We start from the raw sequence: 57671 nt of genomic DNA on the forward strand, positions 1-57671 counted from the left end.
ATGTAGCGATTGCCAGCGCTGTCGCAACTGATGCCTTCGAAATCCAGTTCGCCCCCGCGAATGAACGACGCCGCCCAAGTGCGCGAGCTCAAGCCCCACGGCAAGCCGCTCTCCGGCACAGGCGGCACGTCGATGTGCACGGTTTGCGCCTGCCAGACCGGATCGCGGGTATCGAGCCGATAGATCTGCTCGTCATCGCGATCGGAAACGGTCCACAGCTCGTTGCCGCACATGGCCAGACCTGACAGGTTACCGCCGCGCATGCCTTCGACCGGGTGTTCGGAAAGCAGCCGCAATTGTTGCAGCGGCTCGGCCGACACGCTCAGCGCACTCAGCAGCAACGCACCCGCCAAGGCCCAGCCAAACTGCATCAGGCCAGCACCTCGGCGAGGTTGCCTTTGGATTCGAGCCAGGTCTTGCGGTCACCGGCGCGTTTCTTCGCCAGCAGCATATCCATCATTTCCGAGGTTTCGGCGAAGTCTTCGCCCAGCGTCAACTGCACCAGACGCCGGGTGTTCGGGTCCATGGTGGTTTCACGCAGTTGCGGCGGGTTCATTTCGCCCAGGCCTTTGAATCGGGTGACCTGCGGCTTGCCGCGTTTCTTCTCGGCCACCAGGCGATCGAGAATGCCGTCGCGCTCGGCTTCGTCGAGGGCGTAGTAGATCTCTTTGCCGAGGTCGATACGGTACAGCGGCGGCATCGCCACGTAGACGTGACCGGCATCCACCAACGGGCGGAAATGCTGGACGAACAGCGCGCACAGCAAGGTCGCAATGTGCAGACCGTCGGAGTCGGCGTCGGCGAGGATGCAGATCTTGCCGTAGCGCAGCTGGCTCATGTCCGCGGCGCCCGGATCGACGCCGATGGCCACGGCGATGTTATGCACTTCCTGGCTGGCGAGCACTTCGCTGCCGTCGACTTCCCAAGTGTTGAGGATCTTGCCGCGCAACGGCAGGATCGCCTGGAACTCCTTGTCCCGCGCCTGTTTGGCCGAACCGCCGGCGGAGTCACCCTCGACCAGGAACAGCTCGGAACGCATCGGGTCCTGCCCGGCGCAGTCAGCCAGTTTGCCCGGCAGCGCCGGACCTTGGGTGACGCGTTTGCGCTCGACTTTCTTGCTCGCCTTGAGACGGCGGCCGGCGTTGTTGATCGCCAATTCGGCCAGGGCCAGACCGGTTTCCGGATTGGCGTTGAGCCACAGGCTGAACGCATCCTTGACCACACCGGAAACGAACGCCGCCGCTTCTCGGGAAGACAGACGCTCTTTGGTCTGGCCAGAGAATTGCGGTTCCTGCATCTTCATCGACAAGACAAAAGCGATGCGCTCCCAGACGTCTTCCGGCGCGAGTTTCACGCCGCGTGGCAGCAGGCTGCGGAACTCGCAGAACTCGCGCATCGCGTCGAGCAGACCCTGACGCAGGCCGTTGACGTGCGTACCGCCTTGGGCGGTCGGGATCAGGTTGACGTAGCTTTCCTGCACCGCGTCGCCACCTTCCGGCAGCCACAACAGTGCCCAGTCGACCGCTTCCTTATTACCGGCGAAAGCGCCGCAGAACGGCTCGTTCGGCAGACGTTCGAATTCGCTGACCGCATCGACCAGGTAGGAGCGCAGGCCATCTTCGTAATGCCACTCGACTTTCTCGCCGGTGCCTTTGTCTTCGAAGCTGACCAGCAAGCCCGGGCACAACACAGCCTTGGCCTTGAGCACATGCTTGAGGCGGCTGATGGAGAATTTCGGTGAGTCGAAGTATTTCGGGTCCGGCGCGAAGTACACGCTGGTGCCGGTGTTGCGCTTGCCGACGGTGCCGACGATTTCCAGCTCGGAGGCCTTGAAGCCGTCCTTGAAGGTCATCTGGTATTCGTTGCCGTCACGTTTGACCCGTACGCGCACTTCGGTCGACAGCGCGTTGACCACGGAAATACCCACACCGTGCAAGCCGCCGGAGAACTGGTAGTTCTTGTTGGAGAACTTGCCGCCCGCATGCAGCTTGGTGAGGATCAGCTCGACGCCGGACACACCCTCTTCCGGGTGAATGTCGACCGGCATGCCACGGCCGTCGTCGCTGACTTCCAGCGAATGGTCGGCGTGCAGGATGACCTGCACCGATTTGGCGTGACCGGCCAGGGCTTCGTCGACGCTGTTGTCGATGACTTCCTGGGCGAGGTGGTTCGGCCGACTGGTGTCGGTGTACATGCCGGGGCGTTTGCGCACCGGGTCGAGGCCCGAGAGGACTTCGATGGCGTCGGCGTTATAAGAACTAGCGCTGGGAGTGGCCATAAGGTCTCGTCGTCAGTCATTCATGAAAGAGGGGCAAGACTTCACAGCGTGGTGAAATCGATTGCCTGATACATATCGGCAGCCATGCCGGCAAAACTCAGCAACGCCGGCAATTGCCCGGCAAAGCCCTGGAAACTGTGGTCGCCGCCGGCCTGGATGCGCAAGGCACAGGCGCGGTAATACTGTTGGGCGAGGCGATAATCCAGCGTTTCGTCGCCGGTTTGCAACCAGACCTGATAACGCTGCGGATCCTGCGGTGGTGGCACTTCCAGTTCGGCCAGCGCCGTGACGTGGTCGTGGGTCAGTTCCCAGGTTTCATCGGTGTAGAGGTTCTGCTGCGTGCCCAGATAACCATCGAACATCCGGTGCGGGCTGACCGCCGGGTTGACCAGCAGGGCTTTCAGGCCATGGCGCTCGGCCAGGTGAGTCGCATAGTAGCCGCCGAGCGAACTTCCCACCAGCAACGGCCGGCCCAGCTCGGCGATTGCCTGCTCGAGCTGACCGATGGCTTCACGCGGATGGTGATGCAGCGCCGGCACGCGCAATTGCCCGCTCAAACCCAGCCGCTCCATGACCGCGACCAGCTGACAGGCCTTCTTCGAGGCCGGCGCGCTGTTGAAACCGTGGATATAGAGGATCGAACCGGACATTTGAGCTCCCTGGCTGTCGGCGAAAGATAGCGGAGTTTACAGGGAGAAGGACCGGGATTGGGGGTGGGTTCAATAAATTGGTGTGACAGCACAAGCTGCCCTCACCCTAACCCTCTCCCGGAGGGAGAGGGAACCGACTGGGGGATATTCGAGAGCTACACCGACCTGAGCGTTTTGCTGCGAATCCATAATCGATATCGCTGTTTCAGGTCGATGCACAGCCAAAGACACCGCGGTCGGCCCCCTCTCCCTCTGGGAGAGGGCTGGGGTGAGGGTCTTTGATTGTCAGTTCAGTAACCGTTGGAGCCGTAATCGACTGTGAACTCGAAGTCGCTGACTCTTTCGACGCCCGTTTCCAATTTCCCGTCCGGCAACAATCGCAACCAGCGATACCCCGGCGCCTGCTCGCCCACTTTGAAATCCGCACTCCCCGGCTCGAACTGGATACACGTCGAGGGCGAGGCCATCAAGCGCACGCCATTGCGGTCGCGATCGATTTCCTGATGCACATGCCCCCACAGCACCGCGCGAACCTGTGGAAAGCGATCCAGCACTTCAAAGAACGCTTCCGGGTTGCGCAAGCCGATCGGCTCCATCCACGCGCAGCCGATCGACACCGGATGATGATGCAGGCACACCAGATGATGGCGCTCAGGCGCCTCGCTCAGCGCGCGGGCGAGCAGTTGCAATTGATCATCCTGCAGATAGCCCGGCACCGAACCCGGCACCGCCGAATCCAGCATCGTCACCCGCCAATTGCCAATATCGACCACCGGCTCCAGCAGCGTGCTTTGCACCGCCGCCTCGGCCATGACCATCGGCTCGTCGTGATTGCCGGGAATCCAGCGCGCGGGTGCACTGATCTGCGCGCTCAGTTGGCGGAATGCCTGATACGACTGCAGCGTGCCGTCCTGGGAAATATCGCCGGTGGCCAGCACCAGGTCGATCTGCGCCTGTTGCGCCAACACCAGGTCGATGACCCTTTGCAGGCTCTCGCGGGTCTTCATGCCCAGCAGCGTGCCGTCCGCCTCGGCGAACAAGTGGCTGTCGGACAACTGCACCAGCAGCGCCGGGTCGGCGCTGGTCAATGTCGATACGCTGGGCAAGGCGCTCTCCCGGGGCTAAGCACGCAATGGATGGGTGCGGCAATTATGCTGGGGGATGACAAAAAGGGGAAACCGCCGAAGCGGACGCAGTTCACAACTAGCGAACGACTTCGTACTCGTGCCCCAACGCCAGGCAATGACTCAGCCATTCGCCCAGAAACACATTGAGCTGGGCCTTTTCATCGGGCTGGTGCATGGCGGCGTTCGGATAAGGATAGATGCCGCGAAAGCGTCGTGCATGCTCGGCGCTGACCACTTCGGCCATGCGCGCGTCGTGGTAGACCTGCACTTCCAGTTGCGGCACCGGCAACCACGGCAGACTGTGCTCCTGGCGCACCTGCAAGGTCGTGGTGTACGGGCAGGTCTGCAACACCTCGAGAGCGAGCACTCCAAGCATCTGCTCGCCCTGGGTCACAGCGATACGCCGCGCCTCGGGTTCGTTGCGCATGTCCGGCAGCAGTCGCATCAGGCGCGCGTAGTTGGCCTCGCAGGCGGCTTGCAGCCCAACGAGGTCAACCCGATAACGATCGCGCAGCTTGTTTACGACCATAGCCCCCTCACTTCGGCGCGGTTCAGCGCCAGCCACTGCAAGGCGATGATGCTCGCCGCGTTGGCAATACGTCCGTCACGCACGGCTTGCAAGGCATCTTCAAAGGCCCACACCGTCACGCGAATGTCTTCGGCCTCTTCTTCCAGCCCGTGCAGCCCGCCGACACCGTCGGTGCTGCAACGCCCCAGATACAAATGCACGAATTCGTTGCTGCCACCCGGCGAGGGGAAATACTTGGTCATCGGCCACAACGCCTTGATGTCCAGCCCAGCTTCCTCCTGCGCCTCGCGGTGAGCAACTTCTTCCGGTTGCTCATCCTTGTCGATCAGACCGGCGACCAGTTCGACCAGCCACGGGTTGTCGGCCTTGCCCATGGCGCCGACACGAAACTGCTCGATCAACACCACTTCATCGCGCTGCGGATCGTAAGGCAGGACGCACACGGCATCGTGGCGCACGAAGATTTCACGATTGATCTCGCGGCTCATGCCACCGGCGAACAGCTCATGGCGCAGGTGCACACGGTCAAGCTTGTAAAAGCCCTCGTAGCATTTTTCGCGCCGCACGATATCCACGGCGGTCGGAATGGCGTTGGCAAAGTCAGTCATAATCTTCCTCTTTACTGCACATCCATTACGAGGTTGCTGTGTACAACCGGCAACCTCGACTTCGCGCCATCCTAACGCGCCCGCACCGTTTGATGCAGCCCCTTTACCGTCAGCGGGATGGACGGTGACGGTGAAACACACTCTAATCAGCTTAGTGGCGAACTGACTGCTCCGTTGAGAGTCGAAGCGGTATCTTTTTGCCTTCCCCTGCTTTCGAAAGGACGCCCATGTCGCTTTTCAAAATTGCCTCCGTGGCCGCTATTGCCCTGACTCTGGGCGCCTGTGCCAGCCTGTTCCAGCCCAACTATCGCACGCCGCTGGAAACCACCCGCGACGCCTCGGAACAACTCAAACCCGGCTGTTCCAATCCCGATTGCCCGCTGGTGAACATCGACACCCTGCGCTTCCCGGACGAGCCGGCACTGGACGGCATCATCGAAAAACGTCTGCTGCAAATGACCCGCACCGAGAAGAACGCACCGGTAGCGCCAACCCTGGCCGCCTACCGCGAGCAGTTCCTCGCCAGCGCCGGCCCGCGCAACAGCAGCTATCTGCAAGCGAAAGTACGCGAGCAGCATGACGGACTGGTGATCATCGAGCTGTCGAGCTACCTCGACACCGGCGGCGCCCACGGCACGCCGGGTCGCGGTTTCATCAACTATTCGCGCCAGCAGCACAAGGTGCTGAACCTGTCCGACATGTTGCTGCCGGGGCAGGAAGAGGCGTTCTGGAAAGCCGCGCAAGTGGCGCACAACAGTTGGCTGATCAGTACCAAGCTCGATCAGGAGGCGGAATTCGTCGCGAACTGGCCGTTCGTGAAAACCCCGCACGTGGCGCTGACCTATGGTGGCGTGATCCTCAAGTACGACGTGACTACCATCGCGCCTTATGCGCTGGGCCACGTCGAACTGAAGATTCCTTACCCGCGCCTGAACGGCATTCTCAAGCCTGAGCTGTTTCCCGGCCGTAACTGAAGGCCCGGCCCAGCACTAACTGCAACAGCCCTGCCAGCACCAGCGCCGGCAGGGTTGCGCCGACATCCGGATACAGATTCGCCAGCAAGTGGTAGGTGCTCACACCACCCAGCCACGCCAGCAACGCCGGCCAGCGCAATGCGGCTGACGCGACCTGAGCACTGCGTTTGCGCAGAATGAAGTGATCCACCAGCACCACGCCGAACAGCGGCGCGAACACCGAGCCGATCAACAGCAGGAAATTCTGGTACTGCGCCAATGGCGCCAGCAGTGCGATCAGCGTGCAGATCACGCCGATGGCCAAGGCCAGATGCTCGACTTTCAGACGCAACAGAATCCCGCTCGATACCGCCGCCGAGTGAATGTCGGCAAAAGCGTTTTCCGACTCGTCGAGCAGAATCAGCAACAGCGGAATGCCCAGGCCGGCGCCAGCCAAGGCCAGCAGCAACGCATTGACTTCACCGCTCGGCGCGAACGCCAGGGTGTAGGCCACACCAAGGCTCATCAGCCAGAAGTTACCGATGAAAAAACCCACAGCCGTGCCACCGAAAACATTCTTCGCACGCTTGCCGAAACGCGAGTAGTCGGCAATCAGCGGCAGCCATGACAGCGGCATGGCGATGGCAATGTCGAAGCCCACGGCAAACGGCATCGAACCGTCACCGGCGCGCGCCCACAGCGCCGCGAGGTCGGCTTTGGCGAACAGGTTCCAGGTCAGCCACAGGCACGCGGCGAGCAACAGCCAGATGCCCCACTTGCGCAGAATCTGCCGCACGAACGTCAACGGCCCGCTCACCGCGAGCAAGGTCGCCAGCGCACCGAAGAACAGCGTCCACAGAATCGGATTGGCCCACAGCGAACCTTCGCTGAAGGCGCGGCTGCCGAGCAGACTGGCGGCGTCGCGCATGACGATGATTTCGAACGAGCCCCAGCCGATCAGTTGCAGCAGATTGAGCAGCGCCGGCAGGCTCGCGCCTTTGCTGCCGAGGCTGAGCTTCAGCGCCGCCATCGATGACAGGCCGGTGTCGCTGCCGATCACGCCGACTGCAGCCAGCAACAGCACGCCCACCAGCGTGCCAAGGAAGATCGCCAGCAAAGAACCGGACAGACCCAGACCCGGCGCGAGCAATGCGCCGGTCTGCAAAACCATCAGGCCGATGCCGAGGGAGAACCACAGGGAAAACAGATCGCGCCCGCCGAACACACGCTTTGCAGCGGGGACGGCGAGATCGGGGGAATAGGTGCCGGGTTGAATGCTCAAGGGTGTTATCTCAAAGGGACATTTGTTGTGATCGTTCCCACGCTCTGCGTGGGAATGCCTCTCGGGACGCTCCGCGTCCAGTGACGCGGAGCGTCACGGGCTGCATTCCCACGCGGAGCGCGGGAACGATCAGTACGGGGTCAAACTTTCTTGTACAGCTGACTGCCTTCCTTCTTGAACCGCTCGGCCTGCTCAGCTAGCCCCTTGGCGACGTCCACATCGACCGCGTCAATGCGTTGGTTGGCTGCGTATTCACGGACTTCCTGGGTGATCTTCATCGAGCAGAATTTCGGCCCGCACATCGAGCAGAAGTGCGCGACCTTGGCCGAGTCCTTCGGCAGGGTTTCGTCGTGATAGGAGCGCGCGGTGTCCGGATCCAGGCCGAGGTTGAACTGGTCTTCCCAGCGGAATTCGAAACGCGCCTTGCTCAGTGCGTTGTCGCGAATCTGCGCGCCCGGGTGTCCCTTGGCCAGGTCCGCTGCGTGCGCGGCGATCTTGTAAGTGATGATCCCGGTTTTCACGTCATCCTTGTTCGGCAGGCCCAAGTGCTCCTTGGGCGTCACGTAGCAGAGCATCGCGCAACCGAACCAGCCGATCATCGCCGCGCCGATACCCGAGGTGATGTGGTCATAGCCCGGCGCAATGTCGGTAGTCAGCGGGCCGAGGGTGTAGAACGGCGCCTCGTCGCAGCATTCGAGCTGCTTGTCCATGTTCTCTTTGATCAACTGCATAGGCACGTGGCCCGGACCTTCGATCATGCATTGCACGTCATGTTTCCAGGCGATTTTGGTCAGCTCGCCGAGGGTTTCCAGTTCGCCGAATTGCGCTTCGTCGTTGGCGTCGGCAATCGAGCCCGGACGCAGGCCATCGCCCAGCGAGAAGCTGACGTCGTAGGCCTTCATGATTTCGCAGATTTCGTCGAAGTGGGTGTAGAGGAAGTTCTCTTCGTGGTGCGCCAGGCACCACTTGGCCATGATCGAACCACCACGGGAGACGATGCCGGTGACGCGTTTGGCGGTCAGCGGCACGTAACGCAGGAGCACGCCGGCGTGAATGGTGAAGTAGTCGACGCCCTGCTCGGCCTGTTCGATCAGGGTGTCGCGGAACAACTCCCAGGTCAGGTCTTCAGCGACGCCGTTGACCTTCTCCAGCGCCTGATAGATCGGCACGGTACCGATCGGCACCGGCGAGTTGCGGATGATCCACTCGCGGGTTTCGTGAATGTGTTTGCCGGTGGACAGGTCCATCACCGTGTCCGAGCCCCAGCGAATGCCCCAGGTCAGCTTCGCCACTTCTTCTTCGATCGAAGAACCCAGGGCGCTGTTGCCGATGTTGCCGTTGATCTTCACCAGGAAGTTACGGCCGATGATCATCGGTTCCAGTTCGACGTGGTTGATGTTGGCGGGAATGATCGCGCGACCGCGAGCGATTTCTTCGCGGACGAATTCAGGGGTGATTTCTTGCGGAATGCTTGCGCCGAAGCTGTGGCCGGCATGTTGCTGCTTGAGCAAACCGGCCGCACGGGCCTCTTGCAGCTTCATGTTTTCGCGGATGGCGACGTATTCCATCTCGGCGGTGATGATGCCTTTGCGCGCATAGTGCATCTGGCTGACGTTGGCCCCGGCCTTGGCGCGGCGCGGGTTGTTGACGTGAGCGAAGCGCAGTTTGGTCAGTTCGGCATCGGCCAGACGCTGCTGGCCGAAGTTCGAGCTCAGGCCCGGCAGGCGCTCGGTATCGCCACGGTCATCGATCCACGCTGAACGCACATCGCCAAGGCCTTTGCGCACATCGATGACCACGTTCGGATCGGTGTACGGGCCGGAAGTGTCGTAGACCGTGACCGGCGCATTGATCTCGCCGCCGAAATCGGTCGGGGTTACATCGAGGCTGATTTCGCGCATCGGCACGCGGATGTCCGGGCGCGAGCCCTGAACGTAGATTTTTTGCGAACGGGTGAACGGCTTGACCGATTGCTCGTCGACCTTGGCCGAGTCACTCAGGTTGATCGCGTTTTTTTCTTTGTTGTCATCACGGGCTCTCCAGACAGCATCCAGCAGTGGATTGTCGGAGCAGAACCTGAAAGGCACGGACGCACCAGGACCGGTGCTGTGCATTCGTCATGAGCGTTCGATTGTCGAACAATATCCCGGACGAAGCACAAGAGGACTCGCCGGGTGACGAGAAATCTTGTTCCCTACGCAGGCGCTAACCTGATCAGGTTCAACGGGATCCGAAATTATTCGATCTCAGCCTCATAGCAAGGCACCCCGACAAGAACCCGGCCAGTCTAGACACAACCACCGAGGAACGCCAACACCGCAGCGAACGCCATGATGAATGGCGTAAATACCCAGGCTGGCCGATTGTTGCCGGAGCAATGCGCAACTACACTCGCTTGGCCTGCCCAGCCTTGACGCTGTGCGGGCTGCGCCTTACCTTTGGCGCCCGGATTACTTCCATAATATTCATGCTAGGGATCGCCTCATGCTGCGCAAACTTTCATTGGCTGTTGCCGTGTCCTGTGCGTCCAACACAATGGCCTGGGCAGCGGAAGCACCCTTGTCGACCAAAACCGATCTGGTCAGCGTCTATCAGGAAGCGGTCGACAATAACGCCGACCTCGCCGCGGCCCGCGCCCAGTATGGCGCGCAGAAAGAAGTGGTGCCGCAAGCCCGCGCCGGTCTGCTGCCGAACCTGTCCGGTGGCGCCGAAGTTGCTGACGTGCGCACCTCGATCGACCAGCCTTCGGCCATCGCCAACCGCAGCGCGCATTCCTACCAGGCGACACTCGCGCAGCCGCTGTTCCGCGCCGATCGCTGGTTCCAGTATCAAGCAGCCAAAGACGTCAACGAACAGGCCGCGCTGCAGCTCTCGGCCACCGAGCAGAACCTGATCCTGCAGAGCGCCGAAAGCTACTTCAACGTGCTGCGCAGCCAGGACAATCTGGCCTCGACCAAGGCTGAAGAAGCGGCGTTCAAACGTCAGCTCGATCAGTCCAACGAGCGCTTCGATGTCGGCCTTTCGGACAAGACCGACGTGCTGCAATCGCAAGCCAGTTACGACACCGCGCGAGCCAACCGCATCGTCGCCCAGCGTCAGGTCGATGATGCGTTCCAGGCGTTGATCACCCTGACCAACCGTCAGTACAACTCGATTCAGGGCATCGTCCACACGCTGCCGATTCTGCCGCCCTCGCCCAACGATGCGAAATCCTGGGTCGACACGGCGGCGCGGCAGAACCTCAATCTGCTAGCCAGCAACTACGCGGTCAGCTCCGCCGAGCAGACGCTCAGGCAGCGCAAGGCCGGCCATTTGCCGACCCTCGATGCCGTGGCGAAATACGAGAAAGGCGACAACGACGCCCTCGGCTTCGCCAACCCCAACTCGTTCGGCGCACCTTATGGCGGCAACGTCGAGCAGAGCACGCTGGGCCTGCAACTGAACATCCCGATCTACAGCGGCGGGCTGACCAGTTCGCAAGTGCGTCAGTCCTATGCGCAACTGGATCAGAGCGAACAGCAGCGCGAATCGCTGCGCCGGCAAGTGGTGGAAAACACCCGCAATCTGCACCGAGCGGTAAACACCGACGTCGAGCAGGTGCAGGCGCGCCGCCAGTCGATCATCTCCAACCAGAGTGCGGTGGAAGCCACGGAAATCGGTTATCAGGTCGGCACGCGCAACATCGTCGACGTGCTCGACGCGCAGCGCCAGCTGTACACCTCGGTGCGCAACTACAACAACACCCGCTACGACTACATCCTCGACAACCTGCGCCTGAAGCAGGCGGCGGGGACGCTGAACCCGGGTGATCTGGAAGATCTGCGGCGCTATCTGAAAGCCGATTACAACCCGGACAAGGACTTCCTGCCGCCGGATCTGGCGTCGGCGGCGGAAGCGCAGCTCAAGGCCCGGCCTTAAGCGTTAAAAACAAAAGATCGCAGCCTTCGGCAGCTCCTACAGGGAAATGCATTCCAACTGTAGGAGCTGCCGAAGGCTGCGATCTTTTTGCTTACTTGATCAATCTGCCCAAGCTATCCAGCAGCCGCTGCAACGCGCCCTGATTACGGCGCATCACCGCCAGCCCGGCCTCCGCCATGCGCTGCGCATCACGTGGCAGTTCGAACAAGCGCTGCACCTCGATTGCGAGCCCTTCGGCATCATCCACTTCGGCCAACGCCCCGGCTTCGCGCAGTTGCGCGGCGATGTCGAGGAAATTGAACAGGTGCGGGCCGCTGAGTACCGGTTTCGCCAGCGCGGCGGGTTCGAGCAGGTTGTGCCCGCCGTTCGGCACCAGACTGCCGCCGACAAATGCGCTGTCGGCCAGGGCATAGAGAAACAGCAACTCGCCCATGGTGTCGCCGAGCAGCACGCTCGTCTGCGCATCGACATTGGCCCCGGTCGAGCGACGTACCGTGGCGAAACCTTCGCGCTGGCACAAGTCGAACACCGAATTGAAACGCTCGGGATGACGCGGCACCAGAATCAGCAACGCATCGGGATGACTGCCCAGCAAACGACGATGGGCGTCGAGCACCACTTCGTCTTCGCCTTCGTGGGTGCTCGCAGCGATCCATACCGGGCGATCCTGCGCCTGCCACCGGCTGCGCAGTTCGGCTGCACGCTGCAACAGTTGCGGGTCGATGGTCAGGTCGAACTTGATCGAACCGGTGACCTCGACAGTTTCCGGACGTGCGCCAAGATCGCGGAAGCGCTGGGCCTCGGCTGCGGTCTGCACGGCCAGCAAACTCATCTCGGCGAGCATCGGCGCAGTGAGTTTGCTGAAGCGGCCATAGCCTTTGGCGGAACGCTGCGACAACCGCCCATTGGCCAACGCCACCGGAATCCCGCGCTTGGCACATTGATGAATATGGTTAGGCCACAGCTCGGTCTCCATGATCACTGCAAGCCTGGGCTGTACGCGATCAAGAAAACGCGCCGCCGCACAAGGCAAGTCATACGGCAGATAGCAGTGTTGAATGTGCGGCTCGTTGGAAAACAGTGCCTGAATCCGCTCCGAACCGGTCGGGGTCATGCAGGTCACGGTGATCGGCAGCGTCGGATAGCGTTCCAGCAGCGCGCGGATCATCGGCGCGGCGGCAATGCTTTCGCCGACCGACACCGCGTGCACCCAGATGCCACCGGGCTGCAACGTCGGCATGCCATAAGTAAAGCGCTCGCCAATGCGTTTGGCATACGCCGGCGCCTTGCGCGCACGCAGCCATAGTCGAATCGCCACCAATGGCAGCCCCAGGTAAAACAGCGCGGTGTAGAGAGTTCTATTCATGGCGGCGGAGTTTATCGGCTTTTGTCGCCGATCGCCCGCAAGTGCACAGCAAAACGTTCCGCCAGCCAGCGCGCGGCCGGGCCGAGCGGTTCGTCGCGGCGCCAGACCAGTTCCACCACCAGCGCTGGCGGCGTCCATTCGCTGTCGAGCTCAATCATCTGGCCTTGATACGCCGAGTACTGCACAACGTGGCGCGGCAACCAAGCCCAGCCGAGATCGCGCACCAGCCATTCGGACATTACGTAAAAGCTGTCGGCGCGCCACACCTGTGGGCTGGCCGGCTCGTTGCCGGGATAGACGCTGGTCTGCGTCGACATCAGCAATTGCCGGTGCTGCGCCAGTTGCTGGCAGGTCACATAGGAATGCTGCGCCAGCGGATGATTGACGCCACAGACCGTGACCATTTCCACTCGACCCAGTACGCGGCGCTCAAGGGCTTCGGGGATTTCATCGTGATAGAACAGCAGGCCGAGGTCGGCGCGACGTTCGACCAGTTTGCGCGCGACTTCGCCTTGGGCGGCGCTGGTCAGTTGCACTTCCAGGCTGGGAAACTGCTCGGCCAGTTCGCCGAAACTTTCCACCAGCGCCTGATAGGGCATCGCCTCGTCCTGGGCCACCCGCAACTGCGCCTCCTGGCCGCGCAGCATGGCCATGGCCCTGCCGTTGAGGCGCTCGCACTGGCGCAATACTTCGCGGGCTTCTTCCAGCAACGCCTCGCCCGCCTCGGTGAGACTGGGCTGACGGCCACTGCTGCGCTCGAACAGGCTCACGCGCAAATCCTCTTCGAGCATCGCAACAGCACTGCTGATCGCCGATTGCGCCTTGCGTTGTCGACGCGCCACGGCGGAGAACGAACGCTGTTCTGCAACGTCGACAAATACCCGCAGCTGCTCGAGATTCCATTGCATACGATTTTTCAACCTATCTACTGAACAGATAGGTAATGACTTTACCCCATCTGAGCAATCCCTAGAATGTCACTCCAGCAAGCAATGATTTATTTGAGGATCAAACCATGAACGCCTACGTCTATCTGGCCATCGCCATCTGCGCCGAAGTGATCGCCACCGTTTCGATGAAAGCGGTCAAGGGCTTCAGCACTCCTCTACCGCTGATTCTGGTGATTGTCGGCTACGGGATTGCATTCTGGATGCTGACGCTGGTAGTGCGCACCGTTCCGGTCGGCGTGGCCTACGCGGTCTGGGCCGGTATGGGCATTGTGATGGTCAGCGTGGCGGCACTGTTTATCTATGGGCAGAAGCTGGATATCCCGGCGATGCTGGGGATGGCGTTGATCGTGCTGGGCGTGGTGGTGATTCAATTGTTCTCGAAAACCGCCGGCCATTAACTGCCAGACACAATCCCCTGTGGGAGCGAGCCTGCTCGCGAATGCGGTACATCAGTCAACACATATGTCGACTGGCATTCCCTCTTCGCGAGCAGGCTCGCTCCCACATTGGCCCATATGTTCGGCATGTTGATCATCGACAAATCCGCCCCTTTCCCGAGTCTGTATACTGCGCCCTCGTCTTGAGCACTGAGGTCGCTGCATGCCATCCGTTATTTCCACCGACGTTCTGATTGTCGGCGCTGGTGTCGCCGGCCTCTGGCTGAATGCGCGCCTGCGCGGTCAGGGTTTCTCGACCGTGCTGGTGGAAAGCGCCAGCCTCGGTGGCGGGCAGAGCGTGAAGTCCCAGGGCATCATCCACGGCGGTGCGAAGTACGCGCTGCACGGCGCGCTGACCGGGGCCTCGGAAGCCATCGCCGACATGCCGCGCCGCTGGCGCGAGGCGCTGGCCGGTAATGGTGAGCTGGATCTGTCCAGCGTGCGCCTGCTGTCCGAAGCCCATTACCTGTGGTCGCCAGGCACTTTGGCCGGCAACCTGACCAGTTTCTTCGCCAGCAAAGCCGTGCGTGGCCGGGTCGATCAGGTCAAGGGCGATGAACTGCCGCTGGCCCTGCAGGACAAGCGCTTCAAGGGCAAGGTCTATCGCCTCGCCGAATTGGTAGTGGATGTCCCGAGCCTGATCCAGCGCCTGGCCGAGCTGGCCGGTGACGGTCTGCTCGCCGGGCAGGTCATCGAACCGTTGCTGGAAGCCGGCGTGCTGGTCGGCCTGAAAGTCGATGGCCGTGAGATCCGCGCTCAGCGCATCGTCCTCAGCGCCGGCGCCGGCACGGCCGAACTGCTTGAAGCCCTGGGCCTGAGCCGTCCGGCCATGCAGCGCCGCCCCCTGCACATGATCCTCGCCAAAGGCCCCGGCTTGAAACCGCTGTACGCGCACTGCCTGGGCGGCGGCACCAAGCCGCGCATCACCGTGACCACGCACCCGGCCGCTGACGGCCAGTGGGTCTGGTACATGGGCGGCGACATCGCCGAAAGCGAAGGCGTGGCTCGCGAGCCGGCCGAACAGATCGCCACCGCGCAAAAGGAAATCGCCCAATTGCTGCCGTGGATCGACCTCAGCACTACGCAATGGGCGACCCTGCGCGTCGACCGCGCCGAGCCGCTGCAAACCGGCCTGACCCGTCCGGACAACGCATTCCTCGCCGAGGAAGGTCGCTTGCTCGTCGGCTGGCCGACCAAACTGGCACTGGCGCCGGACTTCGCCGACCGCGTTATCGCCTCGCTGCAACGCGACGGCATCCAGCCGCAGGCGACCGATCCGCTGCCGCCGCTGCCGAAACCGCCGCTCGGTGTACCCGCGTGGGAGCAACTGCTGCCATGACCATTGCCACTCTGCACGAACTGCATCGCCCACTGGGCAGCACCGGCCTGACGGTTTCGCCGCTGGGCCTGGGCACGGTCAAACTCGGCCGCGATCAAGGGGTGAAATACCCCAACGGCTTTCAGATTCCCGGCGATGACGAAGCGCGCATGCTGCTGCGCCAGGCGCGCGATCTGGGCATCAACCTGATCGACACCGCACCGGCCTATGGGCGCAGCGAAGAACGCCTCGGCCCGCTGCTGCGCGGTCAGCGTCAGGACTGGGTGATCGTCAGCAAGGTCGGTGAAGAGTTTGCCGATGGCCTGTCGCGTCACGATTTCAGCGCCGCGCACACGCGAATGTCGGTCGAGCGCAGCCTGCAACGTCTGGAAACGGATTTTATCGATCTGGTCCTCGTGCACTCGGACGGCAACGACATGGCCATCCTCGAGCACGAAGAGGTCTACGCCACCCTCGCGGCGCTGAAGGCCGAGGGCAAGATTCGCGGCTTCGGGTTTTCCGGCAAAACCGTCGAAGGCGGCTTGAAAGCGCTGGAGCAAGGCGACTGCGCGATGGTCACCTACAATCTGAACGAACAAAACGAAAAGGCGGTCATTGACTATGCTGCTGCCCACGGCAAAGCCATTCTGGTGAAAAAAGCCCTGGCCAGCGGTCATGTCTGTCTGAGTCCGGGAGTCGATCCGGTGCGCGCCAGCTTCGAGTTGCTGTTCACTCATCCCGGCGTTGCCAGTGCTATTGTCGGCACGATCAATCCGCTGCACCTCGCCCATAACGTAGCGACCGTTGCCCAGGTCCTGCGTAGTCACTGACGCCGCCCCGCGGCCTTAAGCCAGGAGCCGATATGCCGCGCACGCTCATCCGCAAGAACCCGAGCAACTTCAAGACACTGCCGCTGTTCGTCGAAGCCACGCCCGAAGGCCTGAGCTATCAGAGCGTCGGCATGCCGCTGAACTTCGCCCAGACCCTGCAACGGCGTAAACCGGTCAGCGTCGCCGACAGCGAGCGCTTCGCCCTGGAACTGGCCAACCTCGGAGTGTCCGTGCGCCTGACCCTGCATTGGCAGAATCGCGATTACTGGGTGCTGGTGCGCCAGCGTCGGCAGGATCGCGGCGACGTGGTGCTGAAACTGATTTCCGGCTATGTGCCTGCTCATGAGCTGAACATTCCGCTGCACACGGCGATTCAGGAGATTGCCGAAGAGTGTCTGCTGGAAACCCCGGAAGGCTGGCTCGGCGGGCGCTTCAACGAGACTTGGTTGCCGGCGCCCTACTCCGCTGCGCTGCATTACCGTGAGGCGTTGCCGTTTCGCCTGACGCCGTTGTCCGGTTCGGCGCGTCCGGTGCGCTGCGCCAACCTGCAATTGCTGGAGCGACCAAGGGCGTACGTGCATCTGCCGACGGCGTCCCTGCAATTGATCTATGACTTGCGCCTGGACGTGCCCAAGGAGGCGAAGTCCTTGAGCCTGTTTCATGTCGACGAGCGTCTGGAAGGCGATCAACTGGTGGCGCGGCTCGATCGCAAACGGCCAGACCTGTACTTGATGCCATTGCACGACGGCCAGCCGCTGCCCGAGTTGTACACCCTGAAAAAGGATCAACTGTATCCGGCGAGTACCCGCGGTCTGTATCTGGCCGAAAGCTTCGCGCGACAGGATGGCTGGCTGGTGCGTGATGAGCGGATTCGCTGGAAGGACTGGTTGCGCCAACAGGGTCTGACGCCACCCGAGAAGGCTACTGGACTGGCACGCCTGCGCGGCAAGGCCAGGCAGCTGCTGAAGAAAATCGTACCGCGCAAGAAAGTGAATTCCTGAAAGCAAAAAATCGCAGCCTTCGACGACTCCTGCATTGGAATGTATTCCCCTGTAGGAGCTGCCGCAGGCTGCGATCTTTTGATCTTATTGGCCGCGGATCTTTTCCACGATCGCTGTCGTCGAGCTGTTTTCCACCAGACCCAAAACTTTCACGGTACCGCCGTAGGCGGTGACGATATCCGCGCCGACCACCTGATCGATTCCGTAATCGCCGCCCTTGACCAGCACGTTCGGCTTGACCTCGCGCAGCAGGTTTTCCGGTGTGCCTTCAGAGAAACTGATCACCCAGTCCACCGCGCCGAGACCGGCGAGTACCGCCATGCGGCGATCCACGCTGTTGATCGGCCGGCCCGGGCCTTTCAGGCGGCTGACCGAGGCGTCATCGTTGACCGCCACGATCAGACGGTCGCCCTGAGCGCGGGCCTGTTCCAGATAGGTCACGTGGCCGGCATGCAGGATATCGAAGCAGCCATTGGTGAAGACAATCCGCTCGTTGTGCGCACGGGCATCGTCAACCGCCAGCAGCAGTTGCTCAAGACCCAGCACGCCTCGCTCCGAACCTTCTTCGCGCTGAATGGCGCGGCGCAGTTCCGGGGCGCTGATCGCGGCGGTACCCAACTTGCCGACGACGATGCCTGCTGCCAGATTGGCCAGCGCCACGGCGTGCGGCAGTTCTTCGCCTGCGGCAATGGCCGCGGCCAGGGTCGAAATCACCGTATCGCCGGCACCGGTCACGTCGAACACTTCGCGGGCGCGGGCCGGCAGATGCAACGCCGGATGATCCGGACGCAGCAAGGTCATGCCGTGTTCACCACGGGTCACCAGCAGCGCGCCGAGGTCGAGCTCCTGCATCAGGACGGCGCCCTTGCTCACCAGTTCGTGCTCATCGGCGCAACCACCGACGATGGTTTCGAACTCGCTGAGATTCGGTGTGATCAGGCTGGCACCGCGGTAGATCGAAAAGTCCTTGCCCTTCGGATCAGCCAATACCGGTATACCTTTGGCACGGGCGGCCTGGATCAGGGCCTGGTGATTTTTCAGTGCGCCTTTACCGTAATCCGACAACACCAGCACCTTGATGCCTTCAAGCAACCCGTCAACCTGCGCGGCCAGTGCCAGAGCATCGGTGGCGAACACTTCTTCGAAATCGATACGCAGCAACTGCTGGTGCCGGCTCATGACCCGCAGCTTGACGATGGTCGGCTGGTGCGCGATGCGCTGAAACAAGGCGCGCACGCCCGCGCCCTTGAGACTGTTGCTCAGGCTGTCGGCGGCTTCGTCATCGCCGGTCACGCCCACCAGCGATGCCGGTGCACCCAGCGCGGCAATGTTCAGCGCCACGTTGGCGGCACCGCCCGGGCGATCTTCGATCTGCTCGACCTTGACCACCGGCACCGGTGCCTCAGGGGAAATCCGTGAGGTTCCGCCATGCCAGTAACGGTCGAGCATGACATCGCCGACCACCAAGACTGGGGCTTGATCGAATCGCGGCATCGACAATTTCATGGAGCAACCCACATACAAAATGAACAGGGGCGCGATATTAACAGGATCGCGCGCGCCGGGAATACACGAGGGTGAGGCTGGCCCACCCTCATCTGCAGATCAGGCAATGTCTTCAGCCGGGGCATCCAGCCCCATCGCATGCAGACGCGCGTAGTAGCCATTATGAGCAAGCAGTTGGGCATGAGTGCCGCGTTCGACGATCTCGCCCTGATCCATGACGAGGATCAGATCGGCCTTCTCGATGGTCGACAAACGGTGGGCAATCACCAGCGTGGTGCGGCCTTTCATGACATGGTCGAGTGCCGCCTGAATGTGCCGCTCGGACTCGGTATCAAGGGCCGACGTCGCTTCGTCGAGGATCAGCAGCGGGGCGTTTTTCAGCAAGGCCCGGGCAATCGCCAGGCGCTGACGCTGTCCGCCAGACAACAGCACACCGTTCTCGCCGACCTGGGTATCCAGGCCTTGAGGCATCTGCGCGATGAAGTCCATGGCAAATGCATCCCTGGCGGCTTTCTCGATATCTTCGCGAGGCGCGCCTGCCAGATCGCCGTAAGCGATGTTGTTGGCGATGGTGTCGTTGAACAGCGTCACGTGCTGGGTCACTTGCGCTACATGGCGACGCAGATTGCGCAGACGATAGTCCTCGATTTCGACATCATCGAGCAGGATTTCGCCGGTCTCGTGGTGATAGAAGCGCGGAATGAGACTGGCCAGCGTCGATTTGCCGCTGCCGGAACGCCCGACCAGGGCGATCATCTGACCTGGCGACGCGGTGAAGCTGATGTTTTTCAGCACTTCCCGTTCAGTGCCCGGGTAAGTGAAGCTGAGGTTGTTCACCGCCAGATGGCCACTGACCCGATCACGCTCGATCGTACCGGTGTCGATTTCCGGCTCGACATCGAGCTGCTCGAAAATGCTTTCGGCGCCGGCCACACCTTTCTGAATGGTCGAGCTGACTTCAGACAATTGCCGGATCGGTTTGGGCAGCAAACCGGCAGCCGTGATGTAGGCGACCAGATCACCGGCCGTTGCATCACCCCTCAGGAACAACACCAGGAACATCAACACCGCCATGGCGGTGTAGATCACCAGCTGCAGCATCGGCGTATACACCGCGCCAGTCTTGGTCATACGCAACTGTTTGTCGGTGTTGCTCTGGCTGGCCGCCGCAAAACGCTGCTGCTCATAAGCTTCGCCACCAAAACTGCGCACGACGCGATAGCCTTGAATGGTTTCGGAAGCCACATGGGTGACGTCGCCCATGGCCACTTGAATCTTCTTGCTCTGCTTGCGGAATTTCTTGCTGGTGTTGCCGACCATGAACGCGATCACCGGCAGAATGGCCAGCATCACCAGAGTCAGTTTCCAGTTCATCCACAGCAGATAGGCGAACAGGAAAACCACGGTCAGGCCTTCGCGGATCACCACTTTGATGGCATCCGTGGCGGCGCCGGTGACCATGGTCACGTTGAAAGTGATGCGCGAGATCAGATGACCCGAGTTATGGGTATCGAAATAGCGATTGGGCAGTACCAACAGCTTGTTGAACAGTTCGATACGCAGGTCATGCACCAGCCCCAACGAAACCCTCGCCAGGTAATAGTTGCCGAGAAACGAGCCGAGGCCTTGCCACGCTGCGATCAGGATGATCAGCAACGGCACAGCCATCAGCAATTGCACGTCTCGCAGATAGGGAACGTTGGGGAAGAGCACCGCTTCCGGGTTGCTCAGGCCATCGACAAAATACTTGAGAATCCCGGCCAGCATTGGTTGCGTGGAAGCAAAGATCACGAAGCCCACGATACTCAGCAGGAAAAGACCGATATAGGGTTTTACGTACCCCAACAGCCGAAAGTAGATTTTCAGGCTGGATTCCTGTTCCGCTTTGGGCGGTGCGTCAGTCATCGTAGAGCTCACTGGTTAAGAAGAACGCGAAATTTTATCACAAGCGCTGCCATTGGCCCGCGCCCATACCAAAACGCTGGCAAGCCCCAACGGCAGCCAGCTGATGAACCACTCGGCGCGCGGGGTGCCGGTGAGGCTGGCAGCGTCGAACTGCATCGCCAGTGTCGAGAACAGCCAGATACCGATGATCCCCCGGGCATACAGCGTTTCCCGAACTTTCCACGCCTGGAAAATAACGGCGAACCAGACGGCAGACCACAACAGCAGTCCCGGCAGACCCAGCACGATCGCAACGTGGGTGAACAGATTGTGGGCGTGATCGAAGGTCATGCCCGACCAGAAAACCCTGTAGTCCCCACCCAGGCCCAACCCACCCCAGGGATGTTGGGCAATCATATCCAGAGAGGCCATCAGAATCTGCGGACGAAAGGAAACTCCGCGCGCCAGCACCAACGGTTCGAACAGCCACAGCGCCACAATCGCCACCACCAGGGCCACGGCTGCGACGATTCGGCTGTGGCGGTCACGACACCAGATCGGCATGGCCAGGATGGTCAGAAACAACGCCAGCGCCGCGCCTCGACTCTGACTCATCAGTACAAAGATACCCAGCACCGCCAACGCCAGTGTCCAGACCCCTTGCCACATCACGCCACGCGGCGCCCACAGGGCCAGCCACACCGCCGCCAGGCCGATGACATAGCCGCCGAGGATCGGATGCGCCAGCTCACCCAGCCCTTCCACCCGGGCAGACCAGGCGTTACCTTCGATGACGTAAAACCTGACGATGGCCACCAGCGCAGTTACTGCCAATCCCAGCCCGCCCCACTGCATGAGACGAATCAATCGCTCTGGGCGTCCGCTGGCGAACACCGGAAAAAACAGCAGGAACACCACGATATACAACAGACGCTTGGCCTCGCGGCCCGTTTCCGGTGCGTTTGTCCATGCCAGACTGATCAGCGACCAGACCAGCAATCCGAGCAATGGCAGGTAGATCCAGCGTTGTTCATGGAGCACTTCTCTGACGCGGTGCCGCGCGGCCCAGCCCAGCACTAGCGCCGGCAACCAGACGAGAGCCACCAGCCCCTGCTGGTAGACCTTGTTGGTGGGCGCTACGGCAATAGCCAGTAAAAACCACAAGAGCCCCATCGCCATCCATAGTTGCGCCCAGCGTGTTTCCTGCATCAATCTGCTCCTGACAAGGGTTCGCCCATGCGACGCGGCATGGTTAAAATCGAAACTTTTCGGCATCATTGCCCGCTACTACACCCCGCACTTTCGACAAGGCTTCCTACGATGCGATGCTCCCGGCTCTCACAAGCCGCTCTAGACCAAATGATCGACGCCGCCAAAGTTCTGGAAGCGGACAGCTATGGGCCGAAAGTCTACCTGCTGCAGGATGGGAAAATTCTCAAACTGTTTCGTCGCAAAAGGTTTTTTTCATCCGCCTTGTTTCGCCCCTACTCGAAGCGATTCATCGACAACGCCGTCGAGCTGCACAAACTCGGCGTGCCGACCTTGCAGATCCTCCAGTTCTTTCGCCTTGAGAAACCAGGCATGACCGCCGTGCTGTATGAGCCTCTGCCCGGGCAAACGCTGCGCCAGATCGCCGCAAGACAAGGTTTCAACTGGACTCAGGCATTGCCGGATCTGGCCGAGCTGATACGCAGCCTGCACCGCTCGGGCATCTATTTCCGCTCCCTGCATCTTGGCAACATCGTGGTCACACCAGACAACCGCATGGGCCTGATCGATGTCGCCGACATGCGCTTCACCCGCGGACCGTTGCCAAAGCGCTTGATCAAACGCAACCTGCAACACTTCGCACGCTATATTGCGCGCGAAAAGCTGAAGGACAGCTTTCCGATGCAGGCACTTGAGCGCGCGGTCTTGTCGTCATGAAAACAATGCGCGGGCAGCCTGGCTGAAGCTCGACCAGGCCTCGTCCGGAGCGAGCATCCGGTACTGCTCGGCATTGATCGCTTGAGATGAGGCACTGAAGGCGCGGTCGATGGCCTCGGACCAGGCTTTCGTGTCATTGACCGGGGCATACCAGCCGGCACTGCCCAGCTGTTCGCTGAACACCTCCAGATCGCTGCACAACACCGGTACGCCGGCCATCACCGCTTCCTGCATGACCAGACCGAGGCCCTCTTCCAGCGAAGGGATCGCAACCCAGTCGAACGCACGATAAAGCTGCGCTGCTTCGTTCAGATGCCCGGTCAGCAAGACCTTGTCGTGCAAGCCAAGCGCGTCGATGCGCTGCTCCAGCGCCGCGCGTTTGGAGCCTTCGCCGATAATGACCAGGCGCAAGTCCGGGCGGCTGTTGAGTGCTGCGGCAAAGGCATCCAGCAAATAACCGAACCCCTTCTCGGAGACCAGCCGCCCTACCGCGCCCAATACCGGCGTATCGCCTTGCGGCAACCCCAACCGTGTCCGGGCTTGCTCGCGGGTGAACAGGTCAGCACGAAACGCTTCCGGATCGAACGCACTTCGCAACGGGGTGACAGGCATCTGCAGATCGCGGGCCAGTGAATCGGCGAGAGTGCTGGAAACGGCAACCAGTTTCAGCCGGGACGCAGGGATTGCCTGGAATAGAGCCTGGTCGCCGGCATTCAATCGCGCCGAACCGTGGAAAATCACTACCGCGCGGATATGCGGCAGCTTCTTGAGGACCGGCAATAACGTGCGGGCAACGCCCATGCCGTCCAGCAGCAGCAATCGAGCGTCACTGTCCACGAGCGCCTGGCGAAACCTCGCCCGCATCACGGGTTTGGCAAAACGCCAGAAATGCCGGCCCTTCAGGCGCGCTGACGATAACTGCCACTCCCGCACCTCACCGACATCCACGCCGCACTCGGCTCCCTGCCCCTGGAGGAGCCAGGTTTTGACCACCGCCGACGGCGCAGCCTGAGAGAGTATTTGCTGGTGCACTTTGTGAATTGATGCGAACGGAGCGCCACCGGCCCACATGATATTGAGAATATTCATAGGGCAGAAAGCCGTTGCACGGATTTGCGGGGACAAGCTGCGGCGTACTCGAACTCAGTTGATGAACCAGCCAATGCAGACTCCCAGCAACAGAAACAAGGCAAATTTAATCTGCTCGCGGCGATTGCGGCGCGCTTTGCGTTCACGCTCGACATCCGTTTGCACATGCAGACCAAAACCGGTGTGCATGACCGCGTCTGCCTCGAGTATCAAGGCCTCCCTGTTCAGTTGCGAGTAGCGCTGTGACAAGGCCTTCTCGCCACCGTGTCCGGCGAAAGGCGCACACAACCGATAATCCTCGAGCCGGCGCAACCCCGGGTTCAGCGAGAACCCTTGCCACTCCGGCTTGTCGGAAATCAGCGGATAACAGGCGACGCCATCGACAATCTCGCGCGCGCCCAAGTGGATGTATGGGCTGTGAACCCGCAGATCGTGATTATAGCTGCGCAACCAGATCTGCAGAATTTCCGGCCGCGCTTGCAGAATGGTCATCGAGTCTTCGACGAACCCCGGACGATAGAACTCCCAATCATCTTCGCAATGAAAAATGTAGGGGGTGCTGACGTGTCCGTAGGCCAGGTCGATCGAAGCCAACTGGCCCAGCTTCGGACGATTGACGAAAACCGTGCAATGCTCTTTCCAGTGGGCGGGCAGAATCCCGGCAACGCCTTCGTCGCCGGCATCTTCGGTGATGAACACTTCACGAATGGGTGCCGTGTTGTACCGGTCGAAGCTATCGAGAGTGGCCTTGAGCAGATCGAGTCGACCGCAGCTGGTAACCACCAATGTAATCTGGCTTTCTTTGGAAAATTGCACCGATATCTCGTTAATCAGAAGTCGCCAGCAATATCACTGGCTATATGACACTTGTCAAATGCCCACTTTCAGGCGGATTTTTTCCAGCAGGCTCAGCGGCGCCCGATCACGCAACGGCGGCTCAAGTTCTTCAACGATGCGCTGACCGATCCGCGCGAAGCTGAACTGCTCCACCGCCAGTTCGCGACCGTTGTCAGCGATGCGTTGCGCCAGTTGCGGATCCTCGCGCAGCGTGGCCAGCTTTTCCTGCAACTGCGCGATCGTCTGATAGAACACCACGTTGTGCATGTCCTGCAAACCCAGCGCCGCAGCTTCGGCGGCGCCTTGATCATAGGCCAGCAGGACGCAGCCGCAAGCCATGGCTTCGAAGTTCTTGATCATGAACTCGCCCATGCCCACGTCCGCGCTGACAAAAAAACGGATACGGTTGAGCGTGTCAACGTACTCGCCGCCGGACTTGGTCCGCGTCACCAGCAGCGGCTCGACCTGGCCCAGTTCATCCAGCAGCGCCTTGCGGCCACTGTAGGCCACACTGTTGGTGCTGCCGACGAAGGCGAGTTCGATATCCCGCTCGCGCCCCTGGTCCTGCAATTGCGTCTGATCGTAGCCCTTGGGCACGAACACGGCGTCGAAGCCCTCCGAGCGCAGGCGCTCGGCCACCACGAAACCGGAACTGATCACCCGTGCCCACGGCAAACGCCGATAGTGCGCACTGAACTTGCCGGTGTACTTGCAGGGGATGTAATTCTGATAGGCATCGTGCTCCAGAATCACCAGATTGGGGATGGTGCGGATAAACCCGACCTGCCGGATCTCCTGCTTGAAGCGCAGGAAAAATACGATGCGGTCATAGCGGGAAACGTCGACTTCGCGGCGGAAATATCGCCGCAGATTGCGCTGCTCCTCGCCGCTCAACCAGCGCAGGTCGCAATCACAATGGGCGGCGACACCCTCATACAAGCGATCGAGGATGGCCCGCTGATCTTTCTGCACCAGAAATAGAACTTTCATTGTCTTCCTTGCCGCAACAGCAACCCGAGCAAACCTGAACATGCCCGCCTGCAAGACAGTCTTGCGCGGGCGCCTGTGTCGCTACAAACGCCAGAACAGTTCATGTCGCCGAACCGCCTTGCGGAAAAATTCGTTCTCGCCATAAGGCGAACCGGACCGCCCTGCCAGCAATCGCTGCAAGCTGCGGCGCAAGCGGCGCTTGAACGGCGCGGGCGGCTGCAGGTCATGCATCATGCCCAGGGCCATTGCCTTGTCACGCTGCTGATCCACGGACAACGTCAGGCATACAGGCTGCACCGGCACGCCAGCATCAAAGGCTGGCGGCAGCGCCACGCCATCGCCACTATTGCCCATCGGCCACCGGTCGTTATCGTGCAGATGGTTGGCATACCCGAGCAGCGTCGGCTGCCAGTCCAGATTTTTCAACACTTCAAGCACAGCCTGCTGCGCGCAGATGTGGTCAGGATGCGGGTCGAGCGCCGGATGCGGCAGCACGATGACGTCCGGACGAGCGCGCAGCATCGTTTCGCGCAGATCGGCCAGCAGATTGTTCCAGGTCGGCGCGCCATCGGCGTCACTTGGCAGAACAAACCGATTGAATTGACGGAACAGACGGGTATCGCTCAAATCCGCTTCGCGCGAGCCCACTGGTTGCTCCGGCTTGTCCCGCATCGCGGCCAGTTGCAGGCAGAAATAGCCCAACTGCACGCAGCGTTCCTGGGGGACACCGGCCCATTGCGGTACGGTGAGGCTGTCCCAGGCGCGCAAGCGTCCCTTCAGCCGCGCGGCGTCGACCTTGCTCATGCCCATCTGCTGATAATGTTCGGCCTCGATTTCGCCAGCGGTCAGGGTGACGATCCAGGCTTCATCGGCCTGACTGTACAACCCGAACGCCGCGAGCTCCGCATCGTCCGCGTGAGGGGCAATGACCATGACCCGCTGGCGATGATAATCAGCGTGCTCCAGCGCCCACAGCACCGGCTCGCCCGACACTCGACAGAAACGACCGCGCAGGCGCAACACTCCTTCGGACAACGCTTGCGCCTGACCGCTCAGGTTCAGATAGCGCAGGCCGCCGACACCGCGTTCAAAGGTTTGCACGTCAGGATTGGCGCCGCCCGACAACTCGATGAAAGGATCAAGAAAACGTCCCAGCCAAGTGCTTTTGACCTGTACAGCCAGAATCAGCACGGCTTCGTCAGCCAGCATCACCCCTTCATCCAGACGCAGTTGCTCGCCGTGCAGATGAATCTTCGGCTGCGGCGTATAGGGCGGGAAGCTGTATTGGTAATCGTCACCGGGCGCGTAGAAAAGATGATCGGCAAACCACGCCTCATGGGCGATCCAGCCGCCAACCAGCAACACCGGGGCCAGCCACCAGGCGACCAGCACGCTCAGCGCGATGATGGCGGCCAGCGCGACCAACATAGCCACGCGCTTGTTGCGTCGATGGCGCTTGAGCAATTGCTGTTTGCGGCTCATGGTCTGGCTCATACGGTGAACACCGGCACAGGGTTGCACCAGCGGTCCTTGTATTCACGGTCAGCGCGCCCGAATGAAAAACGCAGCGGCTTGCCGAGTGCCCGTGCGTGTTCCCAGGCGCTTTGCGTATTGAGAAAACTCAGCACGCTGCCGGGGCTGAACTCGCGGGTTTCGGGATCCACGCCGCCATTCACGTATTCGACACTGATCCATTCTGCCGCCTCAACACGGTAGACCAATTGAATCGCAATCGGCGCATCGTTGAGGAAAATGACCGAGCCGATCAACAGCTCGCGCAGCAACTCGATGACCTCGGCCATGCGCGCCGCGCCGGTCGCCGGAAAGCCCCAGCGGCGCTGAAACAGATCGCAGTACATCGCGGCCAGCTCAACGCTGGAAAACTCGCTGACCGCTCGCACCACACCGCCCGCTTCTTCCAGCAGACGCAGCTCTCGACGCTGGTTATAGCGAAACTTTTTCGACAACTCTTCCGGCGTGCGGGCCATGGCCAGTTGCTCAGCCTGCAACTTCAGGCCACTGAAACGGCCTTCGTTGAGTGCCGACAGATAGCGCGCCCGATGCCGCAGCGGTGCCTGAGCATCGACGGCGGCCGGCAAGATCAGTTCGGCATTGCCGAGGTCGAACAGGCCTTTCTTGCCGTTGCGTTTGAGTACGTCCTTGGACAGAGCCAGGTCGCGCCCCCAGGTAGCGATGGCGGCTTTAACCTCGCCCTGCTGCTGCCAGGCCAGATAACGCACCGGGATCCCGGCCAGGTCCGCCAGGCGCTCGATGACCAGCGGATGTGTCGCGACACTGCCGCCATAACGTTGCCAGGCAGTGGCGTAGGTCGAGGCGTCAACGGGCGACCAGCCACGTTCGCGCCAGCCTTGAAATCGGTTGAGCATCAGCCCCTCGTTGCCAGATCGGTAACTGGCGGCAGGCGCCAGAAGGTCTCGCGCACCGCACGGTCGGAGAAACGCTCATGCAGTCGCTCGAGCATCATCTGCGCACATTGACGACGCTGCGGCTCATCCATCGCGGCCAGATGTTGCAGCCCCTGAGCCAGATGTTCGGCATCGCCCAATGGAAACAGGATGCCCACACCCTCCACCACTTCCTTCGCCCCGCCGCACGCGGTGGCCAGCAACGGTAAGCCGGCGGCCATGGCCTCCAGCAAGACCATGCCGAACGGTTCATGATCGGAGCTCAAGGCGAACACATCGAAGGCGCGGAAATAATTGCGCGCATCGGGCACCTGACCGAGAAACAGCACTCGGTCGGCAATGCCCAGCTCACGGGCCAGCGCCTTGAGATCCTGCTCCAGGCGACCGCTGCCGAGAATGACCAACTGACTGTGGTCCGGCAGGCCTGGCAGCGCCTGGGCAAACCCGCGCAGCAACGTGGCCTGATCCTTGTCCGGGTGCAGGCGGCCGACGTTACCGACAATCCAGGCATCCGGCGACAGCCCGAGGATCTGCCGCGCTTCTTCGGAAGGTACCTGACGGGCTTGCAGTGCAGGCACATCGATGCGGTTGTACAACGTCTGGATTCGGCTTGCCGGCCATTTCGGCAGGCAGCGCCGCATGTCGTCACGCACTGCATCCGACACGCCGAGAAGGCTCAGGCGCTGGCGGAAAATATGCGCGAACAACTTGCGCGTCCCACGCTGGTAATCGCCGAACGCGTGGTGCACACCAATGACCGGCAGCGATGTGCCGAGCAAGGCGATATAGATCGGCTTGAAGCGATGGGCGATGCAAAGACTGAAATTGCGTGAGGCGACGATCTTGCGCAGATCGCCGATAGCCCCCAGTTTCAGGCCACGAATGGCCTTGGAGCTGTACTCCATGAACAACACTTCATCGGAAGCACACGCTGCGGCCACCTCGCTATCGGCGGCCCCGGTCAGAAACACCGTGGTCACCCGATAGCCGGTGCCGGCAAACAGGCTGGCGTACTGCCGCGCGCAGTCCAGGAACGGCCCGTCATAGCCGTGACAGAACTGCAGCACATGGCGTTCAGCCGAGCGAGTCATAAGCGTTGGCGCCCTCTTTGACCACCAGAATATCTTCCATGATCAGGTACTGCAGATCCGAGCCGAAAAACATGTTCAGCGCGTCGGTCGGCGAGCAGATCATCGGTTCGCCACGACGGTTGAGCGAAGTGTTCAGCGACACGCCGTTACCGGTGAGGTTTTCCAGCGCCTTCATCATGTCGTAGTAGCGCGGGTTGTATTCGCGCTTGAGCACCTGTGCACGGGAAGTACCGTCCTCATGAACGACTTCCGGCACGCGGGTTTTCCATTCTTCGGCGACTTCGAAGGTGAAGGTCATGAACGGCGCCGGGTGATCGATCTTGATCATCTGTGGAGCGACGGTGTCGAGCATCGACGGGCAGAAAGGCCTCCAGCGCTCGCGGAACTTGATCTGATGGTTGATGCGGTCGGCGACACCGGCCACGCTCGGGCAACCGATGATCGAACGACCACCCAACGCGCGCGGACCGAATTCCATACGGCCCTGGAACCAGGCGACCGGGTTGCCATCGACCATGATCTGGGCGATCTGCTCCGGCATGTTGTCGAGCTTGCGCCAGGTCGGCTTGTTCTCGTGCCGGGCACACGCGGCAATCACGTCCTCGTTGCTGTACGACGGGCCGAGGTAGACGTGTTCCATCTTCTCGACCGGTACGCCACGGGCGTGCGACACGTAAGCGGCAGCGCCGACTGCGGTGCCGGCATCGCCGGACGCAGGCTGTACGAACAGCTCTTTGATGTCGTCGCGAGCGATGATTTTCTGGTTCAGCTTGACGTTCAACGCACAGCCACCAGCGAAAGCCAGTTTGCCGGTTTCCTTGAGCACGTCGCCCAGATAGTGGTCGATCATCTGCAGCGCGAGCTTCTCGAACAGCGCTTGCATGCTCGCGGCGTAGTGGATGTAAGGCTCGTCGGCGATGTCGCCTTCGCGCTTCGGACCCAGCCACTCGATCAGCTTCGGCGAGAAGTAGAAACCCTTGCCCTTCTCTTTATAGCGACGCAGGCCGATCACGTTGGCGTAGTCGGTGTTGATCACCAGCTCGCCATTTTCGAACGAGGCCAGACGCGAGAAATCGTACTTGCTGGCATCGCCGTATGGCGCCATGCCCATGACCTTGAACTCGCCGTCGAGCATCTCGAAACCGAGGAATTCGGTGATCGCACCGTACAGACCACCGAGGGAATCCGGGTCGAAGAATTCCTTGATCTTGTGGATCTTGCCGTTTTCGCCGTAACCGAAGAAGGTCGTGGCGTATTCGCCTTTACCGTCGATGCCGAGGATCGCGGTTTTCTCTTTGAAACCGGAGCAGTGATAAGCACTGGAGGCGTGAGCCAGGTGATGCTCGACCGGCTCGATCTTGATTTTCTTCGGATCGAAGCCCAGTTGCTCGAGGCACCAGACGATCTTGTTGCGATAGCGCTTGTAGCGACGGTTGCCCATCAGGATCGCATCGAGAGCACGATCCGGGGCGTACCAGTAGCGCTTGGCGTAGTGCCAGCGGGCCTTGCCGAACAGGCTGATCGGAGCGAAAGGAATCGCCACCACGTCAACGTCGGACGGTTTGATGCCGGCTTGCTCGAGGCAGAATTTCGCCGATTCGTAGGGCATGCGGTTCTTTGCATGTTTATCGCGTACGAAGCGCTCTTCCTCAGCCGCCGCGACCAGCTTGCCGTCGATGTACAAGGCTGCGGAAGGATCATGGCTAAGGGCGCCGGACAGGCCAAGAATCGTCAATGCCACAGGGGTCTAGCCTCTTTAGTCTGCATGCAGGCGCGATGCGCCTTGAAAATTGATGTGCCCTCGCACAGGGCGAGCGGCAGCTAAAGGGCGGGATTATAGCGTAAACATGACGGGAATTACCTTGTGCGAATTGCCACCTGCACGATTGGTCCGAATCAACAGGTTCAACGACTCAATAGCCGTCTTTGCGCCAGTAAATACTCAGATTTGAATCGGTAATCTGCCGATAGACCGTGTAAGGCAGCGAAAGCGTATCGAACACGGCGGACAGCGGAAGATCGAACAACACGAAGGGCGCCAGCATACCCGTAGGATCGGGCGGCGCATTCAAAGTGCAAAAATCGAAGGCCACGCCACTGTAGATGCGCGGAATCGACTGGCAGTAGGTCTTCTTTTTGCGCAGGTCACGGGCAGCATCGGCGTCGCCCTGTAAAACGGTCGAGACACTGCCACAGCCTGAGAGCACCACAGAAATTACGCCCAGCATCAGAATTTTTTCATGCTCAAGATTCGCCCTCCGAGATCGTCAGGCAAATTAGCATCGAGCCCGAGCAGGGCACAGTTCATGGCTTCTGGAGAAGTTGTAGGACAGATCGCTGTATTTTGTCCGCTACTGCCCACAGACTGCGTTTCGCAGTGGACCAGGTCCTTTGCAAGAACGAGTCTGCTCGTGAGAGGGAATCACCCTGCGCTGGAGACTTCTTTCGGCAACCGCTGATCAATGACCTGGTACAACGCGCTGCTTTCAGGCCAGTTGCGCATGAACCGCGCGCGATCGCGGGCGTAGGCCGGGGCAAAACTGCCGACCGATGCGTGCTGACGCATCGAGTCGAGATCGATCAGCGCCCAGCGACCCGTCTGCCAGAACAGATTGTGGCCCTTGAAGTCGCCATGACTGATGCGCTCGGCGATCAATCGGGCAAACAATTGATCAAGCGCCAGCAACTCGGCTTCCGGTGCTTGGCCATTTTCCACGTACGGCGCAAAGCGCTCGATGATGTCCGGCCCGGGCAGGTATTCGGTGACCAGATAGGCACTGCGGCGCAGCCACAAGAAGCGCTTCTCCAGTACCGCCAGCGGTTTCGGCGTGGCGATGCCAAGGAACGCCAGGCGATTGCCCTCACGCCAGGAATGCCAGGCCCGACTCGGGCGCCAGAAGCGTTTGAGCCAATGGGCGAAATTCTTGATGTTGTAGCGCTTGATAACCAGAGCCCGCCCGGCTATCTCGACTTTGCCGACGCTGGCCGCGCCGCCGGTCTTGTACAGGTGCCCCTGATCAAGCAAGGCGTCAGCCTGCTCAAGCACCGGCAGCATGACCGCTTCTTCTTCACGGCGAACGGCGCGCAGGGCAAATGCGCCGCGCTGCACGGCGAACAACGTGCAGTCGCGGCCAACCTTGATCAGGTAATCCCTGAGTCGCCAGTTGCGCACCTTGTCGATCTGTTTTTGCAACGCCTCCAGCGGCAACGCATGCTCGCTGTTGCTCAGCAGGTAATACACCAGCAGTTCTTCGGTGAACGGTTCGAGTGATTTTGGCAACTGGGCGAAAAACACGCCGAGATTTTCCAGCACTTTCTGCCGGGACAAGGGCTGCCCCGCCGTTTCCGCACGAACGCCGGCGCCATCGATCAGGTACAACTGACCGCCGTGGCGCAGCAGATTGTCCAGATGCAAGTCTTCCTGCCAGAGCCCTTTGCCGTGCAGCCGACCGATAGCATCCAGTGCTTCGGCCAGAACAGCGGTCTGCTCATCGGCCAGCGCCGGCAGAGACTCGACCTCGGCCCAGGCATCACCGAGGCTCTCGGAACCCTCGAGAAATTCGAACAGCAGCCAGCCACCCTCGCCGTCCTTCAGCCCATCGGCCAATAACAGCGGAGTGGTCATACCCTGCGCAGCGAGCAAGCGCACGCCTTGCAGCTCACGCTGAAAATGCCGCGCAGCTTTGCTGCCGACCAATAACTTGGCCAGCACCGGCCGACCGCGCCAGACACCTGCGCCAACGTAACGCTGCCCGGGCAACACCCGCAGCAGACTCAGCAACTGCAAATCCGCCGCACCGGCGGCGTCCGCCAGGGTAACGGTCAGTGGCAGTGTGGGTGCGCGCCCGGAGCGGGCCAGCTCGGACAATTGCATCAACGGGTCTCCTTGTGGCTGCGCCGCGCTGTCAGTCGGGTCAGCCAGCTGTCGAGCAACGAGCTGTCAGTCGGCTGGTCGAGATAAGCCGCAAGCAATTGGCGCAAGTCGGCCTCGCTCCACTGCGGCGCGCGACGTTGCAACGGTTCCAGATCCTTGACCCGATCACGCATGCCGAACAGCAGCGGCCGGGTTTTCTCCAGATCGATCAGTTGCGCCTCATAGCCGTCGCCGGTGGCGCGCAGGAAAATATGTTTGGGATAGAAACAGCCATGCACCTGACGCGCGCCGTGCAGCCGCCGCGCCAACAGCCCGCAAGCGGTGAGAACGGCCGAATGCTGCGCGGCACTGAGCTGCGTCCAGCGCGCCAGCAACGAATCCAGGTCGCTCCAGCCATCCAGGGCGCGGGTGAGCAGAATGGCGCGCACTTCCCCGGCGACCTTGCGCTCACCGAAAAATGCCGCCTGCAATGCCGGAATGCCCAGCTTGCGATAACGGCTGATGTTGCGAAATTCGCGGGCAATGCTCGGTTCGCCAAACGGCGCCTGCAAGGTCCGCGTCAGGTAATTGCTCTGTCGCTTGAGGTAATAGCCCTGGCCTTCAAGATCCAGGCGGAACACGCTGCTCCAGCCGCCACCGGCAGTGTTGGGCTCATCCACAGCTTCAAGCTGTTTTGCCCACAGTGCGTCGAAATTGCCGAGACCGTGGCGCTCCAGCAGTGCGCGGTCCTGTTCGGCAAGAAAATCAGTCATTCGCGCCCCTCAAAAAATCTCACCACGTGGCGAATCCGTTTCTTGTCGGCTACATCGAGCCGATCACACTGGCGATACTGCTTGTAGAAGCGCAGGCGCTGGGTGTTGGACAGGTGATATTTGGCCAGTTTGTCGAGACAGGCGAGGTCCTTGGTGATCCGGTACTTGAGCCAGAAGCCACGCCAGAATTCGCCGTTGGGGCAGTCGATGAGGAAAATGCGCGCCTGATCGTCGATCAGCAGGTTGCGCCATTTCAAATCGTTATGCGTAAACCGATGGTCGTGCATGGTCCGGGTGTAACCGGCCAATTGCTGGCTGACACCGTCGACCCAGGCGCGATCCTTGAGCCTGGGATCCTTGCGCTCGGCCAGCGCCGAGAGGTCTTCGGTATTGGGCAGTTCACGGGTGATCATCGCGCCCCGATCGTAGGCCGCGCCCCGCCGCTCCAGCCCCCAGGCCACCACCTCGGCAGTGGGGATGCCCCACTTGGCGAAGCGCTTGAGGTTCTGCCATTCCATTTTTACGCGCGGCTTGCCGAGGTAACGGCGCAGGCCCTTACCGGCGCCGACGTAGCGTTTGACGTAATAATTGACGCCGTCGCGCTGCACCCGAACCACCTCCGACAGCGGATCGCGGGTCAGGCGTTCGCCCTGCAAGGCAAATACGGCTTCGAGGCTGCCGAAATCTTCGGCGAGTTCGCCGTACTGCGGCTCAAGTGTCCAACCCGCCATCAGAGCGCATCCCCGTAACGCTGTTTACGCTCGTAGAGCTTGTCGGCCTTGCCTTGCAGCCAGCTCAGCAATGGCGCTTCTTCTGCCAGAATCTGCCGCAGCGGTTGCTGGAAATAGCCTTTGAGGAAACGCAGTTTGTCGCGGCGGGTCAGGCCGATGTCCAGCGCCGAGAAGTACAGCGCCGCCAGATCCTTGTTGCGCCAGCGCTGAGTGATCTTTGCGCGGGTCTGGGCTCGATGCAGGTCAATCACCGAGAGTTTGAAATCCTGCGGTGTGACCGGTTTGTCGGTGTGCAGCAGAAAATGGCAAATGTAGCAGTCACGGTGATTGACCCCGGCGCGGTGCATCATCCCGGTCATCCGCGCGACTTCGGCAATCAGCGCGCGCTTGAGTGTTGGCTCCGGCGGCTGCTTGACCCAGTCAATGCTGAAGTCTTCGAGGCTGATGGTCGGCGCGAGTTCTTCGGTGACGATGAACGAATGCTGATCCGCCGGGTTGCTGCCTTTCTCGCCGTAGGCGACGGCAGTCATGGTCGGCACGCCGGCTTCCTGCAGACGCTGAATGGCTTTCCACTCCTGACCCGCGCCGAGCACCGGCAGCTTGGCGGTCAGCAGGTTCTTGAAGATCTCGCCCCAGCCGATGCCACGGTGGATTTTCACAAAAAACCCGTTGCCGTCGACTTCCGTGCGCAATGTCCGGCGCGCTTCCAGCTCGCGGTACACCTCGCCCTGCAAGCCTTCGACTTCGGCGAACGGGTCGCGTCCGGCCCAAAGGCTTTTGAACGGTTCAGCCAGCATCAACTTCATTAAGCGTGCTCCGCCAGAATCACATCCGCCGCGTGCTGCGGCATGCTGTAGAGGTCGGCCGTCTCGGCGAAGGCCAGACCGTTACGGCTCCAGGCCGCCCGTGCAGCGTCGTCGCTCAACATCTCGGTCAGGTATCGGGTCAGCTGCGCCTGCTCGAATGGCTCGTCCAGCACTCGCCCGGCATCGGCTTCGGCGATGTAATGGGCGTAACCGCAGACCGCACTGACCAGCACCGGCAAACCGGCCACCAGTGCTTCGAGCAGCACGGTGCCAGTGTTTTCGTTGTAGGCCGGATGGATCAACAGATCAGCGCCGAGCAGAAACCGCGGAATATCGCTGCGCCCTTTAAGGAAGGTCACATTGTCGCCCAGGCCCAGCGTCGCACTCTGCATCTGGAACAATTTGGGGTCATCCTGGCCGATTACAAACAGCCGGGTGCGTTTGCGCAATTCGCCAGGCAATCCGGCCAGCGCTTTCAGGCTGCGATCGACACCCTTGGTCTTGAAGCCGGAGCCGATCTGCACCAGCAGCAACTCGTCGTCCTTGAGATTGAATTCCGCGCGGAAACCGGCGCGAATCTCATCGGCATCCGCCGGCCGCCGACGATCCTGGGCAATGCCCGGCGGCAGCAGGTGGAAGCGCTCGAGCGGCGTGTCGTAATACTTGATGAACAGCGGCTGCTGCACTTCGGAAATCATCAGCACTTCGGTCTTCGCGTCTTTGGCGAACACCGCGCGCTCGTACTCGGCGAAGTGGCGATAGCGACCCCAGCGGCGATAAAGCGAGTTGCGCAGATTTTGCGCCTTGTCTTCGAAGCAGCCGTCGGCGGCGTAGTAGACGTCCAGGCCCGGCATCTTGTTGAAGCCGATCAAGCGATCGACCGGACGCTTGGCCAGATCCGCTGCCATCCACGCGCTGAGCTTTTCGTTGCGACGGTGGTTGAAGAACGCTTTGACCGGCGCCACCAGCACTTCGAAACCCGGCGGCACGTCGCCTTCCCAGATCAGCGTGTAGACGCGAATCTGATGGCCGCGCTTCTGGCATTCGAGAGCGATGCGCATGAAGTCGCGCTGCAAGCCACCGAACGGGAAATATTTGTACAGGACAAATGCCAATTGCATCAGCGCAGCTCCTCAGCCATTAACAACGTGCTCAGTCGGCTGGCGACACGCTCGGGGTTCACACGCGTGAAGCACAAAGGCTGCTCGCGTTTCAGGTCAAACTGACGGGCATCCTGCGCGGTCGGTTGATAGGTACATTTTTTCTGCATGCAGGGCGCGCACGGGAAGTCGCTGGCCAGATGAATCTGCAGCTTGCCGTAGGCGCCGGTGAGGCCCGGGTTGGTCGGGCCGAACAACGAAATCGTCGGTACATCCAGCGCAGCGGCCAGATGGCCGAGCCCGGTGTCCACCGCCACGCAGGCTTGCGCGCCGGCGAGGACTTTGCCGACGCCGGCCAGATTGAGTTTCGGCAGCACTTCGGCGTGTTTGAAGCCGGCAGCGATGCGTTCGGCGCGGGCCTTTTCCTGCGGGTTGCCCCACGGCAGCTTCACGCCAACGCCGAGGTAGCCGACCCGCTCGGTCAGCTCGCGCCAGTAGATTTCCGGCCAGTGCTTGGTGTCCCAAGTGGTGCCGTGGAGGAACACCACGTAGGCGTTCTTGCGCGGCAACTCGACCAGTCGTTCAACGTTGAGGCCGTAATCGCCGAGGCCTTTGGGCAGGTCGTAACCCAAGGCAATGGCGAACAACTGGCGCACGCGTTCGACGGCGTGCTGACCACGGGCGACGGCGAGCTTGCGATCGTAGAAGCGCGCAGCCATCGGCTCGCGGGCCGAGGTTTTATCGAGGCCGGCCACCGGGGCTTTGACGTAGCGGGTCAGCCAGGCACTTTTCAGCAGGCCTTGGGCATCGATCACCAGATCGTATTTATTGGCGCGCACGCTTTGCTTGAAGCGTTTCCACTCGCCGCTGGTGATGGTTTTCCAAAGATTCTTGCGCCAGCGGCGGATCGCCACCGGAATCACTTTATCGACCGCCGGGTGCCAGCTCGGAATCTCGGCGAAGCCCTCTTCCACCACCCAGTCGAACTTGATCCCCGGGATCGCGCGTGCAGCATCGGTCAGCGCCGGCAACGCGTGAATCACGTCGCCCAGCGATGAGGTCTTGATCAACAATACCCGCAAGTTAATGAACCTCGACCACGGAGCCCTGCAACTTCTGCAAGGCATCGTTGACCGCTTCCGGCATCAACTGACGCAGGCAGTTGTAATGGCCGAACCGGCAAGTGCGATCGAAGCACGGGCTGCATTCGATGCCCAGGCGCACGATCTCGACCTGCTCAGCCAGCGGCGGGGTGAAGCCCGGCGAGGTCGAGCCGTATACCGCGACCAGCGGACGATTCAATGCCGCAGCTACGTGCATCAGGCCGGAGTCATTGGACACAACGGAATCGGCGCAGGACAGCAGGTCAATGGCCTCGGCCAGCGAGGTGCCGCCGCTGAGGTTGACCGATTCTTCGCGCAGGCCCGGGATCAAACGTGCGCGGATATCTTCACCGACCGCGTGATCGTTTTTCGAGCCGAACAGCCACACCTGCCAACCTTCGCGGATGCGCGCTTCGGCGACCTTGGCGTAATGCTCGGACGGCCAGCGCTTGGATTCGCCAAACTCGGCGCCGGGGCACAGGGCCAGGACCGGGCGATCGAGGCTCAGGCCGAACTTGACCAGTGCCGCCTCGCGGGTCACCGGGTCGATTTGCAGACTCGGGCGCGGGTACGGCTTCGGCAGCTCGGCGTTGGCTTCATAGGCCAAGGCCATGAAGCGCTCGATCATCAGCGGGTAGCGTTCTTTGTCGAGAGTGCGCACGTCGTTGAGCAGGCCATAGCGGAATTCGCCGCGCCAGCCAGTGCGTTTCGGGATGCCGGCGAAAAACGGCACCAGCGCCGACTTCAGCGAGTTGGGCAGCAGGATCGCCTGATCGTACTGACCGCGCAGAGATTTGCCGATGCGCCGGCGCGTCGCCAGTTCCAGCGCGCCATGGCCGAGCGGGAAGCTCAAGGCCTTGCGTACCTCGGGCATGCGCTCAAGGATCGGCCGGCTCCACTCGGGGGCCAGCACGTCGATTTCGCACTGTGGGTGGCGCTGCTTGAGACACTGAAACAGTGTCTGCGCCATCACCATGTCACCGACCCAACTGGGCCCAACGATCAGAATATTCATGTGGTTTCCAAAAACGAACCGGGGAGGCATTTACGCCTCCCCGCCTCGATAATCATTGTGGAAGCGGCGCTGCTGGCGATGGGTCATTTCCTTCAACATGACTGTCGACTGTCACTCCACTATCGCGAGCAGGCTCACTCCTACATTGTTTTGCATCTGTTCACATTACTGCGCTCAGCGCAGATCACTGTGGGAGCGAGCCTGCTCGCGAAGGGGCCGGCACGTTCAACATTGCTGTTGACTGACACTCCGCGTTCGCGAGCAGGCTCGCTCCCACCTTTTGAATCTCATTGTCTTCATTGGCGCTTTTTCAGCTTAGCCCCATCTCTTTCCATATCCGCAAAACCTGCCGGCGTTCGTCGGCAAACTGGTCGCCCGGTATTACCCCGGCGTCCTTCTGCAAGGCCTGCCGGTGGGCGGCGGAGCGGTAGGCTTTGTAGGCCTCGCGCAACAGACTGGCATCTTCGGCGGGCATCAGCCCTTCGTGTTCCAGCTCTTCCAGAATGCGGATGTTATCGGTCCAGCGCAGCAGCGGCGGATGGCTGTGCGACCACGCCAGGGCCGCGTATTGCACCATAAATTCAATATCGACGATACCTCCGGCGTCCTGCTTGAGGTCGAACGGCACGCCCGCGTCGAACGCATTCGCCGCCGTGCCGGCTGCGGTGCTGCGGGTACCAAGGTTGTCGCGCATCTTGGCGCGCATCTCGCTGACTTCCTGTTGCAGTTTGGCCAGATCCCGTGGTTTGCCCAATACTTGCGCACGGACTTTTTCGAAGGCCTGGCCAACATCCTGACTGCCCACCAGCACCCGCGCGCGCACCAAAGCCTGATGCTCCCACGTCCAGGCTTCATTTTCCTGATAGCGGGCGAACGCGCCGAGGGAACTCACCAGCAGCCCGGAAGCGCCGGACGGCCGCAGGCGCATATCCACTTCATACAGCTGGCCGGAGTTGGTCTGCGCTGTGAGCAGGTGAATGATCCGCTGCCCCAGGCGCGTGAAGAACTGCGCGCCGTCGATGGATTTCGGCCCGTCGGTTTCCGCCTGCGGATCGCCGTCATGGATGAACACCAGATCCAGATCGGAACCATGCCCCAATTCCAGGCCGCCGACTTTGCCATAACCGACAATGATGAAGCCGGGATCGCACAGCGTGCCGTCGGTGCGCAGCGGCGTGCCGTACTTGGCCACGGTCTGCCGCCAGGCCAGGGCCAGCACCTGTTCGAGAATCGCTTCGGCCAGCCAGGTCAGGTAATCGCTGACTTTCATCAGCGGCAGGCTGCCTGCAATTTCCGAGGCGGCGACGCGCAAGCGGTGCGCCAGTTTGAAATGGCGCAGGGCTTCCATTTGCTGCTCGAGGTCGTCCTCGGGAATTCGTGTCAGCCGCTCGCGCAACTCGGCCGCCAGTTCCGGCGCCAGCGGCGGCTTGAACAGCCGACCTTCGTTGAGCAATTCGTCGAGCAGCAGCGGGAAGCGCGTGATCTGCTCGGCAATCCACGGGCTCGCCGCACACAAGGTCAGCAGGCGGCGCAGCGCACCGGGGTTTTCCGTGAGCAACACCAGATACGCCGAACGCCGCGCCACCGCTTCCACCAGTGGCAGCACGCGCTCGAGCACCAGATCGGGATTGTCGTGCTCCACCGCTTGCGCGAGCAGTCGCGGAATAAAAGCATCGAGACGCTCGCGCCCCAGCCGCTGCATCGCGCGCAATTGCGGACTGCCACGCAAACCGGCCAGCGCTTTCAGCGCTTTGCCGGCATCGACGAAACCGCCCTCCTGCAACTGCCGGCACGCGGCCTCTTCGTCCTGCTCTTCCTCCCACAGCGGCAGCCATTCACCACCGACCACCACTTCGCTTTCGCCGCCCTCTTCTTCGTCGGGATCAGCGATCACCTGGGCGAAATGCCAGGCCACGCGCCCGCGCCAGTACATCAGCTGTTCGTGGAATGCCGGCCAATCGGCGAAACCCAGCATGAAGGCGATGCGCGCCTGATCCTGCGCGCTGTCCGGCAGCATCTGCGTCTGGCGGTCGGCAATCGCTTGAATGGCATGTTCGGTGTAACGCAGAAACTCGTAACCCTCGCGTAACTCACTGACCACCGCCGGCGGCAGATAGCCTTGCCCTTCCAGCGTGCTCAGCACCTTTAATAGAGGACGCTGTTGCAGGCTCAGGTCGCGGCCACCGTGGATCAATTGAAATGCCTGAGCGATGAACTCGACCTCGCGGATGCCGCCGGAGCCGAGCTTGATGTTGTCGGCCATGCCCTTGCGCCGTACTTCCTGCTGGATCAACTGCTTCATGGTGCGCAGCGCTTCGATCGCCGAGAAGTCCAGATAGCGCCGATAAACGAACGGCCGCAGCATATCGAGCAACTGCGCGCCGGCAACCTGATCGCCAGCCACCACCCGCGCCTTGATCATCGCGTAGCGTTCCCAGTCGCGGCCCTGATCCTGGTAATACTGCTCCAGCGCATTGAAGCTGAGCACCAGCGCGCCGGACGATCCGTATGGGCGCAGGCGCATGTCGACGCGAAACACGAAGCCGTCGACGGTCATCGGATCGAGCGCCTTGATCAGACGCTGGCCGAGGCGGATGAAGAATTCCTGATTATCCAGCGAGCGTTTCACGCCGACGGTTTCGCCGCCTTCGGGGTAGGCGAAGATCAGGTCGATGTCGGAAGACAGATTCAGCTCGACCGCGCCGAGTTTGCCCATGCCAAGGATGACCATCTGCTGCGGCTCACCGCTGCGCCGGCCGGTGGGTGTGCCGAATTGCTCGCAATGGCGGCTGTACAACCATTGATAGGCTTGATCGATGGTGGCGTCGGCCATGTCCGATAGATCACGGCAGGTCTGCACCAGATCGGCCTGACGGGTCAGGTCGCGCCAGATGATCCGCACCTGATGCCGTGCACGCTGGCGGCGCAAGGCGCGGCCGAGTTCGTCTTCGCTCTGCGCGCAGTTCACGGCGGCGGCGATCTGTGCGCACAGTTCGCCAGGCGCGAACGCCCGATCAAGTTCGCCGGACGCCACCAGCGACAGCAACATCAAAGGGTCACGAATGCTCTGTTCAATGACAAATTCGCTGGCGGCGCTGACGCGGGCGAATTGCGCCCAGCGCTCCGGCGTCCAGTTCGACAGGCCGTGATCGTCTTCAAGGGCGGCGACGGACGTACGGAACGACTGCTCGGATCGGCTGACCAACGGCAGGAGAATGGCGGGCAGTTCGGCAAGCACGGGCAGGGTCATGGTCTATCCTTGATCGGCGTAATAAGGGCCGCTTGTAGTGAATGATGAAAACCCGCTACGTGAAGGACTGTCGAACAAAAGTTAGAAATAGCTGAAATTTCTTCTTCTTTGGCATCCAGCATCAAACTTTCACCTTATTCGGATGGAAATCGACCCGCCTTAACGATTATTCTCACAACGCAGTCGGAGGCCACAAGCCTTTCATCTGTAGTTTTACTACTCGTCTATACATTCGAAAGGCTGAAATGCCGGAAGATTTGTAGTAAAACTACACGCCGCCGGAACAACCTGTCGGCAATCCAAGAATTTTAAATCGTCTGCCCACAAGGCCAGTCGCAAACTCAGGCAACCGATTCTGGAAGCCTTTCCGCCCTGGAGCAAGCCATGCAAGACCTCGATCCCGTCGAAACCCAGGAATGGCTGGACGCCCTGGAATCGGTTCTCGACAAAGAAGGCGAAGACCGTGCTCACTATCTGATGACCCGTATGGGCGAACTCGCGACCCGCAGCGGCTCGCAGCTCCCTTACGCGATCACCACGCCTTACCGCAACACGATCCCCGTTACCCACGAAGCACGCATGCCTGGCGACCTGTTCATGGAACGCCGCATTCGCTCGCTGGTACGCTGGAACGCGATGGCCATGGTAATGCGCACGAACCTGCGAGATTCGGACCTGGGTGGTCACATCTCCAGCTTCGCTTCCAGTGCGACCCTGTATGACATCGGCTTCAACTATTTCTTCCAGGCCCCGACCGACGAACATGGCGGCGACCTGATCTACTTCCAGGGCCACACCTCGCCAGGCGTTTACGCCCGCGCATTCATGGAAGGCCGCATCACCGAAGACCAGATGAACAACTTCCGTCAGGAAGTCGATGGTCAAGGCCTGTCGTCCTATCCGCACCCTTGGCTGATGCCTGACTTCTGGCAGTTCCCGACCGTATCGATGGGTCTGGGTCCGATCCAGGCGATCTACCAGGCGCGCTTCATGAAGTACCTGGAGCACCGCGGTTTCATCCAGCCGGGCAAACAGAAAGTCTGGTGTTTCCTGGGCGACGGCGAGTGCGACGAGCCGGAATCCCTGGGCGCGATCTCCCTGGCCGGCCGCGAGAAGCTGGACAACCTGATCTTCGTCATCAACTGCAACCTGCAGCGCCTCGACGGCCCGGTTCGCGGCAACGGCAAGATCATCCAGGAACTCGAAGGCGTGTTCCGTGGTGCGCAGTGGAACGTGACCAAAGTCATCTGGGGCCGTTTCTGGGACCCGCTGCTGGCCAAAGACGTCGACGGCATCCTGCAACGCCGCATGGACGAAGTCATCGACGGCGAATACCAGAACTACAAAGCCAAAGACGGCGCGTTCGTTCGCGAGCATTTCTTCAACACGCCTGAACTCAAGGCGATGGTTGCCGATCTGTCCGACGACGAGATCTGGAAACTCAACCGTGGCGGCCACGACCCGTACAAGGTCTACGCGGCGTACCACGAAGCGGTCAACCACAAGGAACAACCGACCGTCATCCTCGCCAAGACCATCAAGGGTTATGGCACCGGTGCCGGCGAAGCGAAAAACACTGCGCACAACACCAAGAAAGTCGACGTCGACAGCCTGAAGCTGTTCCGCGACCGCTTCGACATCCCGGTCAAGGACGAAGAACTGGAGAACCTGCCGTTCTTCAAACCAGAGCCAAACAGCGCCGAAGCCCGCTACCTCGCCGAGCGTCGTGCCGCACTGGGCGGTTTCGTGCCACAGCGCCGCGCGCAGAGCTTCAGCGTACCGACTCCGGATCTGGACACTCTGAAAGCCATCCTCGATGGCTCGGGCGACCGTGAAATTTCCACCACCATGGCTTTCGTGCGGATCCTCGCGCAACTGGTCAAGGACAAGGAAATCGGCCCGCGCATCGTCCCGATCATCCCGGACGAAGCCCGTACCTTCGGTATGGAAGGCATGTTCCGTCAGCTGGGTATCTACTCCTCCGTCGGCCAGCTCTACGAGCCAGTCGATAAAGACCAGGTGATGTTCTACAAGGAAGACCAGAAAGGTCAGATCCTTGAAGAAGGCATCAACGAAGCAGGCGCCATGAGCTCGTTCATCGCTGCCGGTACTTCGTACTCCAGTCACAACCAGCCGATGCTGCCGTTCTACATCTTCTACTCGATGTTCGGCTTCCAGCGTATCGGCGACCTGGCCTGGGCCGCTGGTGACAGCCGTACCCGTGGTTTCCTGATCGGCGGCACCGCCGGGCGTACCACCCTGAACGGTGAAGGTCTGCAGCACGAAGACGGTCACAGCCACCTGCTGGCCGCGACCATCCCGAACTGCCGCACCTACGATCCGACCTACGGCTACGAGCTGGCGGTGATCATTCAGGACGGCATGAAGAAGATGACCGAAGAGCAACAGGACATCTTCTACTACATCACCGTGATGAACGAGTCGTACCAGCAGCCAGCCATGCCGGCCGGTGCCGAAGAAGGCATCAAGAAAGGCATGTACCTGCTCGAGGAAGACACCCGCGATGCGGCGCACCACGTTCAACTGATGGGCTCCGGCACCATCCTGCGTGAAGTGCGTGAAGCGGCGAAGATCCTGCGTGAAGAGTTCAACGTCGGCGCCGACGTGTGGAGCGTTACCAGCTTCAACGAACTGCGTCGCGACGGCCTGGCCGTAGAGCGCAGCAACCGTCTCAAGCCTGGTCAGAAGCCTAAGCTGAGCTACGTCGAAGAGTGCCTGAACGGCCGTAAAGGTCCGGTCATTGCTTCTACCGACTACATGAAGCTGTTCGCCGAGCAGATCCGTCAGTGGGTACCGTCCAAGGAATTCAAAGTCCTGGGCACCGACGGTTTCGGCCGCAGCGACAGCCGCAAGAAACTGCGTCATTTCTTCGAAGTCGACCGTCATTTCGTGGTGTTGGCAGCCCTGGAAGCACTGGCTGACCGTGGTGATATCGAACCTAAGGTTGTGGCCGAAGCCATCGCCAAGTTCGGCATCGACCCGGAAAAACGCAACCCACTGGACTGCTGAGGAGACATTTTGTGAGCGAACTCATTCGCGTACCTGACATCGGCAGCGGTGAAGGTGAAGTAATTGAACTGTTTGTGAAGGTCGGCGACCGCATCGAAGCCGACCAGAGCATCCTGACCCTGGAATCGGACAAGGCCAGCATGGAAGTGCCGGCCCCGAAAGCCGGCGTCATCAAGAGCCTGAAAGTGAAGCTGGGCGACCGTCTGAAAGAAGGCGACGAACTGCTTGAGCTGGAAGTCGAGGGCGCTGCCGAAGCGGCCCCTGCTCCTGCCGCTGCTCCTGCCAAAGCCGAAGAGAAACCGGCTGCGACACCTGCTGCTGCCGCGCCTGCCGCTGCTCCTGCTGCCGCTTCGGTACAGCAAGTGCACGTGCCGGACATCGGTTCGTCGGGCAAGGCACAGATCATCGAGATTCAGGTCAAGGTCGGCGACAGCGTCGAAGCTGATCAATCGCTGATCACTCTGGAATCCGACAAGGCGAGCATGGAAATCCCGTCGCCTGCCGCTGGCGTGGTCAAGGCCATCAGCGTCAAGCTCAACGACGAAGTCGGCACTGGCGACCTGATTCTGGATCTGGAAGTGGCGGGTGCTGCGGCCCCTGCGGCTGCCGCTCCGGCCCAGGCTGCTGCACCGGCCGCTGCCGCTGCGCCTGCTCCGGCAGCCGCGCCAGCAGCACCGGTTGCCGACAGCGTTCAGGACATCCACGTTCCGGACATCGGCTCGGCTGGCAAAGCCAAGATCATCGAAGTGTTGGTCAAGGCGGGCGATACCGTTGAAGCCGACCAGTCGCTGATCACCCTGGAATCCGACAAGGCAAGCATGGAAATCCCATCACCTGCCGCTGGCGTGGTGGAAAGCGTTTCCATCAAGCTGGATGACGAAGTCGGTACCGGCGATCTGATCCTCAAGCTGAAAGTCAAAGGCGCGGCCCCTGCTGCTGCCCCGGCTCCAGCTGCCGCAGCTCCGAGCGCTCCGGCACCTGCCGCTGCTGCTCCGGCTGCCGCTGCACCTGCTGCCGCCGCTCCAGCCGCCGCACCGGCCAAGCCGGGCGCGAAAGTTCACGCCGGCCCTGCCGTGCGTCAACTGGCCCGTGAGTTCGGCGTCGAGCTGAGCGCTGTTGGCGCCAGCGGTCCGCACGGTCGCATCCTCAAGGAAGACGTGCAGGTTTACGTCAAGGCGATGATGCAGAAGGCCAAGGAAGCGCCGGCCGCTGCCGGCGGCGCTACCGGTGGTGCGGGCATTCCGCCGATTCCGGTGGTCGATTTCAGCCGTTTCGGCGAAATCGAAGAAGTGCCGATGACCCGACTGATGCAGGTCGGCGCCGCCAACCTGCACCGCAGCTGGCTGAACGTGCCACACGTGACGCAATTCGACTCGGCGGACATCACCGAGCTGGAAGCTTTCCGTGTTGCGCAGAAAGCCGTGGCCGAGAAGGCTGGCGTCAAGCTGACCATCCTGCCGCTGCTGCTCAAGACCTGCGCGCACTTGCTCAAGGAGCTGCCGGACTTCAACAGTTCGCTGGCGCCAAGCGGCAAGGCGATCATCCGCAAGAAATACGTGAACATCGGCTTCGCCGTCGACACTCCGGATGGCCTGTTGGTGCCGGTCATCAAGAACGTCGACCAGAAGAGCCTGCTGCAATTGGCAGCCGAAGCGGCTTCGCTGGCTGAAAAAGCGCGCACCAAGAAGCTGTCCTCGGACGAGATGCAGGGTGCCTGCTTCACCATTTCCAGCCTCGGTCATATTGGCGGCACCGGCTTCACGCCGATCGTCAACGCGCCGGAAGTGGCGATCCTCGGTGTTTCCAAGGCAACCATCCAGCCAGTCTGGGACGGCAAAGCCTTCCAGCCGAAGCTGATGCTGCCACTGTCGCTGTCCTACGATCACCGCGTGATCAACGGCGCTGCAGCGGCACGCTTTACTCAGCGTCTGGGCAGTCTGTTGGGCGACATCCGCACCATCCTGCTGTAACCCAAACGGCCCTCCGGCGACGGAGGGCCGCTTGCTGCACCCTTTCGAGCGCCACACGCTCGTACCTCAACCCCGTCAATTGACGGGGCTTTTTTTTGCCTGAAATAAACCGGATCGCGCCTCTTTCCTACAACCTGCGCTGACATCGGCCACAGGTCTGGTCCACTTAACGCCAATATTTTCCGCCGCTGGCCAACTAACCTCTGCTCAGGAAAGTTGCTTCAACACGCTCCGCTTATTTAATTCTTGTTTATTAAAATCTCGAACGGAATCGATCATGTTCAAACCGACTATCGGCCCCATCGTGGGCCACACCACAACTAACCAAGTGCGCATTTTCATGCGCGGCGAACAACAGGACAAAAAACGTGTATTTGCCGGAGTTCGCGCTCGCAAGGCCGGCACGGAAAAATGGTCGAACAGCGTATTTGCACTTTTGAACCCGGCCAATGACATGTCGGGTGTACTGGTATTGCAGGATCTCGAAGCTGATTGTGAATACGAATATCAAGCCGGCTGGTTAAGCCCGATGAATCCGGTGCATACCATCGACACGGTCATTGAGTTTCCATTGCAATGGCCGCGACAGCTCTACCGCTTTCGCACCCGCACCGCGAAAGCCAGCCAGCCTCGGGGGTTTGTCGTCGGTTCGTGCCGTTATCTGCGGATTACCGCTGGCGTCGCTTCCTTGCCGCAACTGGGCGACCGCATCTTTGGCTCGATCAATCGACTGGTCGAGAACAGTCATCTACCCGTCAGCGCGGTGATCATGACCGGAGATCAAGTGTATGTAGATGATTTGAATGTCATTGCTCCGGATCGCGAAGCCAAAGACATCCTGAAGAAATATCGAACGGCATTTTCGCAACCGAATATTCAGCGACTGATGTCCAATACATCGACTTACATGATGCTCGACGATCATGAAATAGAAGATAACTGGCCTGCCAATGCCTCCGCAGCGGACGAGGACTTATATCGCAACGCCATGGCCGCTTATGAACTTTATCAAGCCAGCCACAGCCCGGTTTATGCATGTAATGAGAAGGGTCAGATAGACCGGGATACGTTGAAGCATTACTGGTATCAGTTTGGCGACAGCGATATCGCCTGGTTCGTCACCGACAGCCGCACCCGACGCAACTTGTCGAAGGATGACCGGCGCATTCTCGACATCGAGCAAGAACAGGCCCTGCTGCGATGGCTGATCCATAGCCCGGCGCGAGTGAAGTTCGTGATGACCAGCGTGATGTTCTATCCCGATCGCAAGTTCAACGGTGACGATGCCTGGAAAGCATTTCCCGAACAGCGTCTGCGCCTGCTGGAAACCATCCGCACTCACCGGATCAAGAACGTGGTGTTCGTCTCCGGCGACGTTCATGGCTCTCTGACAAGTCGCCTGTCTCACAGCGAGGACGCCGATTTCGAAGTGCACACCATCGTGTCCTCGCCGCTGCACAACAGCAAATTGCTGCCGTATGCCAAGGCCTCGACGTTTATCCTCGATCAACCGCTGGTGCGCACGGCGGCAGGGGATTATCGGCACGAGCTGACCAGTGCAGTGGTGAGCCAAGACAATTTTGCGCATGTGGTCGTTGAGGCTGATCAGATATTGGTCAATTACCATGACCGCGATGGCAAGAAGTTGCAGTCGATCAGTATGAAATTGTGTTGAAACACCCAAAGATCGCAGCCTTCGGCAGCTTCTACACAAGGCGCATTACCCTGTTGGGGCTGCGTGAAGCTGCGATCTTGTGCTCATTTCAGTTGTGCACTGGAGAAATGTTCACTGCAGCCGACATATTCTTATAGCACTTGGCCTTCATCTCTCTTGTCAGTCGGTGCCGCAATGATGCAACCTTGCCGCAGCCAACAGACAAGAGGGCGAGAGCCCGGCGCATTCAGCATATTTCCAAGCGAGTTTCCTTCATGAAGAGCCAGCCCGATGCCGCCAGCCGTATGGCGGCCGAGGTAGTGACGCAGTTGCCTGTGCCCTCGCGGCTCGGCATGCTGCGTTTCGAGCGCTTGAATGAAGCGAGTTGGGCAATGCTGTTCCTCGATCCCAACTGCGAACGCCAGTTTGGCCAGCCGGCCGTCGAGCTCTGCGCACTGGTCGGCTCGCCTTACGCCAGCCTGATGGAGCCCGAGGCGCGCTATCAACTGCACGATGCGATCCAGCAGCAACTGAGCAAAAGCGCACATTACGTCGTGCGCTACACCCTGCACACCGCCGCCGGCGCGTTGAACATCCTCGAGCTGGGTGAAGCCTACAAACAGCACAACCGGCATTTGCTGCGTGGCTACCTGCTGGCGGTCGACGAGGTGTTCGACGAAACCCAGGCGCTGCCTTCGGTGGATCTGGAAACCCAGAACTCGCGCCTGCAAATCGCCCTTGAGCTGAACCAGCGTGCCCAGCAGGAACAACTGCAGCATCTGGAGCGCGTGCGTGCCCAGCAGGATCTGATTCTGCTGCTCGCACGCCAGCGCTACAGCACGCACAACTCGCTGCAGGAAGCCGCTGAACTGATCACCCGCTGCGCCTGCGATATCTACGAGATCGACTGCGCCAGCCTGTGGAACCTCGAAGGCCAGCGCTTGCTGCCGATCTCCGCTTACCATCGCGCGACCCAGGAATACATCCTGCCGGAGCCGATCGATATCAGCGGCTTCCCCGACTACATGGAAGCCCTGCACAGCAGCCGCGCCATCGATGCCCATAACGCCATGCACGACCCGCGTACCCGCGAGATGGCCGAGGCGATGCGTCCGCGTGACGTCAACGCCATGCTCGATGCCAGCATACGCGTCGACGGCCAGGTAGTCGGCGTGTTGTGCCTGGAACAGACCGGCGTCACCCGCGCCTGGCAGTCCGACGAAATCGCCTTTGCCGGCGAACTGGCCGACCAGTTCGCACAAGTGATCAACAACCACAACCGCCGCACTGCCACCAGCGCCCTGCACCTGTTTCAGCGCGCGGTCGAGCAAAGCGCCAACGCCTTCTTGCTGGTCAACTGCGACGGCGTGGTCGAGTACGTCAACCCGAGCTTCACCGCGATCACCCAGTACACCACCGAGGAAGTCCACGGCCAGCGCCTGTCGGAATTGCCCGCCCTGGAAAATCTTAGCGAGCTGCTGTTCGATGCGCCCTCGGCGCTGGCCCAGAGCAACAGCTGGCAGGGCGAATTCAAGAGCCGACGCAAGAACCTCGAACCGTACTGGGGCCAGCTGTCGATCTCCAAGGTCTATGGCGATAACCGTGAGCTGACGCATTACATCGGCATCTACGAAGACATCACCCAGACCAAACTCGCGCAGCAACGTATCGAGCGCCTGGCCTATACCGACAACCTGACCAACCTCGGCAACCGTCCGGCATTCATCCGCAATCTCGATGAGCGCTTCGCCCGCGACAGCGATACGCCGATCAGCCTGTTGCTGGTGGACATCGACAATTTCAAGCGGATCAACGACAGCCTCGGCCACCAGACCGGCGACAAACTGTTGATCAGCCTCGCCCGGCGCTTGCGCAACAGCCTCAGCCCGAGTGGCAGCCTGGCGCGTTTTGCCAGTAACGAGTTCGCCGTGTTGCTCGACGACACCGATCTTGAAGCCGGGCAGCAGATCGCCAGTCAATTGCTGATGACCCTCGACAAGCCGATGTTCGTCGACAATCAGTTGATCAGCGTCACCGGCTCCGTGGGCCTGGCCTGCGCGCCACTGCACGGGCGCGATCCGCAAACCCTGATGCGCAACGCCGGTCTGGCACTGCACAAGGCCAAGGCCAACGGCAAACACCAGTTGCAGGTCTTCACTGAAGCGCTGAACGCCGAGGCCAGTTACAAACTGTTCGTCGAGAACAACCTGCGCCGCGCCCTCACGCAGAACGAGCTGGACGTGTTCTACCAGCCGAAACTGTGCCTGCGCAGCGGTCGTCTGCTGGGGATGGAAGCGCTGTTGCGCTGGAACCACCCGGAGCGCGGCATGATTCGCCCGGATCAGTTCATCAGCGTCGCCGAGGAAACCGGCCTGATCATTCCGATCGGCAAGTGGATCGCGCGTCAGGCGTGCCGCATGAGCAAATCCTTGACCGCTGCCGGCCTGGGCAACCTGCAAGTGGCAATCAATCTGTCACCGAAACAGTTCTCCGATCCGGATCTGGTCGCCTCGATCGCCAACATCCTCAGGGAAGAAGCGCTGCCGGCCAATCTGCTCGAACTCGAGCTGACCGAAGGCCTGCTGCTGGAAGCTACCGAAGACACGCATTTGCAGCTCGACCAGCTCAAGCGCCTGGGCCTGACCCTGGCCATGGATGACTTCGGCACCGGGTACTCGTCGCTCAGCTATCTGAAGAAATTTCCGATCGACATCATCAAGATCGATCGCAGCTTCATCCACGAAATCCCCGACAACCAGGACGACATGGAAATCACCTCGGCGGTGATCGCCATGGCTCACAACCTGAAACTCAAGGTTGTGGCTGAAGGCATCGAAACTGCCGAGCAACTGGCCTTCCTGCGCCGGCATCGTTGCGACGTCGGCCAGGGTTATCTGTTCGACCGACCGATTCCAGGCGGCGAGCTGATCCAGGCTCTCAAGCGCTATCCGCGCGGCCCGCTCTGTCTCTAACCCCGCTACCCCATTCTCGCCATAACATGCCGCCCCCTGTAGGAGCTGCCGAAGGCTGCGATCTTTTGATCTGGTTTTTAAAAAGCAAAATCAAAAGATCGCAGCCTTCGGCAGCTCCTACATTGGGTAGTGATTAACTCGGCATCATTCGGCACACTGGCGGTCTGACTTTTTACCTCCAACCTGACTGAGAGGAACGCTCATGGTTCTGCGCTCGGAAATCCTGGTGAACAAAAACGTGCTTCCAACCAAAGAACAAGCCCTGCCCGGCCGCGAAACCGCGATGACCCTGCCGGAAAAACACTTTGTCTTCGAAGACACCCCGCTGCTCGGTCCATTCTTTCAGGACGTCGACTTTGCGATTTTCGGTCTGGGCTGTTTCTGGGGCGCGGAACGACGTTTCTGGCAGCGCGAAGGTGTGGTCAGCACCGTGGTCGGTTACGCCGGCGGTTTCACGCCAAATCCGACTTATGAAGAAGTCTGCTCGGGCCTGACCGGCCACGCCGAAGTGGTCTTGGTGGTGTATGACAAGGCCCGAGTCAGTTACGAAGAACTGCTGGCGATGTTCTGGGAACTGCACAACCCGACTCAGGGCATGCGTCAGGGCAACGACATCGGCACCCAGTACCGCTCGGTGATCTACGCGACCTCGCCTGAGCATCTGGACGCGGCGCTGAAGAGCAAAGACGTGTATCAGGCGGAACTGGCCAAGGCCGGTCTGGGTGAAATCAGCACCGAGATCGACCAGGCCCCGACCGTGTACTTTGCCGAGGCGTATCACCAGCAGTATCTGGCGAAGAACCCTGAGGGTTATTGCGGGATTGGCGGCACCGGCGTTTGCATGCCTGCGAGCCTGGCGGGCGACTAACCCCGCCTGATCGTTCCCACGCTCTGCGTGGGAATGCAGCCCGGGACGCTCCGCGTCCTGACAGCGGACGCAGAGCGTCCATTGAGGCATTCCCACGCGGAGCGTGGGAACGATCGCTCGGCGATCAGCTCTCGGCAATCAACCAATCCATCTGCCAGCCACCCTGAGTCTGCCCAAGCTTCTTCGACAACCACGGCAGCAACTCACGCAATTCTTCTTCCAGCCCCCACGGCGGATTGGCGATCGCCAGCCCGGAACCGTTCAGGCTGTTCGGCGTATCCAGCGGATGCACCAGCAGCTCCACACGCAGCAACTTCGGTGCACCCGTGCCTGCCAGGTCCTGATAGAAACGCCGCAGTGCACGCTGATCCTTCACCGGATACCAGATCGCTGCCACGGTCTGGCGCATGCGGCCGATGGCTTCTTTCATCGACGCCGCGCAGCGCTGCATCTCGTCCAGTTGCTCAAACGGCGGATCGATCAGCATCACCGCGCGCTTCTCCTGCACCGGCAACATCGCCCGCGCCACGTGCCAGCCCTCGCCCAAATGGACCTTCACCCGACGATCGCCAGCCATATTGTCCTTGAGCAACACGCCATCTTCGGGATGCTTCTCGTTGAGCATCACCCGATCCTGCGGCCGCGTCAGGCGCCGCGCCAGCTCGGGCGAACCCGGGTAATAGCGCAACTGGCCATCCGGGTTCATCTCGTGCAGCACCTTCATGTAATCAGCGGTCAGCGCCGGCAGGTCCGGCTGATCCCACAAGCGCGCAATGCCTTCCAGGTACTCGCCGGTGCGATTGGCCTGATCGCCCTGCAAGTCATACAGACCGATGCCGGCGTGCGTGTCGAGATAGGAAAACGGCTGCTCCTTGCGCGACATCAGAGCGATGAGGCGGGTCAAGGTCAGGTGTTTGAACACATCGGCGTGATTGCCGGCATGGAAGGCGTGACGATAATTCATGGCTGCTCCTGCGAGGGCCGCAAAGTTTACCTTTTACCGGTCGGCAAGTCAGGGGTTCGCAGCCGAGTGGACAAACGCCTTTCCCTCACCCTAACCCTCTCCCGAAGGGAGAGGGGACTTACGGTGGCGATCTTGCGAGTTACATCGACCTGAATGATCGACGTGATCTCAGGCTTGGCCAAACGAAGTTCACCGCTGAAGTCGCAGGTCGGCGTACAACACCAAGACAACTCGGTCAGTCCCCTCTCCCTCTGGGAGAGGGCTAGGGTGAGGGGCTTTGCTTTTATGGCGTTAAACTGGCTAACCATCAACGACAGGAAGTCAAAAATTCATGCGATATCTGATCATCTGTTTACTCGGCCTTCTTAGTCCATACCTCGCCCTTGCCGACGAAACCCACATTGAACAGGCACGCCAGACACTAAAGAACTACGGGCTGAGCCACTGCATCCTGAAGCCATTCAACGAACGCTCAGCGCTGGAAAAAGACATTGCACTGTCCGCCAATGCCTATTCGTTCATGGGCAAAGGCATGCATACCATCCTGCAAAATGAAGACACGCTGCAGGTGCTGCACGATCCCTATAAAGAAACCCGAAACTACGTGTTGGCGGCTTACGAGCAGACACCTTCAAACAGCAAATACTCGAATGAAAAAGTAGTGTTTCTTGGGTGCCTGCATGTCTACAACTCCGAGGCGTTCAACATTTTTATCAAAACTCAGGATGCGTACATTTCCGACCGACGCGTTGATATCTATTAACGATCTTTTGATCTTTTTCAGGCGGGCATGCTGCGCAAGCGTCTGCCGATGACGTCCAGCACATCACAGCCATCGCGCAATGGGATGGCGCACAGCAGGGCGAAGTCGCTGAGGATCACGGAGTCGCATTCGATCGAGCCGCGCATGCACATGTTTTCCAGGACCTGGACCACGGCGCGGATGCGGTGGTTGGCAGCGTCCATGAGGATATCGAGAGGCACATGGGTGTCGACGAACAGGCTGGGCATGTCGCTGCAATTGCCGGTGAGGGCCATGAAGCGGTTGTCGGGGTGAGGAGTGATTTTTTCGTAGGGTGAATCAGTATGCATATTGGTCATTTTCCGGGTCCCATGATTGATAAACGTGAGCCGCCATCACACCTTCCTACGGGTTAGGGTGGCAGCTGTGCGCGGGAGTAGGAACCGAGCAATCATGGACCTCGGCCACGCCGAAGCGTGCCCCACGCACAGCCGCCGCGAACGATCTTACGGACTTGAACCAAGTGCCGCAAAAAGCCAACGAACTGTAACGTCATGAATGCGGGAATCCTTCACCCTGCCACCACTCTCGCGGTGACAACGAAAAGACTATCTCTGCAACCCACCACGCACCAGTTCATGAAAACCGCCGCGATTCGAAGGAAACGTCCGAAGCGTTTGCCCCGAAATTTCACTCTGCCTCTGCCAGCAAAAACTCCAGAAGGGACGATCGTGACGAATCTTCCGACATCGATAATTTGAAAAACTGCCCGACCTTGCAGCGCAAAACAGCCTCGGGAAACGCCTCGAACACGGCCGGTTGCTCCTCGCTCAGCCATTGCAAAGCATTGGCGATGCGTACGCTTGCATCTGTCTGCGCCAACAGCGATTGCGGCACGCTCCACCACGGAAAGACCCGCCCCGAAACCAGCGCACGGCCCCCGATTTCAATGGCTTGGCCATTGATCAAGGCTCGTGAAACGACTGGCAGCCATTGCGCGGGAATGACCTCGTCAGAGTGCAAAAGAGGCAGTAAAAAACGACCATCCCAAAAGCGGAAAAACACGGCTTTACCGTCCGGCATCAGCACCTGAGTGAGGCTGCGGAAATGTTCGACCAGCACGTCAAGATCCGCCGAAGACACCGCCAACCATCCCCAATCCCGGGATTCTGTTTCCGCCACCCAACGTAAAAACTCACTGTCTGCAGCGACAATTCCCACGTAGGGCATCACCGCGTCCCACTCGGCATAAATGGTCTCGGCCCAGACCGGATTCGCCGTGCCCTGCCAGGCTTTGAAGGCATCGGCGTCGCTGGCGCGGCTGAAAATGGCGAACAGTTGTTCCGACGCATGCAGCGGCTGCCGCGCCAGCCATTGTTCGGGCGTCAATTCCTCACGCTGCACAAACACCATCCTTACAACGCTCACACTCCTCGCAGAATGGCGCATCACCTTTGAGACTCATGATCTGTGCGGCGGTGAGAATCGCCGCCGGCGCAGCGGCCAGTTTCTCCGGCAATCCCGGCACCACCGGCGCAGCGCTGGTCGCCGCCATCGGCGCGCCGCCCACAACAATTGGCACGCTGCTGAAAATTCCGCCGGGACCAATGTTGATCCACTGTCCCCCGGCCTGAATCGTCGCGCTCGCGCCGCCATCAATGACCACTTGCTGGCCTGCGCTGATATGGATCTGCGCCGAGGCGCTGGTGGCCTGGCTGTTCACCCGCACCTGCCGGTCGCCGAGCACGGACAAATGATCATCCTGCCTGACTTCGGTCTGGCGCTGGCCGTGGGTGATGCGTTGCTCGTCGGCCTTGAGTTCATGGCGGGCGGTGCCGGTGACCACCACACTGCGCTGATTATCGACCTGCAGCTGCTGGTCGTTGAGCACATGCTGGGTCCAGTTGCGCTGGGCACGCAGGTAGATTTCCTCGGCGCCTTTTTTGTCTTCGATGCGCAGTTCGTTATAACCGCCACCGCCAGGGCTGCTCTGGCTGCGGAAGATACTGCGGGTCTTGTCTGCCGGCAGATCCAGCGGCACCGGGGTCGCCGCATTCGGCAGGCAACCCATGACCAGCGGCTTGTCGGCATCGCCATCAATGAAGCCGACCAAAACTTCCATGCCGACGCGCGGAATCAACACGCTGCCGTAGTGATCGTGAGCCCAACCGGTCGCAACGCGCAGCCAGCAACTGGAGTGCTCATTGAGTTCGCCATCGCGGTCCCAGGCCAGTTGCACTTTGACCCGGCCGTATTCATCGCAATGGATCTCAAGGTCTTTCGGGCCGGTGACCACGGCAGGTTGGTAGCCCGACATGCGCGGTTTTTCCGGGCACAGCGCCGGACGAAAGACCACGTCCCACGGCGTGGCGACGAAAGTATTGCGGTAGCCCTGGAAGGATTCGCCATCGCTGGTCACCGATTCCTCAAGCACCTGCGGCTGACGGCCGCGATGCTCGACACAGGTGAGCAACCACAGATCATTCCAGTCGCTGCGCGGATGCCCGGTGAGTTGCAGGAAATGGCCGCAGACCAGCGAGGATTCGTCGCTGGTGCCTTCGGCTTGACGGTAATCGGCGACATGACGTTCAAGCGCGCGGCGCGTCAGGCCTTTGCCGGTTTCGCGATCATTGAATTGACCGGGAAAGTGATAGTCCTCCAGCACTGGACGCTGCTCGCCGTCACTGCGACTTTCCAGCGACAGGCGTGGTTTTTCGAAGTTGTAGTCGCGCCGGGTGACGACGCTGGTGCGGGTTTCCACGCGCACATTGAAACGCTGAATCGCCGGCGCGCCCGCCGACATGCCGCTGCCCGGCAGATACAGCGTCGGCTCGGGCAGCTTGGGGAACACGGTCTGGTCGTCGCCGAATACCAGCAAATGGCCTTCGGGGCTGTGTTGAAAGTGGTAATGAATGCCGACTTCGGCACACAGACGCTGGATGAAGGCCAGATCGCTTTCGGCGTATTGCACGCAGTATTCGCGCTCCGGGTATTCGCTGCCCAGGCGAAATTCAAAGGCATCGCGCAGGATCGAATGGTCCTTGAGGATCTGCGTGACAATTTGCGGCACGTTCTGATGCTGAAAAATCCGCTGGTTGATGCGATGCCCCAGATACGTCAGACGCGGGACAAGGCTGAGGTGATAGCGTGTCAGACGTTTCCCGGAATCGCCCTGCCCGACCTGATAAATCTGACCATGAATACCGCAACCCTGAGCATCGAAACTCAGAAACGCCTGACCATGCAGCAGGCTTTCCAGATCCAGGTCCGGCCGCTCGCTGACCAGTTCCAGCTCGAAGCGAAAGGGTTGGCTGATGGCTTCCCTGCCCGTGAACTCAAGGACCTTGAGGTCATGCTGGGCGCCTTCGAGGGTCAACGTGAAACGCGGTTGATTGGCAGGCGCGAACATCCGATGTCTCTCTGCAGTGTGAGGGCGGGCGATTCTGCATGAGGGGCAAGGGGTGATGAGCAGGTGACGGGAAATTCAGATTTGCCCTACGTGGTTTGCTGAAAGGACCTTGTTAATTCGGCCGTTCGACTACAGACAATTCAATCAAACCTGCCACCCACCCTGTGGGAGCGAGCCTGCTCGCGAAAGCGGCATGTCAGTCGATACATTCATTGAATGATCAATCGCATTCGCGAGCAGGCTCGCTCCCACAATGGATTTCCACAGGATTCGAGAAATCACAGGCCATAAAAAACGGCCCGCCTCCGGTAGGAAGCGGGCCGTTTTCATGTGAGCCGAAGCTCAGTCCATCACTTGTTCAGATGGAAGTCTTTTTCCGCTGCCTCGAAACGCTCAACCATGCCGCGAGTCGGTTCACCCGCCTTGCTGACAAAG

Annotated in this window: 48 protein-coding genes and 1 riboswitch (2 of these 49 cut by a window edge); of the genes, 13 read left to right on the forward strand and 35 right to left on the reverse strand. The window is 60.7% G+C overall.

The window, feature by feature from the left end:
• From AB4N48_RS21935 to AB4N48_RS21960, 6 genes are all read right to left on the reverse strand, one after another.
• Positions 1-371: the beginning of an esterase-like activity of phytase family protein gene (locus AB4N48_RS21935; RefSeq protein ID WP_460094315.1), read on the reverse strand. It extends 619 nt beyond the left edge of the window; 371 of the gene's 990 nt are visible here — the first part of the coding sequence; the start codon lies at positions 369-371; its stop codon lies beyond the left edge, outside the window.
• Positions 371-2278, reverse strand: a complete 1908-nt coding sequence (gene parE, locus AB4N48_RS21940; protein ID WP_095180975.1) for a DNA topoisomerase IV subunit B — start codon at positions 2276-2278, stop codon at positions 371-373. Before parE ends, AB4N48_RS21935 begins: the two co-directional genes overlap by 1 nt.
• A 41-nt stretch (positions 2279-2319) precedes the next feature.
• Positions 2320-2928, reverse strand: a complete 609-nt coding sequence (locus AB4N48_RS21945; protein ID WP_041477646.1) for a YqiA/YcfP family alpha/beta fold hydrolase — start codon at positions 2926-2928, stop codon at positions 2320-2322.
• Between the two features lie 290 nt (positions 2929-3218).
• Entirely contained in the window at positions 3219-4034 is an 816-nt protein-coding gene (gene cpdA / locus AB4N48_RS21950) for a 3',5'-cyclic-AMP phosphodiesterase (protein WP_252868692.1), read from the reverse strand.
• A gap of 97 nt (positions 4035-4131) precedes the next feature.
• Positions 4132-4584 (reverse strand): DUF1249 domain-containing protein, encoded by a 453-nt coding sequence (locus AB4N48_RS21955; RefSeq protein ID WP_016771972.1) that lies wholly within the window; start codon positions 4582-4584, stop codon positions 4132-4134.
• Positions 4575-5192 (reverse strand): NUDIX domain-containing protein, encoded by a 618-nt coding sequence (locus AB4N48_RS21960; RefSeq protein ID WP_024011344.1) that lies wholly within the window; start codon positions 5190-5192, stop codon positions 4575-4577. The genes AB4N48_RS21955 and AB4N48_RS21960 overlap by 10 nt, the downstream gene beginning before the upstream one ends.
• A gap of 227 nt (positions 5193-5419) precedes the next feature.
• Here AB4N48_RS21960 and AB4N48_RS21965 point away from each other — a divergent pair, with 227 nt between their 5' ends.
• Positions 5420-6166 (forward strand): RsiV family protein, encoded by a 747-nt coding sequence (locus AB4N48_RS21965; RefSeq protein ID WP_016771974.1) that lies wholly within the window; start codon positions 5420-5422, stop codon positions 6164-6166.
• On the opposite strand, the gene cytX is transcribed toward AB4N48_RS21965, so the two are convergent.
• Together cytX and thiC are read right to left on the reverse strand one after the other, a co-directional pair.
• On the reverse strand, positions 6135-7427 hold the full coding sequence (gene cytX, locus AB4N48_RS21970) for a putative hydroxymethylpyrimidine transporter CytX (RefSeq protein ID WP_056787515.1): 1293 nt from the start codon (positions 7425-7427) through the stop codon (positions 6135-6137). The two genes, AB4N48_RS21965 and cytX, sit on opposite strands and share 32 nt — an antisense overlap.
• A 140-nt stretch (positions 7428-7567) precedes the next feature.
• Entirely contained in the window at positions 7568-9433 is a 1866-nt protein-coding gene (thiC, locus tag AB4N48_RS21975) for a phosphomethylpyrimidine synthase ThiC (RefSeq protein WP_460143643.1), read from the reverse strand.
• Positions 9434-9601: 168 nt separating this feature from the next.
• A riboswitch (TPP riboswitch) is annotated at positions 9602-9707 on the reverse strand.
• 204 nt (positions 9708-9911) lie between these two features.
• Here thiC and AB4N48_RS21980 point away from each other — a divergent pair.
• Positions 9912-11345 (forward strand): TolC family outer membrane protein, encoded by a 1434-nt coding sequence (locus AB4N48_RS21980; protein WP_041477642.1) that lies wholly within the window; start codon positions 9912-9914, stop codon positions 11343-11345.
• Between the two features lie 91 nt (positions 11346-11436).
• On the opposite strand, the gene waaA is transcribed toward AB4N48_RS21980, so the two are convergent.
• Together waaA and AB4N48_RS21990 are read right to left on the reverse strand one after the other, a co-directional pair.
• A complete protein-coding gene (gene waaA, locus AB4N48_RS21985) occupies positions 11437-12711 on the reverse strand; it encodes a lipid IV(A) 3-deoxy-D-manno-octulosonic acid transferase (RefSeq protein WP_460094317.1) in 1275 nt (424 codons plus the stop codon).
• An 11-nt stretch (positions 12712-12722) separates the two neighbouring features.
• A complete protein-coding gene (locus tag AB4N48_RS21990) occupies positions 12723-13619 on the reverse strand; it encodes a LysR family transcriptional regulator (RefSeq protein WP_150638308.1) in 897 nt (298 codons plus the stop codon).
• A gap of 107 nt (positions 13620-13726) precedes the next feature.
• Between AB4N48_RS21990 and AB4N48_RS21995 the strand changes: the two genes are divergently transcribed.
• The 4 genes from AB4N48_RS21995 to AB4N48_RS22010 all read left to right on the forward strand — a co-directional run bounded on the left by AB4N48_RS21995 (position 13727) and on the right by AB4N48_RS22010 (position 17247).
• A complete protein-coding gene (locus tag AB4N48_RS21995; RefSeq protein ID WP_150638310.1) occupies positions 13727-14059 on the forward strand; it encodes a DMT family transporter in 333 nt (110 codons plus the stop codon).
• 202 nt (positions 14060-14261) lie between these two features.
• On the forward strand, positions 14262-15437 hold the full coding sequence (locus AB4N48_RS22000) for an NAD(P)/FAD-dependent oxidoreductase (RefSeq protein WP_460094318.1): 1176 nt from the start codon (positions 14262-14264) through the stop codon (positions 15435-15437).
• A complete protein-coding gene (locus AB4N48_RS22005) occupies positions 15434-16246 on the forward strand; it encodes an aldo/keto reductase (protein ID WP_150741679.1) in 813 nt (270 codons plus the stop codon). Before AB4N48_RS22000 ends, AB4N48_RS22005 begins: the two co-directional genes overlap by 4 nt.
• Before the next feature lie 32 nt (positions 16247-16278).
• Positions 16279-17247 carry a hypothetical protein gene (locus AB4N48_RS22010; RefSeq protein ID WP_041477637.1) on the forward strand — a complete coding sequence of 323 codons (969 nt, stop codon included), beginning with the start codon at positions 16279-16281 and terminating at the stop codon, positions 17245-17247.
• Positions 17248-17331: 84 nt separating this feature from the next.
• On the opposite strand, the gene hldE is transcribed toward AB4N48_RS22010, so the two are convergent.
• The 3 genes from hldE to AB4N48_RS22025 all read right to left on the reverse strand — a co-directional run bounded on the left by hldE (position 17332) and on the right by AB4N48_RS22025 (position 21846).
• The gene (gene hldE / locus AB4N48_RS22015) at positions 17332-18753 is read right to left on the reverse strand and encodes a bifunctional D-glycero-beta-D-manno-heptose-7-phosphate kinase/D-glycero-beta-D-manno-heptose 1-phosphate adenylyltransferase HldE (protein ID WP_460094319.1); all 1422 of its coding nucleotides are present in this window, start codon (positions 18751-18753) and stop codon (positions 17332-17334) included.
• A 99-nt stretch (positions 18754-18852) separates the two neighbouring features.
• The gene (gene msbA, locus AB4N48_RS22020; protein WP_016771984.1) at positions 18853-20658 is read right to left on the reverse strand and encodes a lipid A export permease/ATP-binding protein MsbA; all 1806 of its coding nucleotides are present in this window, start codon (positions 20656-20658) and stop codon (positions 18853-18855) included.
• Positions 20659-20673: 15 nt separating this feature from the next.
• Positions 20674-21846: an O-antigen ligase family protein gene (locus AB4N48_RS22025; RefSeq protein WP_095180985.1), complete on the reverse strand. Its 1173-nt coding sequence runs from the start codon at positions 21844-21846 to the stop codon at positions 20674-20676.
• Between the two features lie 150 nt (positions 21847-21996).
• Between AB4N48_RS22025 and AB4N48_RS22030 the strand changes: the two genes are divergently transcribed.
• A complete protein-coding gene (locus AB4N48_RS22030; protein ID WP_460094320.1) occupies positions 21997-22563 on the forward strand; it encodes a lipopolysaccharide kinase InaA family protein in 567 nt (188 codons plus the stop codon).
• Here AB4N48_RS22030 and AB4N48_RS22035 read toward each other — a convergent pair.
• From AB4N48_RS22035 to AB4N48_RS22115, 17 genes are all read right to left on the reverse strand, one after another.
• Positions 22558-23652: a glycosyltransferase family 4 protein gene (locus tag AB4N48_RS22035; RefSeq protein ID WP_460094321.1), complete on the reverse strand. Its 1095-nt coding sequence runs from the start codon at positions 23650-23652 to the stop codon at positions 22558-22560. The genes AB4N48_RS22030 and AB4N48_RS22035 overlap by 6 nt on opposite strands.
• 54 nt (positions 23653-23706) lie before the next feature.
• On the reverse strand, positions 23707-24468 hold the full coding sequence (locus tag AB4N48_RS22040; RefSeq protein WP_056787489.1) for a hypothetical protein: 762 nt from the start codon (positions 24466-24468) through the stop codon (positions 23707-23709).
• 54 nt (positions 24469-24522) lie between these two features.
• Positions 24523-25479, reverse strand: coding sequence for a glycosyltransferase (locus AB4N48_RS22045; protein ID WP_423664150.1), 957 nt, complete (start codon positions 25477-25479; stop codon positions 24523-24525).
• 81 nt (positions 25480-25560) lie between these two features.
• On the reverse strand, positions 25561-26961 hold the full coding sequence (locus tag AB4N48_RS22050) for a PIG-L deacetylase family protein (RefSeq protein ID WP_460095574.1): 1401 nt from the start codon (positions 26959-26961) through the stop codon (positions 25561-25563).
• Between the two features lie 8 nt (positions 26962-26969).
• Positions 26970-27866, reverse strand: a complete 897-nt coding sequence (locus tag AB4N48_RS22055) for an antimicrobial resistance protein Mig-14 (protein ID WP_252879313.1) — start codon at positions 27864-27866, stop codon at positions 26970-26972.
• Positions 27866-28996, reverse strand: coding sequence for a glycosyltransferase (locus tag AB4N48_RS22060; RefSeq protein ID WP_460094322.1), 1131 nt, complete (start codon positions 28994-28996; stop codon positions 27866-27868). The genes AB4N48_RS22055 and AB4N48_RS22060 overlap by 1 nt, the downstream gene beginning before the upstream one ends.
• Positions 28980-30737: a carbamoyltransferase family protein gene (locus AB4N48_RS22065; RefSeq protein ID WP_024011327.1), complete on the reverse strand. Its 1758-nt coding sequence runs from the start codon at positions 30735-30737 to the stop codon at positions 28980-28982. The genes AB4N48_RS22060 and AB4N48_RS22065 overlap by 17 nt, the downstream gene beginning before the upstream one ends.
• Positions 30738-30909: 172 nt before the next feature.
• Complete coding sequence (locus AB4N48_RS22070) at positions 30910-31224, reverse strand: YceK/YidQ family lipoprotein (protein WP_460094323.1); 315 nt, start codon at positions 31222-31224, stop codon at positions 30910-30912.
• Between the two features lie 194 nt (positions 31225-31418).
• On the reverse strand, positions 31419-32870 hold the full coding sequence (locus AB4N48_RS22075; RefSeq protein ID WP_460094324.1) for a lipopolysaccharide kinase InaA family protein: 1452 nt from the start codon (positions 32868-32870) through the stop codon (positions 31419-31421).
• Positions 32870-33622: a lipopolysaccharide kinase InaA family protein gene (locus AB4N48_RS22080; RefSeq protein ID WP_460094325.1), complete on the reverse strand. Its 753-nt coding sequence runs from the start codon at positions 33620-33622 to the stop codon at positions 32870-32872. Before AB4N48_RS22080 ends, AB4N48_RS22075 begins: the two co-directional genes overlap by 1 nt.
• Positions 33619-34353 (reverse strand): lipopolysaccharide kinase InaA family protein, encoded by a 735-nt coding sequence (locus AB4N48_RS22085; RefSeq protein WP_041477623.1) that lies wholly within the window; start codon positions 34351-34353, stop codon positions 33619-33621. Before AB4N48_RS22085 ends, AB4N48_RS22080 begins: the two co-directional genes overlap by 4 nt.
• The gene (gene rfaP, locus AB4N48_RS22090) at positions 34353-35159 is read right to left on the reverse strand and encodes a lipopolysaccharide core heptose(I) kinase RfaP (RefSeq protein WP_056787471.1); all 807 of its coding nucleotides are present in this window, start codon (positions 35157-35159) and stop codon (positions 34353-34355) included. Before rfaP ends, AB4N48_RS22085 begins: the two co-directional genes overlap by 1 nt.
• The gene (locus AB4N48_RS22095; protein ID WP_460094326.1) at positions 35159-36280 is read right to left on the reverse strand and encodes a glycosyltransferase family 4 protein; all 1122 of its coding nucleotides are present in this window, start codon (positions 36278-36280) and stop codon (positions 35159-35161) included. The genes rfaP and AB4N48_RS22095 overlap by 1 nt, the downstream gene beginning before the upstream one ends.
• A complete protein-coding gene (gene rfaC, locus AB4N48_RS22100) occupies positions 36280-37341 on the reverse strand; it encodes a lipopolysaccharide heptosyltransferase RfaC (protein ID WP_095180991.1) in 1062 nt (353 codons plus the stop codon). The genes AB4N48_RS22095 and rfaC overlap by 1 nt, the downstream gene beginning before the upstream one ends.
• Position 37342: 1 nt before the next feature.
• Entirely contained in the window at positions 37343-38377 is a 1035-nt protein-coding gene (gene waaF, locus AB4N48_RS22105; protein ID WP_236168154.1) for a lipopolysaccharide heptosyltransferase II, read from the reverse strand.
• Between the two features lie 310 nt (positions 38378-38687).
• The gene (gene glnE, locus AB4N48_RS22110) at positions 38688-41627 is read right to left on the reverse strand and encodes a bifunctional [glutamate--ammonia ligase]-adenylyl-L-tyrosine phosphorylase/[glutamate--ammonia-ligase] adenylyltransferase (RefSeq protein WP_460094327.1); all 2940 of its coding nucleotides are present in this window, start codon (positions 41625-41627) and stop codon (positions 38688-38690) included.
• A complete protein-coding gene (locus tag AB4N48_RS22115; RefSeq protein ID WP_256584330.1) occupies positions 41624-41749 on the reverse strand; it encodes a hypothetical protein in 126 nt (41 codons plus the stop codon). Before AB4N48_RS22115 ends, glnE begins: the two co-directional genes overlap by 4 nt.
• A gap of 262 nt (positions 41750-42011) precedes the next feature.
• Here AB4N48_RS22115 and aceE point away from each other — a divergent pair, with 262 nt between their 5' ends.
• From aceE to msrA, 5 genes are all read left to right on the forward strand, one after another.
• Positions 42012-44657: a pyruvate dehydrogenase (acetyl-transferring), homodimeric type gene (aceE, locus tag AB4N48_RS22120; protein WP_101156503.1), complete on the forward strand. Its 2646-nt coding sequence runs from the start codon at positions 42012-42014 to the stop codon at positions 44655-44657.
• 11 nt (positions 44658-44668) lie between these two features.
• Positions 44669-46627: a dihydrolipoyllysine-residue acetyltransferase gene (gene aceF / locus AB4N48_RS22125; protein WP_056787460.1), complete on the forward strand. Its 1959-nt coding sequence runs from the start codon at positions 44669-44671 to the stop codon at positions 46625-46627.
• A 277-nt stretch (positions 46628-46904) separates the two neighbouring features.
• A complete protein-coding gene (locus AB4N48_RS22130) occupies positions 46905-48302 on the forward strand; it encodes an alkaline phosphatase D family protein (RefSeq protein ID WP_460094328.1) in 1398 nt (465 codons plus the stop codon).
• A gap of 254 nt (positions 48303-48556) precedes the next feature.
• Entirely contained in the window at positions 48557-51253 is a 2697-nt protein-coding gene (locus AB4N48_RS22135) for a putative bifunctional diguanylate cyclase/phosphodiesterase (protein ID WP_095180997.1), read from the forward strand.
• Between the two features lie 202 nt (positions 51254-51455).
• On the forward strand, positions 51456-52121 hold the full coding sequence (gene msrA, locus AB4N48_RS22140) for a peptide-methionine (S)-S-oxide reductase MsrA (protein WP_460094329.1): 666 nt from the start codon (positions 51456-51458) through the stop codon (positions 52119-52121).
• Positions 52122-52245: 124 nt separating this feature from the next.
• Here msrA and AB4N48_RS22145 read toward each other — a convergent pair whose 3' ends face one another.
• Complete coding sequence (locus AB4N48_RS22145) at positions 52246-53085, reverse strand: 23S rRNA (adenine(2030)-N(6))-methyltransferase RlmJ (protein ID WP_460094330.1); 840 nt, start codon at positions 53083-53085, stop codon at positions 52246-52248.
• Positions 53086-53416: 331 nt separating this feature from the next.
• Here AB4N48_RS22145 and AB4N48_RS22150 point away from each other — a divergent pair, with 331 nt between their 5' ends.
• A complete protein-coding gene (locus AB4N48_RS22150) occupies positions 53417-53848 on the forward strand; it encodes a hypothetical protein (RefSeq protein ID WP_071174180.1) in 432 nt (143 codons plus the stop codon).
• A gap of 17 nt (positions 53849-53865) precedes the next feature.
• On the opposite strand, the gene AB4N48_RS22155 is transcribed toward AB4N48_RS22150, so the two are convergent.
• The 4 genes from AB4N48_RS22155 to putP form a co-directional block, all read right to left on the reverse strand.
• Complete coding sequence (locus tag AB4N48_RS22155) at positions 53866-54186, reverse strand: hypothetical protein (protein ID WP_056787448.1); 321 nt, start codon at positions 54184-54186, stop codon at positions 53866-53868.
• Positions 54187-54517: 331 nt separating this feature from the next.
• Complete coding sequence (locus AB4N48_RS22160) at positions 54518-55231, reverse strand: DUF4123 domain-containing protein (RefSeq protein ID WP_252868677.1); 714 nt, start codon at positions 55229-55231, stop codon at positions 54518-54520.
• On the reverse strand, positions 55221-57236 hold the full coding sequence (locus AB4N48_RS22165; RefSeq protein WP_305382058.1) for a type VI secretion system Vgr family protein: 2016 nt from the start codon (positions 57234-57236) through the stop codon (positions 55221-55223). The genes AB4N48_RS22160 and AB4N48_RS22165 overlap by 11 nt, the downstream gene beginning before the upstream one ends.
• A 350-nt stretch (positions 57237-57586) precedes the next feature.
• Positions 57587-57671: the end of a sodium/proline symporter PutP gene (putP, locus tag AB4N48_RS22170; protein ID WP_150638076.1), read on the reverse strand. It continues 1400 nt past the right edge of the window; the window shows 85 of its 1485 coding nt (coding positions 1401-1485); its start codon lies off the right edge, out of view; it ends in the stop codon at positions 57587-57589.

The sequence above is a fragment of the Pseudomonas sp. S2_C11 genome (assembly GCF_054668395.1).

Excerpts from the sequence above, each read along its gene's own strand:
- AB4N48_RS21945 (WP_041477646.1), bottom strand. The coding sequence starts at position 2,928 with ATGTCCGGTTCGATCCTCTATATCCACGGTTTCAACAGCGCGCCGGCC.
- rfaP (WP_056787471.1), bottom strand. The coding sequence starts at position 35,159 with ATGAAGTTGATGCTGGCTGAACCGTTCAAAAGCCTTTGGGCCGGACGC.
- AB4N48_RS22085 (WP_041477623.1), bottom strand. The coding sequence starts at position 34,353 with ATGGCGGGTTGGACACTTGAGCCGCAGTACGGCGAACTCGCCGAAGAT.
- AB4N48_RS22145 (WP_460094330.1), bottom strand. The coding sequence starts at position 53,085 with ATGAATTATCGTCACGCCTTCCATGCCGGCAATCACGCCGATGTGTTC.
- AB4N48_RS22130 (WP_460094328.1), top strand. The coding sequence starts at position 46,905 with ATGTTCAAACCGACTATCGGCCCCATCGTGGGCCACACCACAACTAAC.
- AB4N48_RS21955 (WP_016771972.1), bottom strand. The coding sequence starts at position 4,584 with ATGGTCGTAAACAAGCTGCGCGATCGTTATCGGGTTGACCTCGTTGGG.
- AB4N48_RS22030 (WP_460094320.1), top strand. The coding sequence starts at position 21,997 with ATGATCGACGCCGCCAAAGTTCTGGAAGCGGACAGCTATGGGCCGAAA.
- msrA (WP_460094329.1), top strand. The coding sequence starts at position 51,456 with ATGGTTCTGCGCTCGGAAATCCTGGTGAACAAAAACGTGCTTCCAACC.
- glnE (WP_460094327.1), bottom strand. The coding sequence starts at position 41,627 with ATGACCCTGCCCGTGCTTGCCGAACTGCCCGCCATTCTCCTGCCGTTG.
- AB4N48_RS21960 (WP_024011344.1), bottom strand. The coding sequence starts at position 5,192 with ATGACTGACTTTGCCAACGCCATTCCGACCGCCGTGGATATCGTGCGG.
- AB4N48_RS21965 (WP_016771974.1), top strand. The coding sequence starts at position 5,420 with ATGTCGCTTTTCAAAATTGCCTCCGTGGCCGCTATTGCCCTGACTCTG.
- AB4N48_RS22165 (WP_305382058.1), bottom strand. The coding sequence starts at position 57,236 with ATGTTCGCGCCTGCCAATCAACCGCGTTTCACGTTGACCCTCGAAGGC.
- AB4N48_RS22135 (WP_095180997.1), top strand. The coding sequence starts at position 48,557 with ATGAAGAGCCAGCCCGATGCCGCCAGCCGTATGGCGGCCGAGGTAGTG.
- hldE (WP_460094319.1), bottom strand. The coding sequence starts at position 18,753 with ATGAAATTGTCGATGCCGCGATTCGATCAAGCCCCAGTCTTGGTGGTC.
- AB4N48_RS22115 (WP_256584330.1), bottom strand. The coding sequence starts at position 41,749 with ATGCTGGATGCCAAAGAAGAAGAAATTTCAGCTATTTCTAACTTTTGT.
- AB4N48_RS21980 (WP_041477642.1), top strand. The coding sequence starts at position 9,912 with ATGCTGCGCAAACTTTCATTGGCTGTTGCCGTGTCCTGTGCGTCCAAC.
- AB4N48_RS22025 (WP_095180985.1), bottom strand. The coding sequence starts at position 21,846 with ATGCAGGAAACACGCTGGGCGCAACTATGGATGGCGATGGGGCTCTTG.
- waaA (WP_460094317.1), bottom strand. The coding sequence starts at position 12,711 with ATGAATAGAACTCTCTACACCGCGCTGTTTTACCTGGGGCTGCCATTG.
- AB4N48_RS22080 (WP_460094325.1), bottom strand. The coding sequence starts at position 33,622 with ATGACTGATTTTCTTGCCGAACAGGACCGCGCACTGCTGGAGCGCCAC.
- AB4N48_RS22045 (WP_423664150.1), bottom strand. The coding sequence starts at position 25,479 with ATGAAAGTTCTATTTCTGGTGCAGAAAGATCAGCGGGCCATCCTCGAT.
- AB4N48_RS22070 (WP_460094323.1), bottom strand. The coding sequence starts at position 31,224 with ATGCTGGGCGTAATTTCTGTGGTGCTCTCAGGCTGTGGCAGTGTCTCG.
- AB4N48_RS22010 (WP_041477637.1), top strand. The coding sequence starts at position 16,279 with ATGCCGCGCACGCTCATCCGCAAGAACCCGAGCAACTTCAAGACACTG.
- AB4N48_RS22005 (WP_150741679.1), top strand. The coding sequence starts at position 15,434 with ATGACCATTGCCACTCTGCACGAACTGCATCGCCCACTGGGCAGCACC.
- msbA (WP_016771984.1), bottom strand. The coding sequence starts at position 20,658 with ATGACTGACGCACCGCCCAAAGCGGAACAGGAATCCAGCCTGAAAATC.
- AB4N48_RS22055 (WP_252879313.1), bottom strand. The coding sequence starts at position 27,866 with ATGCTCAACCGATTTCAAGGCTGGCGCGAACGTGGCTGGTCGCCCGTT.
- AB4N48_RS22075 (WP_460094324.1), bottom strand. The coding sequence starts at position 32,870 with ATGCAATTGTCCGAGCTGGCCCGCTCCGGGCGCGCACCCACACTGCCA.
- waaF (WP_236168154.1), bottom strand. The coding sequence starts at position 38,377 with ATGAATATTCTGATCGTTGGGCCCAGTTGGGTCGGTGACATGGTGATG.
- AB4N48_RS22035 (WP_460094321.1), bottom strand. The coding sequence starts at position 23,652 with ATGAATATTCTCAATATCATGTGGGCCGGTGGCGCTCCGTTCGCATCA.
- AB4N48_RS22155 (WP_056787448.1), bottom strand. The coding sequence starts at position 54,186 with ATGACCAATATGCATACTGATTCACCCTACGAAAAAATCACTCCTCAC.
- aceE (WP_101156503.1), top strand. The coding sequence starts at position 42,012 with ATGCAAGACCTCGATCCCGTCGAAACCCAGGAATGGCTGGACGCCCTG.
- AB4N48_RS22000 (WP_460094318.1), top strand. The coding sequence starts at position 14,262 with ATGCCATCCGTTATTTCCACCGACGTTCTGATTGTCGGCGCTGGTGTC.
- AB4N48_RS22050 (WP_460095574.1), bottom strand. The coding sequence starts at position 26,961 with ATGAGCCGCAAACAGCAATTGCTCAAGCGCCATCGACGCAACAAGCGC.
- parE (WP_095180975.1), bottom strand. The coding sequence starts at position 2,278 with ATGGCCACTCCCAGCGCTAGTTCTTATAACGCCGACGCCATCGAAGTC.
- AB4N48_RS21990 (WP_150638308.1), bottom strand. The coding sequence starts at position 13,619 with ATGCAATGGAATCTCGAGCAGCTGCGGGTATTTGTCGACGTTGCAGAA.
- AB4N48_RS22150 (WP_071174180.1), top strand. The coding sequence starts at position 53,417 with ATGCGATATCTGATCATCTGTTTACTCGGCCTTCTTAGTCCATACCTC.
- AB4N48_RS22095 (WP_460094326.1), bottom strand. The coding sequence starts at position 36,280 with ATGCAATTGGCATTTGTCCTGTACAAATATTTCCCGTTCGGTGGCTTG.
- AB4N48_RS21995 (WP_150638310.1), top strand. The coding sequence starts at position 13,727 with ATGAACGCCTACGTCTATCTGGCCATCGCCATCTGCGCCGAAGTGATC.
- AB4N48_RS22060 (WP_460094322.1), bottom strand. The coding sequence starts at position 28,996 with ATGACTCGCTCGGCTGAACGCCATGTGCTGCAGTTCTGTCACGGCTAT.